The organism is Streptomyces viridochromogenes DSM 40736 (genome assembly GCF_000158955.1).
GTDB lineage: Bacteria > Actinomycetota > Actinomycetes > Streptomycetales > Streptomycetaceae > Streptomyces > Streptomyces venetus.
Genome location: NZ_GG657757.1, coordinates 4,384,661 through 4,442,331, shown reverse-complemented (window position 1 = coordinate 4,442,331; position 57,671 = coordinate 4,384,661). Strand labels below are relative to the sequence as shown.

At 68.5% G+C, this 57,671-nt stretch carries 46 protein-coding genes, 1 tRNA gene and 3 pseudogenes (1 of these 50 cut by a window edge); 23 read left to right on the top strand and 27 right to left on the bottom strand.

What is annotated here, in order from left to right:
• Window positions 1-1,247: the 3' portion of a serine/threonine-protein kinase gene (locus tag SSQG_RS19500; protein ID WP_003991527.1), read on the top strand. Its footprint begins 268 nt before the window's first position; 1,247 of the gene's 1,515 nt are visible here — the last part of the coding sequence; its start codon lies beyond the left edge, outside the window; its stop codon occupies window positions 1,245-1,247.
• Between the two features lie 32 nt (window positions 1,248-1,279).
• Here the strand turns inward: SSQG_RS19500 and SSQG_RS19495 are convergent, their stop codons facing one another.
• Window positions 1,280-2,641 carry a hypothetical protein gene (locus SSQG_RS19495; RefSeq protein WP_003991526.1) on the bottom strand — a complete coding sequence of 454 codons (1,362 nt, stop codon included), beginning with the start codon at window positions 2,639-2,641 and terminating at the stop codon, window positions 1,280-1,282.
• A gap of 143 nt (window positions 2,642-2,784) precedes the next feature.
• A complete protein-coding gene (locus tag SSQG_RS42165; RefSeq protein WP_003999697.1) occupies window positions 2,785-2,913 on the bottom strand; it encodes a DLW-39 family protein in 129 nt (42 codons plus the stop codon).
• Window positions 2,914-3,250: 337 nt separating this feature from the next.
• Here SSQG_RS42165 and SSQG_RS19490 point away from each other — a divergent pair, with 337 nt between their 5' ends.
• Window positions 3,251-3,610: a DUF6344 domain-containing protein gene (locus SSQG_RS19490; RefSeq protein WP_003991524.1), complete on the top strand. Its 360-nt coding sequence runs from the start codon at window positions 3,251-3,253 to the stop codon at window positions 3,608-3,610.
• Between the two features lie 271 nt (window positions 3,611-3,881).
• Window positions 3,882-4,667: a sulfite exporter TauE/SafE family protein gene (locus SSQG_RS19485; protein ID WP_003991523.1), complete on the top strand. Its 786-nt coding sequence runs from the start codon at window positions 3,882-3,884 to the stop codon at window positions 4,665-4,667.
• Window positions 4,668-4,830: 163 nt separating this feature from the next.
• Here SSQG_RS19485 and SSQG_RS19480 read toward each other — a convergent pair.
• From SSQG_RS19480 to dnaA, 9 genes and pseudogenes are all read right to left on the bottom strand, one after another.
• Window positions 4,831-4,907 (bottom strand) — tRNA-Ile (locus SSQG_RS19480).
• A gap of 141 nt (window positions 4,908-5,048) precedes the next feature.
• The gene (locus SSQG_RS19475) at window positions 5,049-5,858 is read right to left on the bottom strand and encodes a DUF3566 domain-containing protein (protein ID WP_039933147.1); all 810 of its coding nucleotides are present in this window, start codon (window positions 5,856-5,858) and stop codon (window positions 5,049-5,051) included.
• Between the two features lie 18 nt (window positions 5,859-5,876).
• A pseudogene (gene gyrA / locus SSQG_RS19470) lies at window positions 5,877-8,472 on the bottom strand (DNA gyrase subunit A).
• Between the two features lie 42 nt (window positions 8,473-8,514).
• A complete protein-coding gene (gene gyrB, locus SSQG_RS19465; RefSeq protein WP_052310464.1) occupies window positions 8,515-10,563 on the bottom strand; it encodes a DNA topoisomerase (ATP-hydrolyzing) subunit B in 2,049 nt (682 codons plus the stop codon).
• Window positions 10,564-10,951: 388 nt separating this feature from the next.
• Window positions 10,952-11,491 (bottom strand): DUF721 domain-containing protein, encoded by a 540-nt coding sequence (locus SSQG_RS19460; protein ID WP_003991518.1) that lies wholly within the window; start codon window positions 11,489-11,491, stop codon window positions 10,952-10,954.
• On the bottom strand, window positions 11,488-12,609 hold the full coding sequence (recF, locus tag SSQG_RS19455) for a DNA replication/repair protein RecF (protein WP_003991517.1): 1,122 nt from the start codon (window positions 12,607-12,609) through the stop codon (window positions 11,488-11,490). The genes SSQG_RS19460 and recF overlap by 4 nt, the downstream gene beginning before the upstream one ends.
• Before the next feature lie 37 nt (window positions 12,610-12,646).
• Window positions 12,647-13,522: a phosphogluconate dehydrogenase (NAD(+)-dependent, decarboxylating) gene (gnd, locus tag SSQG_RS19450; protein WP_003991516.1), complete on the bottom strand. Its 876-nt coding sequence runs from the start codon at window positions 13,520-13,522 to the stop codon at window positions 12,647-12,649.
• A 176-nt stretch (window positions 13,523-13,698) separates the two neighbouring features.
• The gene (gene dnaN, locus SSQG_RS19445) at window positions 13,699-14,829 is read right to left on the bottom strand and encodes a DNA polymerase III subunit beta (RefSeq protein WP_003991515.1); all 1,131 of its coding nucleotides are present in this window, start codon (window positions 14,827-14,829) and stop codon (window positions 13,699-13,701) included.
• Window positions 14,830-15,689: 860 nt separating this feature from the next.
• A complete protein-coding gene (dnaA, locus tag SSQG_RS19440; protein WP_078506877.1) occupies window positions 15,690-17,711 on the bottom strand; it encodes a chromosomal replication initiator protein DnaA in 2,022 nt (673 codons plus the stop codon).
• A 392-nt stretch (window positions 17,712-18,103) separates the two neighbouring features.
• On the opposite strand from dnaA, the gene rpmH reads away from it, so the two are divergent.
• The 9 genes from rpmH (at window position 18,104) to SSQG_RS19400 (ending at window position 25,040) form a co-directional block, all read left to right on the top strand.
• On the top strand, window positions 18,104-18,241 hold the full coding sequence (gene rpmH, locus SSQG_RS19435; RefSeq protein WP_005482975.1) for a 50S ribosomal protein L34: 138 nt from the start codon (window positions 18,104-18,106) through the stop codon (window positions 18,239-18,241).
• 21 nt (window positions 18,242-18,262) lie between these two features.
• The gene (gene rnpA, locus SSQG_RS39315; protein ID WP_003991512.1) at window positions 18,263-18,634 is read left to right on the top strand and encodes a ribonuclease P protein component; all 372 of its coding nucleotides are present in this window, start codon (window positions 18,263-18,265) and stop codon (window positions 18,632-18,634) included.
• Complete coding sequence (gene yidD / locus SSQG_RS39310; protein ID WP_003991511.1) at window positions 18,631-19,005, top strand: membrane protein insertion efficiency factor YidD; 375 nt, start codon at window positions 18,631-18,633, stop codon at window positions 19,003-19,005. Before rnpA ends, yidD begins: the two co-directional genes overlap by 4 nt.
• Before the next feature lie 3 nt (window positions 19,006-19,008).
• Window positions 19,009-20,295, top strand: coding sequence for a membrane protein insertase YidC (gene yidC, locus SSQG_RS19425; RefSeq protein WP_003991510.1), 1,287 nt, complete (start codon window positions 19,009-19,011; stop codon window positions 20,293-20,295).
• Between the two features lie 15 nt (window positions 20,296-20,310).
• Window positions 20,311-20,823, top strand: a complete 513-nt coding sequence (locus SSQG_RS19420) for a protein jag (protein ID WP_003991509.1) — start codon at window positions 20,311-20,313, stop codon at window positions 20,821-20,823.
• Window positions 20,824-20,949: 126 nt separating this feature from the next.
• Window positions 20,950-21,666: a 16S rRNA (guanine(527)-N(7))-methyltransferase RsmG gene (gene rsmG, locus SSQG_RS19415; protein ID WP_003991508.1), complete on the top strand. Its 717-nt coding sequence runs from the start codon at window positions 20,950-20,952 to the stop codon at window positions 21,664-21,666.
• 265 nt (window positions 21,667-21,931) lie between these two features.
• A complete protein-coding gene (locus tag SSQG_RS19410) occupies window positions 21,932-23,008 on the top strand; it encodes a ParA family protein (protein ID WP_003991507.1) in 1,077 nt (358 codons plus the stop codon).
• Entirely contained in the window at window positions 23,005-24,102 is a 1,098-nt protein-coding gene (locus SSQG_RS19405) for a ParB/RepB/Spo0J family partition protein (RefSeq protein WP_003991506.1), read from the top strand. The genes SSQG_RS19410 and SSQG_RS19405 overlap by 4 nt, the downstream gene beginning before the upstream one ends.
• A gap of 320 nt (window positions 24,103-24,422) precedes the next feature.
• On the top strand, window positions 24,423-25,040 hold the full coding sequence (locus SSQG_RS19400; RefSeq protein ID WP_003991505.1) for a GNAT family N-acetyltransferase: 618 nt from the start codon (window positions 24,423-24,425) through the stop codon (window positions 25,038-25,040).
• Between the two features lie 94 nt (window positions 25,041-25,134).
• Here the strand turns inward: SSQG_RS19400 and trxA are convergent, their stop codons facing one another.
• From trxA to SSQG_RS19365, 7 genes and pseudogenes are all read right to left on the bottom strand, one after another.
• Complete coding sequence (gene trxA, locus SSQG_RS19395) at window positions 25,135-25,467, bottom strand: thioredoxin (RefSeq protein WP_003991504.1); 333 nt, start codon at window positions 25,465-25,467, stop codon at window positions 25,135-25,137.
• A 45-nt stretch (window positions 25,468-25,512) separates the two neighbouring features.
• Window positions 25,513-26,481, bottom strand: a complete 969-nt coding sequence (trxB, locus tag SSQG_RS19390) for a thioredoxin-disulfide reductase (RefSeq protein ID WP_003991503.1) — start codon at window positions 26,479-26,481, stop codon at window positions 25,513-25,515.
• A gap of 170 nt (window positions 26,482-26,651) precedes the next feature.
• Window positions 26,652-27,574: pseudogene (locus SSQG_RS19385) on the bottom strand (anti-sigma factor family protein).
• The gene (sigM, locus tag SSQG_RS19380) at window positions 27,571-28,299 is read right to left on the bottom strand and encodes an RNA polymerase sigma factor SigM (protein WP_003991501.1); all 729 of its coding nucleotides are present in this window, start codon (window positions 28,297-28,299) and stop codon (window positions 27,571-27,573) included. The pseudogene SSQG_RS19385 and the gene sigM overlap by 4 nt, the downstream one beginning before the upstream one ends.
• Window positions 28,300-28,962: 663 nt before the next feature.
• Window positions 28,963-30,675 (bottom strand): protein kinase family protein, encoded by a 1,713-nt coding sequence (locus tag SSQG_RS19375; RefSeq protein ID WP_003991499.1) that lies wholly within the window; start codon window positions 30,673-30,675, stop codon window positions 28,963-28,965.
• Window positions 30,676-30,794: 119 nt separating this feature from the next.
• Window positions 30,795-33,098 (bottom strand): murein biosynthesis integral membrane protein MurJ, encoded by a 2,304-nt coding sequence (gene murJ, locus SSQG_RS19370; protein ID WP_003991498.1) that lies wholly within the window; start codon window positions 33,096-33,098, stop codon window positions 30,795-30,797.
• Window positions 33,099-33,141: 43 nt separating this feature from the next.
• Window positions 33,142-35,538 carry a DUF6049 family protein gene (locus SSQG_RS19365; RefSeq protein WP_003991497.1) on the bottom strand — a complete coding sequence of 799 codons (2,397 nt, stop codon included), beginning with the start codon at window positions 35,536-35,538 and terminating at the stop codon, window positions 33,142-33,144.
• A gap of 258 nt (window positions 35,539-35,796) precedes the next feature.
• On the opposite strand from SSQG_RS19365, the gene SSQG_RS19360 reads away from it, so the two are divergent.
• Window positions 35,797-37,242 carry a CCA tRNA nucleotidyltransferase gene (locus SSQG_RS19360; protein WP_003991496.1) on the top strand — a complete coding sequence of 482 codons (1,446 nt, stop codon included), beginning with the start codon at window positions 35,797-35,799 and terminating at the stop codon, window positions 37,240-37,242.
• Window positions 37,243-37,352: 110 nt separating this feature from the next.
• Here the strand turns inward: SSQG_RS19360 and SSQG_RS19355 are convergent, their stop codons facing one another.
• The 4 genes from SSQG_RS19355 to SSQG_RS19340 form a co-directional block, all read right to left on the bottom strand.
• Complete coding sequence (locus tag SSQG_RS19355) at window positions 37,353-37,865, bottom strand: LppU/SCO3897 family protein (protein ID WP_003991495.1); 513 nt, start codon at window positions 37,863-37,865, stop codon at window positions 37,353-37,355.
• Window positions 37,866-37,989: 124 nt separating this feature from the next.
• Window positions 37,990-39,252 carry an MFS transporter gene (locus SSQG_RS19350; RefSeq protein ID WP_003991494.1) on the bottom strand — a complete coding sequence of 421 codons (1,263 nt, stop codon included), beginning with the start codon at window positions 39,250-39,252 and terminating at the stop codon, window positions 37,990-37,992.
• A gap of 89 nt (window positions 39,253-39,341) precedes the next feature.
• A complete protein-coding gene (locus tag SSQG_RS19345; protein WP_003991493.1) occupies window positions 39,342-40,424 on the bottom strand; it encodes an inositol-3-phosphate synthase in 1,083 nt (360 codons plus the stop codon).
• A 43-nt stretch (window positions 40,425-40,467) separates the two neighbouring features.
• Entirely contained in the window at window positions 40,468-41,142 is a 675-nt protein-coding gene (locus SSQG_RS19340; protein WP_003991492.1) for a PadR family transcriptional regulator, read from the bottom strand.
• Window positions 41,143-41,545: 403 nt separating this feature from the next.
• Here SSQG_RS19340 and SSQG_RS19335 point away from each other — a divergent pair, with 403 nt between their 5' ends.
• Window positions 41,546-44,191 (top strand): transglycosylase domain-containing protein, encoded by a 2,646-nt coding sequence (locus SSQG_RS19335; protein ID WP_003991491.1) that lies wholly within the window; start codon window positions 41,546-41,548, stop codon window positions 44,189-44,191.
• A 120-nt stretch (window positions 44,192-44,311) separates the two neighbouring features.
• The gene (locus SSQG_RS19330; protein ID WP_003991490.1) at window positions 44,312-45,820 is read left to right on the top strand and encodes a glycosyltransferase family 87 protein; all 1,509 of its coding nucleotides are present in this window, start codon (window positions 44,312-44,314) and stop codon (window positions 45,818-45,820) included.
• Between the two features lie 104 nt (window positions 45,821-45,924).
• On the opposite strand, the gene SSQG_RS19325 is transcribed toward SSQG_RS19330, so the two are convergent.
• The 3 genes from SSQG_RS19325 to SSQG_RS19315 form a co-directional block, all read right to left on the bottom strand.
• Entirely contained in the window at window positions 45,925-46,956 is a 1,032-nt protein-coding gene (locus SSQG_RS19325) for an alanine racemase (RefSeq protein ID WP_003991489.1), read from the bottom strand.
• 98 nt (window positions 46,957-47,054) lie between these two features.
• The gene (femX, locus tag SSQG_RS19320) at window positions 47,055-48,176 is read right to left on the bottom strand and encodes a peptidoglycan bridge formation glycyltransferase FemX (RefSeq protein ID WP_003991488.1); all 1,122 of its coding nucleotides are present in this window, start codon (window positions 48,174-48,176) and stop codon (window positions 47,055-47,057) included.
• Between the two features lie 168 nt (window positions 48,177-48,344).
• Window positions 48,345-48,662 carry a hypothetical protein gene (locus SSQG_RS19315; protein WP_003991487.1) on the bottom strand — a complete coding sequence of 106 codons (318 nt, stop codon included), beginning with the start codon at window positions 48,660-48,662 and terminating at the stop codon, window positions 48,345-48,347.
• A gap of 263 nt (window positions 48,663-48,925) precedes the next feature.
• Between SSQG_RS19315 and rpsF the strand changes: the two genes are divergently transcribed.
• The 4 genes from rpsF to rplI all read left to right on the top strand — a co-directional run bounded on the left by rpsF (window position 48,926) and on the right by rplI (window position 50,629).
• Window positions 48,926-49,216, top strand: coding sequence for a 30S ribosomal protein S6 (gene rpsF / locus SSQG_RS19310; protein WP_003991486.1), 291 nt, complete (start codon window positions 48,926-48,928; stop codon window positions 49,214-49,216).
• A gap of 78 nt (window positions 49,217-49,294) precedes the next feature.
• A complete protein-coding gene (locus tag SSQG_RS19305; RefSeq protein WP_003991485.1) occupies window positions 49,295-49,882 on the top strand; it encodes a single-stranded DNA-binding protein in 588 nt (195 codons plus the stop codon).
• Window positions 49,883-49,927: 45 nt separating this feature from the next.
• A complete protein-coding gene (rpsR, locus tag SSQG_RS19300; protein WP_003949403.1) occupies window positions 49,928-50,164 on the top strand; it encodes a 30S ribosomal protein S18 in 237 nt (78 codons plus the stop codon).
• A gap of 18 nt (window positions 50,165-50,182) precedes the next feature.
• Window positions 50,183-50,629: a 50S ribosomal protein L9 gene (gene rplI / locus SSQG_RS19295; protein ID WP_003991484.1), complete on the top strand. Its 447-nt coding sequence runs from the start codon at window positions 50,183-50,185 to the stop codon at window positions 50,627-50,629.
• 122 nt (window positions 50,630-50,751) lie between these two features.
• Here rplI and SSQG_RS19290 read toward each other — a convergent pair whose 3' ends face one another.
• Window positions 50,752-52,089, bottom strand: coding sequence for an MATE family efflux transporter (locus SSQG_RS19290; protein WP_039933128.1), 1,338 nt, complete (start codon window positions 52,087-52,089; stop codon window positions 50,752-50,754).
• Window positions 52,090-52,549: 460 nt separating this feature from the next.
• Here SSQG_RS19290 and dnaB point away from each other — a divergent pair, with 460 nt between their 5' ends.
• Window positions 52,550-54,028 (top strand): replicative DNA helicase, encoded by a 1,479-nt coding sequence (gene dnaB, locus SSQG_RS19285; RefSeq protein ID WP_003991482.1) that lies wholly within the window; start codon window positions 52,550-52,552, stop codon window positions 54,026-54,028.
• Window positions 54,029-54,043: 15 nt separating this feature from the next.
• Here dnaB and SSQG_RS19280 read toward each other — a convergent pair whose 3' ends face one another.
• Complete coding sequence (locus tag SSQG_RS19280; protein WP_003991481.1) at window positions 54,044-55,159, bottom strand: FAD-dependent oxidoreductase; 1,116 nt, start codon at window positions 55,157-55,159, stop codon at window positions 54,044-54,046.
• A 71-nt stretch (window positions 55,160-55,230) separates the two neighbouring features.
• Between SSQG_RS19280 and SSQG_RS19275 the strand changes: the two genes are divergently transcribed.
• The 3 genes and pseudogenes from SSQG_RS19275 to recO all read left to right on the top strand — a co-directional run.
• Complete coding sequence (locus tag SSQG_RS19275; RefSeq protein ID WP_039935198.1) at window positions 55,231-55,914, top strand: TetR/AcrR family transcriptional regulator; 684 nt, start codon at window positions 55,231-55,233, stop codon at window positions 55,912-55,914.
• Between the two features lie 77 nt (window positions 55,915-55,991).
• A complete protein-coding gene (locus SSQG_RS19270; RefSeq protein ID WP_003991479.1) occupies window positions 55,992-57,377 on the top strand; it encodes a serine hydrolase domain-containing protein in 1,386 nt (461 codons plus the stop codon).
• A 16-nt stretch (window positions 57,378-57,393) separates the two neighbouring features.
• Window positions 57,394-57,633: pseudogene (gene recO / locus SSQG_RS19265) on the top strand (DNA repair protein RecO); the annotation flags it as partial.
• Between the last annotated feature and the right edge of the window lie 38 nt (window positions 57,634-57,671).

Sequence of the window (57,671 nt, the reverse complement as noted above, 5' to 3'; positions counted from 1 at the left end):
TGCACCTCGTCGGGGACTACGGTCCCCTCCCGCCGGCGTTCGTCTGCACGCTGCTCGACCAGCTGCTGTCGGGGCTGGCCGCGGTGCACGCGGAGGACGTCGTTCACCGTGACGTCAAACCCGCCAATGTGCTGCTGGAGCCGACCGGCACGGGGCGGCCTCGGCTGCGGCTGTCCGACTTCGGCATCGCGATGCGGCTGGGCGAGCCCCGGCTGACGGAGACGAACCTCGTGGTGGGGACGCCCGGTTATCTCGCGCCCGAGCAGATGATGGGCGCCGAGCCGGACTTCCCCGCCGATCTGTTCGCCGCGGGGCTGGTCGCGTTGTATCTGCTGGAGGGGGCCAAGCCGGACAGCAAGGCGCTCATCCAGTACTTCGCCGAGCATGGGACGCCTGGCGCGCCCAAGGGCATTCCGGAGCCGCTGTGGCAGGTGGTGGCCACGCTGCTGCAGCCGGACCCCCGGTTGCGGTTCCGTACGGCCACGGGGGCGCGCAAGGCGCTCGCCGCCGCCGCGGAGCTCCTTCCGGAGCCCGGTCCGGACGACGAATTGATCGAGATCTTCGACCAACTCGGCCCGCTTCCCCAGGGGTTCGCCCCGGAGGGCCCCTTGGAGAGAGCGCGGGGGCTCGGCCCGAGGGGGGAACCCGCCGGCGCGGGGACAGACGGGGGGAGACTCGGCCAGAGGCTCGACCACAGGGACCAGAGGGCCGATCCGCGGGCCGGTGAGGAGCAGCACCGCGAGGACGCCCAGGTGTCCTCAGGATCGACCCCGTCGCCCCGATCCTCCGACGGCACGGACGGCACCGGCGACGCCTGGTCCACCCCGAGTGCTCCCGCTCAGCCGCCCTCCATGTCGGACACCGGCAGTTTTCACCTGCCTCCTCCTCAGGCCACCGTCACCCCGTCCACCTCACCTGGTGGGCCGCGCCACACGCACCCGTTGCCCCCTTCCCAACCGCTCCCCCCGGCGTACCCGGGCCCCGCCGGCCCCACGAGTCACCTGAACCACCCGAGCCGGCCGCTGCCCCCTGCCGCCCAGCAGCCCACCGGCACTTCCACCGGTACTTCCACGGCCTCGTACACCGCCCAGTCCCCGCAGACCCCACCGCCGGGACAGGCGCCGTCCCGGCACCGAGCGCCACGGCGTCCTCGCCGCCCCGGTCCTTCGGCCCAGGTGGCGATCCCGCTCCTGCTGCTCGCCCTGGTCTGCTACGCCGTCGGCTTCTGGGCCCTGAGCCGTCTCTGAGCCGCGCAGCGGGCCCCGGCCCGTACGTCCAGCTATGCGGCGGCGCTCCTCCGTCTGGCCAGCACGGTCCACACCCCGAGCCCGACCAGCAGCGCGCTTCCGGTGCCGATCCCGCCCACGGCGAGGGCACGCATCGCGGTGTCGTCTCCTCCGGGCACGCCTTCGGCCGCCGCTTCCCGGTCCTGGTCCGAGACCTCGAAGGCGCCGTTCGGCACGGACTCCCCCGCGTACCCGGGCCCGTCCTGTGCCGCCCCGCTCACCCGCACGCGCAGGGTCATCGCGAAGGGCCCGTCGCCGAAGCTGTCGGCGACGCTCTCCGCGAGGTGTGCGACGAGGTAGTAGGAGCCCGCGAAGCGCATCGCGCCGATCTGTTCGGTGGCGGCGTTGCGGTTGGCGTGGTCGACCGGTGGCAGGGGAGGCAGGCTGCCGGACTTCTGGTCGCCGTCGTAGCCGACGCCCACGTCAGCGACACGGCCGCGTGCGGGGTTGTAGAGGTCCAGGTCCAGCGCGCCCGAGGTGTAGCCGGTGCCGCCGGAGTCCGAGCTGCCCAGCTCGGCGGTGACGTGGAGCTGCTGGCCCCAGTCGACGGGGACCTCGTAGAAGAGTGTCTGGCCGGGCCGGATGTCGTCCCGCCAGACGCCCTGGTCGAGGGGTGTCGCCCGGGAGAACCCGGCGCCGCCGCGGCGCCGCTCGGCCTCCCCTTGGAGGGGCTGGGGTGAGGCGGAGTTCCACGCCTCGGGCGCACTGGTCGGCCCGGCCTTCGCTGTGCGCGGCTCCGTCATGGCGAGGAGCTCCAGATCCCAGGCGCCGGGCGAGGAGCCCTCGCCGTCCGGGTCGACGCGTTCGACGGAGACGTAGTAGGTGCCGGCCTCCTGGCACAGCGGCCGGGTGGGCGAGATGTCGCGTCGGCCCCACGCCGCGATCGGGTGCGGGCTGCGGGCGGCCCCGAAGCTCTCGGTGTCGACGGAGCAGGGGGTGCCGTCGTCGTCCTGGAGGGACACCTTGAGCCCGTCGATGACGGAGACGGTGGTGCCGGGGGAGGGTACCGCGGTGACGGAGACGTAGGTGTTCGAGATGTCGTCGAGTTCGATGCGGTAGCTGACTTTGCCGCTGCTCGGGAGGGAGCTCTTGTAGGGCGTGCCGGGCTTCAGGGTCGCGGCGTCGGCGGTGCTTCTCGCTCCCTCGATGTTCTGGGCGCCGTCGGCGAAGGCGTACGGGCTCGGTGACACCGTCGTGCCGGAGTCCCGTGGGACGGCGAGGGCGGCCCGGCCCGGCGCCACGACGGCCGCCGTCCCCAGTACCAGCGCCACGGCTCCTATGCGCAGGGCCACCGGCGGACGGCCGTGCCACGCCCCCGCGCGCCGCCTCCGCGCCGTACGACACCGTCCCCTCACACGCCACCCCTCACCGTCGCCGGACCACGAACCGTGAAACCGTGGCCCATCCTGCCCCGCGGGCCGGGCTCACGACCGGCCCTCGACACACAAAACCCCGACCGCGTCGCGGCCGGGGTGTGCTCGTTATGGGTTGTCGTGACTCACGAACCCGTGGGCACGGAGTCAGTCGCCTCCGTCCACAGATCCTGCTCGGCGCGATCCGCCTGGATCTGGCGGTACACGAGGAGCCCGCCGATGGCGGCCAGTGCGACCAGGAGAAGCTTCTTCACCGCGCGACCTCGTCTTTCCTTGACGTAGGGGACCTCTGGCGCCCGACTATACACACCGACCGATACCGATCGGTGACCTGCGTCGGCCCTCAACTCCCGTCCGGGCAACCGGGGTAGAAGCGGAGGTCACCGCTCCGATCGGAGGGTGATCACACGCCGACGGAGGGTTACTTTGACCCTCCTTCTCCCCTCTCCTCACATCTTCGCCCCTCTTGCGCCTATTCGGGTGGTGTTCATCTGAACATCGCGACGCCACGGGCGTCGGTCCACCACTTCTCGCCCCACATACACATCATGAGGAAAGTACGCAAATCGCCCGACCCGAAAGTGAGGGGCCATGGCCCGGAACAAGGTCATGACGCTGTGGACCACCATCGTCACCGCCTTCGTCGCGCTGTTCACGGCGCTCGGATTCATCACGACGACCGCCGCGGCGGCCGTACCCCAGGCCGAGCAGAAGCGCAACAGCGAGCGCATCCCGCAGCAGCGGACGACATCGGCGTCTGCCAGGACCCATGCCAAGGCCCTGCCCCCCACGATGAAACAGCGCATCCGCGCCGAGGCCCACGGCAAGACCCCCCGCTGCCGCCACCGCCCCCTCACGGACCCGCCGTCCTCCCGCACCGCCGACTACTGCACCGACGACGACTCCGAAGCGGACTCTACGGCCGGCTACCTCGCTCCCCTGCAACGCTGAACCTCCGGCACATCCGCACGGCGATCCCGCGTACGGGCCCGGCAGCTCGCCAGAGCCGCCGGGCTTCCTCATGTTCCGCATGCGAAGACACAGAAACCCCCCAACTGCTACCGGTTGGTCCTTATCAGGTCGATCACGGCTGTCCGCTGACGCCGCTCACTCCACACCAGGCTTGTACGCGGTTGTTGGTGTCAGGTGCTGATGTCAGGCTTCTGCCCTGCCCTCGACACAGCACGGCCCGAGGGCAATCGGCTCTAGGTGGGGGCATCAGGTGGAGTGGGAGCTCGGGGCGGCCGGCCTTGCGGTCGGGATGCTGATAGCCGCGGTGACCGCGCCGGTCGGAGTGTCCGGGGCGGTGTTCCTGCTGCCGGTGCAGCTCAGCGTTTTCGCCGTGCCCAACCCGGCGGTGACGCCCACGAATCTGCTCTACAACGTGGTGGCGGGTCCTGGCGCCCTGCTGCGTTACCGACGCAATGGCGCGCTGAGAGGGCCGCTCGTGCGCCGTCTGGTGCTGGGCACCCTGCCCGGCGTGATCCTCGGAGCCGTCATCCGTGTGTTCGCCCTTCCGGGCCCGAACGTCTTCCGCCTCCTGGTCGCCGCCCTGATGCTGCCGCTCGGCATCTGGCTCATCGTTCGAACCCTCCACCCCGAGCCTCCGGAGTCTCGGCGCCCTGAACCTGCACCCCGGACGGTGACTGGTCTGGCACTCGCCGTCGGGGTCGTGGGTGGTGTCTACGGCATCGGCGGCGGCTCGATACTCGGCCCCGTCCTCGTCGGCCGCGGCGTCCCGGTCTCCCAGGTTGCCCCCGCTGCGCTTGCCTCCACCTTCGCCACCTCGCTGGTTGGCGCCTCCACCTACGCCCTACTGTCCCTGGCGCACAGCGGCAGCATCGCCCCTGACTGGTTCCTTGGCCTGGCATGCGGCCTGGGCGGCCTCATGGGCGGCTACCTCGGAGCCCACCTCCAGCCGCGGATGCCCGAGACCTTCCTCCGCCTGCTTCTGGGCGCCCTGGCCGCCGGACTCGGCGCGCTCTATGCGATCAACGCACTGCGCTGACCTACCTCCTCACCCCCCAGCGAGGCACCCGCGGGAACCCATTACACCGTCAGCCCGCGGCTCTGCCGTGAGCCTCCGACTGCGCCTGCGGCGGCACGGGGTGGCTGGACGGCGGCTTCTACGTCAAAGACCCCCAACCATGATCGGTTGGGGGTCTTCTCGCTGGTGGGGCTAACAGGATTTGAACCTGTGGCCTCATCCTTATCAGGGATGCGCTCTAACCAACTGAGCTATAGCCCCGCCGCGCTCTGCGGTGTGTCCCGCGCGCTGACTCCTGAAGATTAGCGCACGACATGGGCAGTCCCAAAATCGGTTGTCGGGACAACGACAGGAGACCGTCGGAGCAACGACAGGAGACCGTCGGGCGAGGTCGAAGTGACGTCACTCGTCCTCGGCGAGCGTCAGCTCCACACCGCCGACGAAGCCGGCGGAGAGGTTGTAGATGAACGCGCCGAGCGTCGCGAGGGCCGTCGCCAGGACGACGTCGATGACCGCGATGATCGACGTGAACATCAGGACGTTGGGCAGCGACAGGAAAGCCTGCAGGTCAAAGCCGTTGGACTCGTTCGAGCCGGTCGCCTCGGAGATCGTGCCGCCGACGGTCGAGAAGACGCCCATCGCGTCCATGACCATCCACAGCACCGCCGCCGCGACGATCGTGCAGATGCCCAGCGCGATGGAGAGCAGGAAACTGACCTTCATCACCGACCACGGGTCGGCCTTGGACACCCGCAGGCGGGCCTTGCGGACGCGGGGCGTGGTGCGCGCACCCGTGCGGGGACGCCGTACGGCTGCGGCGCCGGCACCGGCCGCCTGCTGCGCGGGGTAGGCCTGCGGCGGGTGGTACGGCCCGGCCTGCTGCTGGGCCTGCCGTTCGCCCGGCAGGGGGGAGGCCGCATGCCCGACGGCGCCCTGCTCCTGCGCGGGCGCCTTGGGCTGCGGCTGCGGCTGCGGCTGGGCGCCGGATGCGGCCGGGCCCGCCTCGGCGGTCTGCGGGCCTCGGGTGTCCGTCACAGTTCCCCCCTGGGATCCATGCGAGTCAGCTGAGGGCGAGTCCTTGGTCGGGGACGTGACCGCCTTCAGGTTGGTCGTGTGCGGGTCCGCCGCACGCGCGGCGGAGCCACGGCCGCCGCCGTCCTCGTCCGTACCCTTGGAGGTACCGGTCGGTCCGGCGCCCGTGGCTCCGCTCACGCTGACTCACTCCTCGTGCTACTCGGCCGAGGGCGCCTCGCCCTCGTCCGTGCCGGTGGTCGCGACACCCTCGGCGGTCTCGTCGACGACGATGTCGCCGTCGACCTCCTCCGCCTCGCGTCCCGCCTCGGCGTTGCGAGCGATACCCACGACGGCATCGCGCTTGCCCAGATTGATCAGTTGGACGCCCATGGTGTCACGGCCGGTTTCCCTGATCTCGTTGACTCGCGTACGAATCACACCGCCCGACAGCGTGATGGCGAGGATCTCGTCGGTCTCCTCGACCACCAGCGCGCCCACGAGGGAACCGCGGTCCTCGACGATCTTGGCGGCCTTGATGCCGAGGCCGCCGCGACCCTGGACGCGGTACTCGTCGACGTTGGTCCGCTTCGCGTACCCGCCGTCTGTGGCAGTGAACACGAACGTACCGGGTCGAACAACATTCATCGAGAGCAGCTCGTCGCCTTCGCGGAAGCTCATGCCCTTGACGCCCGAGGTGGCACGGCCCATGGGACGCAGGGTCTCGTCCGAGGCGGTGAACCTGATCGACTGTGCCTTCTTGCTGATCAGAAGCAGATCGTCGTCCGACGAAACCAGTTCGGCACCGATCAGTTCATCGTCCGAACCGTCCTCCATCGAGCGGAGGTTGATCGCGATCACACCGCCGGAACGGGGCGAATCGTAATCCTTCAGAGGCGTCTTCTTCACCAGTCCGGCCTTGGTGGCGAGGACGAGGTACGGAACCGCCTCGTAGTCGCGGATCGCCAGGATCTCCGCGATCGCCTCGTCGGGCTGGAAGGCGAGCAGGTTCGCGACGTGCTGACCGCGCGCGTCCCGGCCGGCGTCGGGCAGCTCGTAGCCCTTGACGCGGTAGACGCGGCCCTTGTTGGTGAAGAACAGCAGCCAGTGGTGCGTGGTGGACACGAAGAAGTGGTCGACGATGTCGTCTTCCTTGAGCTTCGTGCCGCGCACGCCCTTGCCGCCGCGCTTCTGGGCCCGGTAGTCGTCGGTCTTGGTGCGCTTGATGTAGCCGCCCCGGGTGACCGTGACGACGATGTCCTCCTCGGCGATCAGGTCCTCGATGGACATGTCGCCCTCGTACGGGATCAGCTTCGTCTGGCGGTCGTCGCCGTACTTCTCGACGATCGCGGCCAGTTCCTCGCTGACGATCCCCCGCTGGCGGACCGGGCTGGCCAGGATCTCGTTGTACTCGCTGATCTTCGCCTGGAGTTCGTCGTGCTCCTGGACGATCTTCTGGCGCTCCAGGGCGGCCAGACGGCGCAGCTGCATCTCGAGGATGGCGTTGGCCTGGATCTCGTCGATCTCCAGGAGGTCCATCAGGCCGTGCCGCGCGATCTCGACGGTGTCGCTGCGCCGGATCAGCGCGATGACCTCGTCGATGGCGTCCAGGGCCTTCAGCAGACCGCGCAGGATGTGCGCCCGCTCCTCGGCCTTGCGCAGCCGGAAGCGCGTACGGCGGACGATGACCTCGATCTGGTGCGTCACCCAGTGGCGGATGAACGCGTCGAGGGAGAGCGTGCGCGGCACGCCGTCCACCAGCGCCAGCATGTTGGCGCCGAAGTTCGTCTGCAGGTCGGTGTGCTTGTACAGGTTGTTCAGGACGACCTTGGCGACCGCGTCCCGCTTCAGCACGATGACCAGGCGCTGGCCCGTGCGCGACGAGGTCTCGTCACGGACGTCCGCGATGCCGCCGATCTTGCCGTCCTTCACCAGGTCGGCGATCTTCTGGGCGAGGTTGTCCGGGTTGACCTGGTACGGCAGTTCCGTGACCACCAGGCACTGGCGGTTCTGGATCTCCTCGACCTCGATGACCGCGCGCATCGTGATGGAGCCGCGGCCGGTGCGGTACGCCTCCTCGATGCCCTTGCGGCCGACGACGAGCGCGCCGGTCGGGAAGTCGGGGCCCTTGATGCGCTCGATCAGCGCGTCCAGGAGCTCCTCGTGCGAGGCCTCCGGGTTCTCCAGGTACCACTGGGCACCGGAGGCGACCTCGCGCAGGTTGTGCGGCGGGATGTTGGTCGCCCATGCCGACCGCGATACCGGCCGAGCCGTTGATCAGCAGGTTCGGGAAGCGGGCCGGCAGGACGGTCGGCTCCTGGGAGCGGCCGTCGTAGTTGTCCGTGAAGTCGACGGTCTCCTCGTCGATGTCGCGGACCATCTCCATCGACAGCGGCGCCATCTTGCACTCGGTGTAGCGCATGGCCGCAGCCGGGTCGTTGCCCGGAGAGCCGAAGTTGCCGTTGGAGTCGACGAGCGGCATGCGCATCGACCAGGACTGGGCGAGGCGCACGAGGGCGTCGTAGATCGAGGAGTCGCCGTGCGGGTGGTAGTTGCCCATGACGTCGCCGACGACGCGGGCGCACTTGTAGAAGCCGCGCTCGGGGCGGTAGCCGCCGTCGTACATGGCGTACAGCACGCGGCGGTGGACGGGCTTGAGGCCGTCCCGCACGTCGGGCAGGGCACGCGAGACGATGACGGACATCGCGTAGTCGAGGTACGAGCGCTGCATCTCCGTCTCGAGCCCGACGGGCTCGACGCGCATGGCCAAGGCGTCACCCTCGGGCGTCGTGACGGGAGTGTTCTCGTCGGTCATTGCTGGTGAAGGTCCTTCCTGGTGCGGTCAGCTGAGACCGACTCAGATGTCGAGGAAGCGGACGTCCTTGGCGTTGCGCTGGATGAACGCGCGGCGGGCCTCGACGTCCTCGCCCATGAGGACCGAGAACAGGTCGTCGGCCTGGGCGGCGTCGTCGAGGGTGACCTGGCCGAGGACGCGGTGCTCCTGGTCCATGGTCGTGATGCGCAGCTCCTCGGCGTTCATCTCGCCGAGACCCTTGAAGCGCTGCACCGAGTCGTCCTTGATGCGCTTGCCGGCGTTGCGGCCCATCTCGATCAGGGCGTCGCGCTCGCGGTCGGAGTACGCGTACTCGAAGTCGTCCTTGCCCCACTTGATCTTGTAGAGCGGCGGACGGGAGAGGTACACGTGCCCGGCCTCGACCAGCGGCCGCATGAAGCGGAACAGGAAGGTCAGCAGCAGGGTGTTGATGTGCTGGCCGTCGACGTCGGCGTCCGCCATCAGGATGATCTTGTGATAGCGGAGCTTCTCGATGTCGAAGTCCTCGTGGACCCCGGTGCCGAAGGCGGAGATCAGCGCCTGGATCTCCTGGTTCTGCAGGATCTTGTCGATCCGCGCCTTCTCCACGTTGAGGATCTTGCCGCGGATCGGAAGGATCGCCTGGTACTGCGGGTTGCGGCCGGACTTGGCCGAGCCACCGGCGGAGTCACCCTCGACGATGAAGATCTCGCACTTGTCCGGGTCGTTCGACTGGCAGTCGGAGAGCTTGCCCGGCAGGGACGCGGTCTCCAGCAGGCCCTTGCGACGGGTGAGGTCACGGGCCTTGCGGGCCGCCACACGCGCGGTGGCAGCCTGGATGCCCTTGCGGATGATGTCCACGGCCTCGTTGGGGTTGCGGTCCAGCCAGTCCGCGAGGTGCTCGTAGACGACCTTCTGGACGAAGGTCTTGGCCTCGGTGTTGCCCAGCTTGGTCTTGGTCTGGCCCTCGAACTGGGGCTCGCTCAGCTTGACCGAGATGATCGCGGTCAGACCCTCGCGGATGTCGTCGCCCGTGAGGTTGTCGTCCTTCTCGCGCAGCAGCCTCTTGTCGCGCGCGTACTTGTTGATCAGCGAGGTGAGCGCGGCCCGGAAGCCCTCTTCGTGCGTACCGCCCTCGTGGGTGTGGATGATGTTCGCGAAGGAGTACACGCCCTCGGTGTAGCCGCCGTTCCACTGCATGGCGATCTCGAGGGACAGGTGCTTGTCCCTGTCCTCGGCCTCCAGGTCGATGACGGTGGGGTGCACCGCCTCGCCCTTGCGGGAGTTGAGGTACTTCACGAAGTCGACGATGCCGCCCTCGTAGTGGTACGTGACGGCCTTGACCTCGGCCTTCTCGTCCGCCCCGGCCTCGTCGGCACCGGTCACGGCCTTCGCCGACTCGCGCTCGTCAGTGAGTTTGATCGTCAAACCCTTGTTGAGGAACGCCATCTCCTGGAAGCGCCGCGAGAGCGTCTCGAAGGAGTAGTCGGTGGTCTCGAAGATGTCGCCGTCGGCCCAGAAGGTGACCGAGGTGCCGGTCTCCTCGGTGGCCTCGTGCTTGGCCAGCGGGGCCGTCGGGACGCCCATCTTGTATTCCTGCGTCCAGCGGTAACCGTCGGTCTTGACCTCGACGGAGACCTTGCTGGACAGGGCGTTCACGACCGAGACGCCGACGCCGTGCAGACCACCGGAGACCGCGTAGCCGCCGCCGCCGAACTTGCCGCCCGCGTGCAGCACGGTCAGCACGACCTCGACGGCCGGCTTGCCCTCGGACGGGACGATGCCCACCGGGATGCCACGGCCGTTGTCGACGACCCGGACGCCGCCGTCGGCGAGGATCGTCACGTCGATGGTGTCCGCGTGGCCGGCCAGCGCCTCGTCGACCGAGTTGTCGACGACCTCGTACACGAGGTGGTGCAGCCCTCGCTCACCGGTCGAGCCGATGTACATGCCGGGTCGCTTGCGGACCGCGTCCAGACCCTCGAGGACTGTGATGGCACTGGCGTCGTACGAAGCAGTGGCTGAGGCCTCGGCGACTCCGGCCATGGCCTCGACGGACGGATTGTTCTCGTTGGGGTTGCCGGAATCGGCCACGAAGCGCCCTTTCTGGCACAGCACGAGCCAGGCTCGTCGGCGGGTTGCCGGAGCGGCTGCGGCATGTTGCGTTGGTAAGCCTTGATCAGCGTTGCTCAGCTTTTCCCGGACGGTCCCCAGCGAGTGGGGCGGGATTGCTCCCAGTCTACCGGTAGCACCGACACTGATGGGGGTTTGCCGGTACCTGAGTCCGCATGTGCCGCCCTCAACCGGTCTTCCCCGACTCCCGATATGCGGATGGGGGCTCCAAGAGGCTCACGGAGCCACTCAGCGCTTCCGGCCGTCAACCCTTGGCTACTTCGGAGTCAGGTCGCGATTCGCAACCGCGTGCGGTGGCATGACGGGAGGCTCCAGCCAGTCGCCACGGGCCGGAGAGACGTGACGTAAGTCACCTGTAGGAGTCGCCGGGACCACTGCTTCCCGGGGCCCGCAGCGGCCCCCAGCGGCGGGCCGGGCCACCAGGGCCCAGGACCTTGATCTGCCGCACGGTGCCGTGCCCCAGGTCCTCGTTGAGGCGCGCGACCAGGCTGGGAGCCAGACGGCGCACCTCGGTCGCCCAGACCGGAGACTCGCACTGCACGATCAGGACCCGCTCGTCCTCGTCGTACCTCTGAGGAGTGCAGTGATCGGCGAGCTTCTCACCGACGATCTGCGGCCAGCGGCCCATCACACCGCCCACCGCCGCCGGCGCCTCCCAGCCGCGCTCGGTGATCAGCCGGTTGATCGCGGAGCCGAGCGCCATGGGATCGCGGCCGTCGGCCCGCGCACCGGAGCGCAGCCCGCCACGGCGTGCCTGCTTCTTCTGCTGCGCCGCGTCCCCACGCGCGCGTGCGGCCTCCTTGGCGGCGCGGAGCGCCACGCGCGCGAGGTCGACGCCGGAGGGCTCGGGGGTGTTCTCGGGGGTGTTCTTCGGCTCCTCTGCGCTCATACGCGCTCCACCGCCCCCTCGGACACCGCGTAACGCGCCCCCGACAGCACATGCGGCACGTCGTCGTCGACGGCGGCCGTCACCAGGACCTGCTCACCGGGCGCGACCAACTCGGCGAGGCGCTCACGGCGGCGGGTGTCCAACTCGGCGAAGACGTCGTCGAGTACCAGCACCGGCTCGTTGCCCTCGGCGCGCAACAGGTCGTACGAGGCCAGGCGCAGCGCCAGGGCGTAGGACCAGGACTCACCGTGCGAGGCATACCCCTTCGCGGGCAACTGGCCGAGCTTGAGCTGGAGGTCGTCCCGGTGCGGGCCGACCAGCGTGACGCCCCGCTCGATCTCCTGCTTGCGGGACTCGGCGAGCGCGGCCGTCAACTGCTCGTAGAGGTCCTCGCGCGTGTGCGCCTCACCCGGCGCGGACGGCTTGTACTCCAGGGCGACCGGGCCGCCCCCGGGAGCCAGTTGCTCATAGGCCTTGTCGGCCAGCGGCTGGATCGTGGCGATCAGATCAAGCCGCTGGGCGAGCAGTTCGGCACCCGCGCGCGCGAGGTGCTGGTCCCACACGTCGAGGGTGGACATGTCCATGGAGCGGCCACCGTGCCGACGGGCCAGCGCGGCCGACTTCAACAGGGTGTTGCGCTGCTTGAGGACCCGGTCGTAGTCGGAACGGACCCCGGCCATACGCGGCGAACGGGCGGTGATCAGCTCGTCCAGGAAGCGCCGCCGCTCACCCGGGTCCCCCTTCACCAGGGCGAGATCCTCCGGAGCGAACAGCACGGTCCGTACGATCCCCAGCACATCACGCGGTCTGACCTGCGAGGACCTGTTGATACGGGCCCGGTTGGCGCGCCCCGGGTTCAGCTCCAGCTCGACCAGCTGCTGCCGGTCGCCCTGCCGGACCTGCGCCCGGATGATCGCGCGCTCGGCGCCCATGCGGACCAGGGGGGCGTCGGAGGAGACCCGGTGACTGCCCAGGGTGGCGAGATAGCCGACGGCCTCGACCAGGTTGGTCTTCCCCTGCCCGTTCGGCCCGACGAAGGCCGTCACCCCCGGGTCCAGCGGGACCTCGACCCGGGGATAGGAGCGGAAGTCGGCCAGCGACAGATGCGTGACGTGCATGGTCGTTTCGCCGACCTCCCAGGTCCTCGGGTGTTGCTTACTTCGTCTCGACCGCGTGGCCGCCGAACTGGTTCCGCAGCGCCGCGATCATCTTCATCTGGGGCGAGTCCTCCTGCCGGGAGGCGAACCGCGCGAACAGCGACGCGGTGATCGCCGGCAGCGGCACCGCGTGGTCGATCGCGGCTTCCACAGTCCAGCGTCCCTCACCGGAGTCCTGTGCAAAACCCCGGAGCTTGTCCAGGTGCTCGTCCTCGTCGAGCGCGTTGACCGCGAGGTCCAGCAGCCAGGAGCGGATGACCGTGCCCTCCTGCCAGGAGCGGAAGACCTCCCGGACGTCGGTCACCGAGTCGACCTTCTCCAGGAGCTCCCAGCCCTCGGCGTAGGCCTGCATCATCGCGTACTCGATGCCGTTGTGGACCATCTTCGCGAAGTGGCCCGCGCCGACCTTGCCGGCGTGCACCGCGCCGAAGTCACCCTCCGGCTTGAGGGCGTCGAAGACCGGCTGCACCTTGGCGACGTTCTCCCTGTCGCCGCCGTACATCAGCGCATAGCCGTTCTCCAGGCCCCAGACGCCGCCGGAGACACCGCAGTCGACGAAACCGATGCCCTTGGCCGCCAGCTCCGCGGCGTGCTTTTCGTCGTCCGTCCAGCGGGAGTTGCCGCCGTCCACGACGACGTCGCCCGGCTCCAGCAGCTCGGCGAGCTCGTCGATGGTGGACTGCGTGGCCTCGCCTGCCGGGACCATCACCCAGACCACGCGCGGGCCGCTGAGCTTGCCCACAAGCTCTTCCAGGCTGTGGACGTCGGCGAGGTCCGGGTTGCGGTCGTATCCCAGGACGGTGTGGCCCGCGCGGCGTATCCGCTCGCGCATGTTGCCGCCCATCTTGCCGAGGCCGACGAGACCGAGCTCCATCAGTTGTGTTCCTTAGGTGTACAGGTGTCCGACGTGGCGTTGCGGCACTTTCGTGCCGCGTCCGAGCCTAAACCCGGACGCTCGCGCACATCTGTGGGCATACGCGCTCAGTCGTAGGCCCTCACCTGCGGGTTCGCCCCCAGCCTGTGGACAACCGACGGCGGCCCTCGAAAGGCTCAGCCGCTGAGGCGCACCGGCATGATCAGGTACTTGTAGGCCTCGTCCGCCTCGGCGTCCAGCGCCGGCTTGCCGCTGAGCAGCGCCGGCTTCGTGGACGTCGTGAAGGACAGCTGGGCCACCGGGGAGTCGATGGCGCTCAGGCCGTCCAGCAGGAACGTCGGGTTGAAGGCGATCGAGATGTCGTCGCCGTCGAGCTGCGCGTCAACCCTCTCCACAGCCTGTGCGTCGTCGCTGGAGCCGGCCTCCAGGATGAGCACGCCCTGCTCGAAGCTGAGCCGCACCGGGGTGTTGCGCTCGGCGACCAGGGCCACGCGCTTGACGGCCTCCACGAAGGGGGCGGTCTCGATGACGGCGACGCTGTTGAACTCCGTCGGGAACAGCGTGCGGTACTTCGGGAGGTCACCCTCCAGCAGGCGGGTCGTCGTACGGCGGCCGGCGCCCTCGAAGCCGATCAGGCCCTCGCCCGAGCCGGAGCCGGACAGCGCCAGGGTCACCTGGTCGCCGCTCGTCAGGGCCTTGGCGGTGTCCAGGAGCGTCTTGGCGGGCACCAGGGCGACCGCGGAGGCCTCCGGGTTCTCCGGCTTCCACAGGAACTCGCGGACCGCGAAGCGGTAGCGGTCGGTGGACGCCAGCGTGACGGTGTCGCCCTCGATCTCGATGCGCACGCCCGTGAGGACCGGCAGCGTGTCGTCACGGCCGGCCGCGATGGCCACCTGGGCGGCCGCGGAGGCGAAGACCTCACCGGGGACCGTGCCCGTGGCGTTCGGCATCTGCGGCAGGGCCGGGTACTCCTCCACAGGCAGTGTGTGGAGGGTGAAGCGGGAGGAGCCGCAGACCACGGTCGCCCGTACACCGTCTGTGGAGATCTCCACCGGACGGTTGGGGAGGGCGCGGCAGATGTCGGCGAGCAGCCGGCCGGAGACCAGGACCGTGCCCTCCTCGTCGACCTCGGCCTCCACGGACACCCGTGCGGAGACCTCGTAGTCGAAGCTGGACAGGCTCAGCTGACCGTCCTCGGCCTTCAGCAGCAGGCCGGCGAGGACAGGCGCCGGCGGACGGGCCGGGAGGCTGCGAGCCGCCCAGGCCACTGCCTCCGCGAGTACGTCGCGTTCCACCCGGATCTTCACTGTTGCCGCCTCCTGCTGTTGCCGGCGCTTCTCGCTCTGCCTGGCCCTCGTCGTCTGTCTCGGTGTCGACGGCCCCTGTGAGGGGGAGGACACCGGGGACCAGTCTGACGCACCGCACTGACAGTAGGTGCCTCTCGGGGTCAAGTCGTGACGAGGGGCGGTCGGGCACCGGAGAGCGAGTTGTGCACAGGACCCGCTTCGAAACGAATTCCCAGCTCTCTCTAGTTGGGAGTAGTAGTAGGGCCTGTGGATACCGTGGATAACCACGTTTGCCCAGCTCAGAGCGGAAATTTTGTCCACCGGGCCTGTGGGTGACGGCGGTGGACAACCTGGGGTCTCTGTGGAGAACAGAAAGTTCTGCACACCCCGTGCACAGGGGGAGGCGAGTTCTCCCCAGCGCCGTCCCCAGCTTTACCCAGCTTTCCCACAGCCCAACCCGGCACCTTTGTGTGACGCCTTTCACTCGACCCGGTGAGGAGGCGCGTCGCGTTGCCGAACAGTGGACAGCCATGTGGAGAAGCTGGGGATCGCTGGGGACAACCGACCCCAGCCTGTGGGTTGCCGGTGGACAACTCGATGCACAGCCTGTGGATCAGCTCTTCGTCCACAGCCTGTGGAGAGTCTTCGTCCACGAATCCACACCCCGGTGACCTGGTCTGATGGTCCTTCAACAACGCTGCCTGTGGACACAGTCTGGACAACTTCCCGGTCCCCAGGATGTGGACGGGAAAAAGTCACCGAATCTGTGGAGAGTGGCCGTAACCCCGCAGTTAATCGAACAGTCGGCATCCGCGACATGACGAAGGGCGCCCCCGGAGGAGGTCTCCGGGGGCGCCCTCAGCCGTCCGCTGCGGTGGCCGTCAGCCGTTCTTGATGCGGTTGGTCAGCTCGGTGACCTGGTTGTAGATGGAGCGGCGCTCGGCCATCAGATTGCGGATCTTGCGGTCCGCGTGCATGACCGTCGTGTGGTCCCGGCCGCCGAACAGCGCGCCGATCTTCGGCAGCGACAGGTCCGTGAGCTCACGGCACAGGTACATGGCGATCTGCCGGGCCGTGACGAGCTGACGGCCGCGCGAGCTGCCGCACAGGTCCTCCACCGTGAGACCGAAGTAGTCGGCGGTCGCGCTCATGATGGCCGTCGAGGTGATCTCCGGCGTCGCGTCGTCGCCGCCGGGGATCAGGTCCTTCAGGACGATCTCCGTCAGGCCCAGGTCCACCGGCTGCCGGTTGAGGGAGGCGAACGCCGTGACGCGGATCAGCGCGCCCTCCAGCTCGCGGATGTTGCGCGAGATCCGGGACGCGATGAACTCCAGCACCTCCGGCGGGGCGTTCAGCTGCTCCTGCACCGCCTTCTTGCGGAGGATCGCGATGCGGGTCTCCAGCTCCGGCGGCTGGACGTCGGTGATCAGACCCCACTCGAAACGGTTCCGCAGCCGGTCCTCCAGCGTGACCAGCTGCTTGGGCGGCCGGTCGCTGGAGAGCACGATCTGCTTGTTGGCGTTGTGGAGCGTGTTGAAGGTGTGGAAGAACTCCTCCTGCGTCGACTCCTTGTCCGCCAGGAACTGGATGTCGTCGACGAGCAGGATGTCCATCTCGCGGTACCGCTTGCGGAAGCTGTCGCCCTTGCCGTCGCGGATGGAGTTGATGAACTCGTTGGTGAACTCCTCCGAGCTCACGTAGCGCACGCGGGTGCCCGGGTAGAGGCTGCGCGCGTAGTGCCCGATCGCGTGCAGCAGGTGCGTCTTGCCGAGTCCGGACTCCCCGTAGATGAACAAGGGGTTGTACGCCTTCGCCGGTGCCTCGGCGACGGCGACCGCGGCCGCGTGCGCGAAGCGGTTGGAGGCGCCGATGACGAAGGTGTCGAAGAGGTACTTCGGGTTCAGCCGCGCGGTGGGCTCACCCGGGCCGGTCGCCGGCGCGGGCTGCGCCGCCAGCGGGCCGGGCGCTCCGGTGGTGGGCAGGTTCGGTCCGACGGGGCCGCCGCGGTGCACGTGCCCCGAGCCGGGCGGCGGCTCGGGCAGCTCCCGGCGGACGGGGTCGCGCTGGTCGTACTCGGCGCGAGGCGGCTCGTAGGAGGGGCGCTCCATGGACTGCGGGCGGTAGTCCTGGGAGGGGGAGCCGTAGGAGTCCTGGCCGGACGAGCCGTAAGAGTCCTGCGTTCCGCGGGGTCCGTACGAGTCCTGGGAGCCGTGGGATCCGTGAGATCCGTGGGATCCGTATGAGTCCTGGGGGGAGCCGTACGCGTCAGGAGAGCCGTAGGTGTCCTGGTTCGGTGACGCGTACGGGTCACGTTCGGGGAAGCCGAGGCGCTGCTGCTGCCAGCCGTACTCGTCCTGCGTGGGCCGCGGCCAGGAGCCGGGCTCGGGGCGCTGGTACTCGGACGGGTAGGCGGGACGGGCGGTGGGCAGTTGATCTCCGCGCGTAGGCGGGTGCTGGTCGCCGGCCGTGCCCGGCAATGGGTCGGCGCGGTGGCGGCCGTACCCCTCGTATCCGTCGCGTTCCTGGCGCTCGTAACCGTCGCGTTCCTGCCGCGCGGCCGGAAGCTCGGGTTCCTCGTAGCGCGGCTGCGGCCGGGCCGGGGGCGCCGGGGTGGCCGGGGGCTCGCCCGCGGAGTCGTCGACGGTGATCGCGATCCGGATGGGGCGGCCGCACTCACGGCTCAGCGTCTCGCTGACGATCGGCGCCAGGCGTCCCTCGAGTACGCCCTTGGCGAATTCGTTCGGTACGGCGAGCAGGGCGGTGTCCGCGACCAGCGCCAGCGGCTGGCAGCGCCGGATCCAGTGCTCGTCCTTCGTCTCGACACCCTGGCCGCGACCTTCTCCGAGGAGTTGCTCCAGTACGCGTGGCCACACTGCGGCAAGATCGGCAGGTACGTCAGCCACAGGGCACGCTCTCTCACAGGTCCCACGAACGTGTGGTTCTGGGACGGGTCGGGATGTCATCCGGGTGGCGGGAGCAAACCCGCTGGGGCAGGGACAAGGGATCGGATCGGAGTTCCGTCACGGTAGTCAGGGCGGCCGGTACGGTTCAAGTTGTTGTCCCCAGCCTGTGGACAAGTGTCTCCCGGCGACTCCTGGTTTGACCGGATGGCGTAGCCGCGCGTACCGTAACCAGGTCGAGTTGTCGATGGCTGCTGCCGCCTGCCTCCGATGGGCACAGATCATTTGGGTGATCGGTCAGCGGTGCACTCGGGCGTAACTGCGAGCTACTCGTGGGCGCACGGTGACAGCCAGGACGGCACCCCGCAACTACCGATTTCTTCTGGAGCCCCCGAGTGAGCAAGCGCACCTTCCAGCCGAACAACCGTCGTCGCGCGAAGACCCACGGCTTCCGCCTGCGGATGCGCACCCGTGCCGGCCGCGCGATTCTCGCGAACCGCCGTAGCAAGGGTCGCGCCAGCCTGTCCGCCTGATCCCGATCAGGTCATGACGTCGTGCTGCCTACCGAGCATCGGCTGAGGCGGCGCGAGGACTTCGCGACCGCGGTACGACGAGGACGTCGGGCAGGACGCCCGCTCCTCGTCGTCCACCTTCGAAGCGGTGCCACGGACCCGCATGTGCCTGGGGAGAGCGCTCCCCCGACGCGTGCGGGTTTCGTCGTGAGCAAGGCGGTGGGCGGCGCGGTCGTACGCAACAAAGTCAAGCGTCGGCTTCGCCACCTGATGCGCGAGCGAGTCGCCCAGCTGCCCCCCGGTAGCCTGGTAGTCGTACGAGCGCTGCCCGGATCGGGCGACGCCGACCACGCACAGCTGGCCCGAGACCTGGATGCCGCTCTCCAGCGGTTGCTGGGAGGGGGCGCGCGATGAAGTACCCGCTACTGGCTCTGATCAAGCTCTACCAGTGGACGATCAGTCCGCTGCTGGGGCCGGTCTGCAAGTACTACCCGTCGTGTTCCCACTACGGCTACACGGCCATCGACCGGCACGGTGCCATCAAGGGAACGGCACTCACGGCCTGGCGCATCCTGCGGTGCAATCCGTGGTCGCTGGGTGGTGTGGACCATGTCCCGCCGCGTAAGCGCCCGCGGTGGCACGAAATGCTGCGTAACGCGTGGCGTGCACGCAAGGGCGGGCCCTCCGCCGCCGAACCGGCCATCGAGGGACAGGCTTCTCCCACAAGTCAGTCCAGTCCTTCGAGCCCGGCCGCAGAGACACCGTCCCATGCCCAAGGAGCATGATTAGTGGACACGATTGCCAGCCTCTTCAGCTTTATCACCACACCCGTCTCCTGGGTCATCGTCCAGTTCCACTCGGTGTACGGCGCCATCTTCGGCCCCGACACCGGCTGGGCCTGGGGCCTGTCGATCGTGTCCCTGGTGATCCTCATCCGTATCTGCCTCATCCCGCTCTTCGTGAAGCAGATCAAGTCGACTCGGGCCATGCAGACGCTGCAGCCCGAGATGAAGAAGATCCAAGAGCGCTACAAGAACGACAAGCAGCGTCAGTCCGAAGAGATGATGAAGCTGTACAAGGAGACGGGCACCAACCCGCTCTCCTCGTGCCTTCCCATCCTGGCGCAGTCGCCGTTCTTCTTCGCCCTGTATCACGTGCTCAACGGCATCGCGACGGGCGACACCATCGGCGTGATCAACCAGAGCCTGCTGCAGAGCGCGCAGAAGGCGCACATCGTCGGGGCTCCGCTGGCCGCGAAGTTCACGGACAGCTCCTCGAAGGTGGAGGCGCTCGGTGCCTCCCTCACCGACGTCCGCGTGGTCACCGCCATCATGATCGTCCTGATGTCGGCCTCGCAGTTCTTCACCCAGCGCCAGCTGATGACGAAGAACGTCGACACCACGGTGAAGACGCCGTTCATGCAGCAGCAGAAGATGCTGATGTACGTCTTCCCGGTCATGTTCGCCGTCTTCGGCATCAACTTCCCCGTCGGTGTTCTCGTCTACTGGCTGACCACCAACGTGTGGACCATGGGCCAGCAGATGTACGTGATCCGCAACAACCCGACCCCGGGTTCCAAGGCGCAGGCCGCGTACCTGGAGCGTCTGGTCCATCACGTCACGCAGCACGGCAAGGTCAGCAAGCGCCGCGACCGGGTCATCGTCAAGGCGATCGTCGCCAAGGGACGCGACCGCAACGAGTTCGAGCGCAAGTTCATCAACGGCCTCAGCAAGGCCGGCCTCGCCGCCCAGGCCGACGGCACGGTGATCAAGAGCGAGACCGCAGCCGTCGCCCAGGCCGAGGACGGCGCGCCGGTCACGGCCGCCACGCCGAAGCGTCAGCAGCCCAAGCGGCAGAGCAAGTCGCAGCGCCAGCACGGTGGCGCCGGTGGGGCGAAGGCGGCCGGTGAGCACGAATCGAAGACGTCGCTGAGCAAGTCCGACGAGCCCGAGGACGCCAAGCCCGCCGCCGCTGCCCAGAAGGGCGGAGCGAAGCCCGCCGGCGGTAACCGCAGCAAGGCCCAGTCCGGACAGCGCAAGGGTCCGCAGCGGCCCAAGTCCCCGTCCAAGAAGTAAGAAGGAGTCCATCCCGTGACGGAAGGCACCACCTCCGCCGCTGCCGAGGGTGCAGACACCCTGACTCGCCTGGAACAGGAAGGCGAGATCGCGGCGGACTACCTGGAGGGTCTGCTCGACATCGCCGACCTCGACGGCGACATCGACATGGACGTCGAGGCCGACCGCGCCTCCGTCTCGATCATCAGCGACACGGACGGCCGGGACCTGCAGAAGCTGGTCGGCCGTGACGGCGAGGTGCTGGAGGCGCTCCAGGAGCTCACCCGGCTGGCCGTGCACCGGGAGACCGGTGACCGCAGCCGTCTGATGCTCGACATCGCGGGGTACCGTGCCCGGAAGCGCTCCGAGCTGTCCGAGCTGGGTGCCAAGGCCGCGGCCGAGGCCAAGAGCAGCGGTGAGGCAGTGAAGCTGAAGCCCATGACACCGTTCGAGCGCAAGGTCGTGCACGACGCGGTCAAGGCCGCGGGGCTGCGCAGCGAGTCCGAGGGCGAGGAGCCGCAGCGCTTCGTCGTCGTACTGCCCGCCTGATCGGCCCCTACGTTTCCCGGCCCCGTCTGTTGCGCAGGCGGGGCCGAACTTTGTCAGCCTTGATAGTTCTGGTGGTTCTGGTGTCGGCGCTGGGTGCGCTGACGCGGTACGGAAGGACGGTCCCCCGTGACGGAGGCAGCGGAGCTTCCCCCCGCGCCCGAGCAGGCGCGCGAGGTGTTCGGTGATCGCTTCGCGGATGCGGTGCGGTACGCCGAGCTGCTCGCTGAGGCAGGCGTACAGCGCGGCCTCATCGGCCCGCGTGAAGTACCCCGCCTGTGGGAGCGACATCTGCTGAACTGCGCGGTGCTCTCGGAGGTCGTGCCCGAGGGCGTGACGGTGTGCGATGTGGGCTCCGGTGCCGGTCTTCCCGGCATTCCGCTGGCTCTGGTCCGGGAGGACTTGAAGATCACGCTGCTGGAGCCGTTGCTGCGGCGTACCAACTTCCTCACCGAGGTCGTGGAACTGCTCGGTCTCGATCATGTGACCGTGGTGCGCGGCCGGGCCGAGGAGGTCATGGGGAAGATCCAGCCCGTCCACGTCGTGACGGCCCGAGCTGTCGCACCCCTCGACCGTCTCGCCACGTGGGGCATCCCACTGCTGCGGCCCTACGGGGAGATGCTCGCGCTCAAGGGCGACACCGCCGAGGAAGAGCTGAAGAGCGCGTCGGCGGCCCTGAGCAAGCTGGGTGCGGTCGAGACGTCCATCCTGCATGTCGGGGAGGGCGTGGTGGACCCGATGTCCACGGTCGTACGGGTCGAGGTCGGGGAGAGCCCCGGCGGTGTGCGCTTCGCCGCGAAGCGCGCCAAGGCGGCTCGTACGGGGCGTGCACGCCGGCGACGCTGATCCGTCCTGTGGACGAGACGTACTCCACACAAGCTGCCAAACCTATGCATGCCGGAGTGTCGCGCCGATCCGGCCACGGCTGCTGTGCATCGTGTTTCACGTGAAACGTCGCTCACTTCTGCACGGCATCATCAGTCGTGGCCGCGCTGCGGCCGAACCCCGCGACCGTAAGCCTCTCGGGTCACTCGATGAGGGATCTGAGTTGTCCACAGAGGTGGATTTCTCCACAGAACGCCCGGCCTCACTGGTTCATGACCCCGAAGACATGGGAGGCTCTGTTCATTGCGAGCCTGAAGTCGAGGAGAGTGAATCCTTGCGGTCCGACGCCAACATCGCGGGACCGATGACCGATCCGGTCCCCGGTCCCCGTACCGAGTCGATGGGGGCGGATGTTTCACGTGAAACACCGCCTCCGATGGACGACACTCCCATCGGTCGTGCTGCCCAACTGGCGGTGGAGGCTCTGGGCCGCGCCGGCGAGGGCCTGCCGCGGCCCGAGCAGACCCGAATCATGGTGGTCGCCAACCAGAAGGGCGGTGTGGGCAAGACGACGACGACCGTCAACCTTGCCGCGTCGCTGGCTGTGCACGGCGCCCGGGTTCTGGTGGTCGACCTCGATCCACAGGGCAATGCGTCCACCGCGCTGGGTATCGACCATCACGCGGAAGTTCCGTCCATCTACGACGTGTTGGTGGAGAGTAAGCCGCTCTCCGAGGTCGTCCAGCCGGTCCCTGACGTCGAAGGCCTCTTCTGCGCCCCCGCCACGATCGATCTCGCCGGTGCGGAGATCGAGCTGGTGTCCCTGGTGGCGCGGGAGAGCCGGCTGCAGCGCGCCATCCAGGCGTACGAGCAGCCGCTGGACTACATCCTCATCGACTGTCCGCCCTCGCTCGGCCTCCTGACGGTCAATGCGTTGGTGGCGGGCCAGGAGGTCCTCATCCCGATCCAGTGCGAGTACTACGCGCTGGAGGGCCTGGGCCAGCTGTTGCGCAATGTCGACCTGGTGCGGGGGCACCTCAACCCCGCCCTGCATGTGTCGACCATCCTGCTCACCATGTACGACGGCCGGACGCGTCTCGCGTCCCAGGTCGCGGACGAGGTGCGCACCCACTTCGGTGACGAGGTCCTGCGGACGAGCATCCCCCGTTCCGTCCGTATCTCCGAGGCGCCGAGTTACGGGCAGACGGTATTGACCTACGATCCTGGATCGAGTGGTGCCCTCTCCTATCTTGAGGCGGCACGAGAGATTGCGCTGAAGGGCGTTGGCGTCAGCTACGACGCGACACACGCTCACATCGGCGCACAGCAGAACGACCCGAGCATGGTGGAGGGCATTCAGTGAGCGAGCGACGGAGGGGGCTGGGCCGTGGTCTCGGCGCACTGATCCCTGCTGCGCCGACGGAGAAGTCGGTGGCTCAGGCTGCGGCGGGGGCCGCTTCGACATCACCCACGGCAGTCCCCGCGCTGCCGAACGACCGTGGGGTGGCGGCGGCGAAGGTGGCGACTCTGCCGACTGTTTCACGTGAAACAGAAGAGCCGGCTCAGCCCGCTGCCTCTGCCGCGCCTGCGGCGCCGATCGGTGCGCACTTCGCCGAGATCCCCCTCGACGCCATCACGCCGAACCCGCGGCAGCCGCGTGAGGTCTTCGACGAGGACGCGCTGTCCGAGCTCATCACCTCCATCAAGGAAGTGGGGCTCCTCCAGCCGGTCGTCGTACGGCAGGTGGGACCGGCCCGCTATGAGCTCATCATGGGCGAGCGCCGCTGGCGGGCCTGCCGTGAGGCGGGGCTGGAGGCGATCCCGGCCATCGTGCGGGCCACGGACGACGAGAAGCTCCTCCTGGACGCCCTGCTGGAGAACCTGCACCGCGCTCAGCTGAACCCGCTGGAAGAGGCGGCCGCCTACGACCAGTTGCTGAGGGACTTCAACTGCACGCACGATCAGCTGGCGGACCGCATCGGCCGATCCCGTCCGCAGGTCTCCAACACCCTGCGTCTGCTGAAGCTCTCACCGGCCGTGCAGCGCCGGGTCGCCGCCGGGGTGCTCTCCGCCGGCCACGCGAGGGCACTGCTGTCCGTCGAGGACTCGGAGGAGCAGGACAGGCTGGCGCACCGCATCGTGGCCGAGGGGCTCTCGGTGCGGGCCGTCGAGGAGATCGTGACGCTGATGGGGTCGCGGCCCCAGAAGGCCCAGCGGCCCAAGGGCCCACGTGCCGGCGCCCGGGTCTCTCCTGCCCTGTCCGAACTCGCCACGCGGCTGTCGGACCGCTTCGAGACGCGAGTGAAGGTCGACCTGGGGCAGAAGAAGGGCAAGATCACCGTCGAGTTCGCCTCCATGGAGGACCTTGAGCGGATCCTCGGCTCACTCGCTCCCGGTGAAGGGCCCGTCCTTCAGACGAGTCTCCTGGAGGGCGACACCGAGGAGGACGAGTCCTGAGGCTTCGCCAGGAGCAGCCGCTGTGCCTCTGGCAGAGCGGGCCGTGTCCGGTGTGTGCCGGAACATGGCCCGCTCTTTCCTTTCTGGCGGTATCGATGGAATCACATCGTGGATACGATGCGTTCGAGTACGGCGGACCCACCCGGTAGCTCCTCTGAGAGGGAGGCAGGGGCCATGCGAACGATGAGCCGGACCGGACTGGTGAGCGCCGGTCTGGGGCTGGGAGCGGTCGGTGGGTTCATCGGCAGTCTCCTCAAGGAACGGAGCGCTCTGACAGCCGCTCGCGACGCGGCGGGAGAAGGAAGCGAGGAACAGCCTTCATGGGGCGCCGGCTCGTACCGCTCACGTTGGACAACCTTCAGGACCTTCCCAAGCGCTGTCGCACGTGTGTCTTCTGGGAGCTCGACCCGGTCAGCGGTGAGGCCGCGGTAAAGGCGGGCACCCCCGCCCTGGAGAAGGAAGCCTGGATCTCAGCTGTGCTGCTGGACTGGGGATCCTGCGGTCGGGTCGTCTACGTCGATGACGTGCCGGTGGGCTTCGTGCTCTACGCCCCTCCCGCCTACGTCCCCCGGTCCATGGCGTTTCCCACGAGTCCCGTTTCGCCCGACGCGGTTCAGTTGATGACCTCGTTCATCATTCCGGGCTACCAGGGGCAGGGGCTTGGCCGGGTGATGGTCCAGGCGGTCGCCAAGGATCTGCTGAGGCGGGGCTTCAAGGCCATCGAGGCGTTCGGGGACGCGGGCTGGAAGGAACCGGACTGTGTGCTGCCCGCCGACCACCTTCTGGCTGTGGGCTTCAAGACGGTCCGGCAGCACCCCACCTATCCCAGGCTCAGGCTGGAACTGAGGTCGACGCTCTCCTGGAAGGAAGACGTCGAGATGGCGCTGGACCGGCTGCTGGGAGCCGTGCAGAAAGAACCGGCGCTGCGCCCGCTGTAGAGGCAGGCAGACAAGCGAATGGGCCAACCCTTCCGGGCTGGCCCATTCGTGTTTCACGTGAAACATCCACCGTCGCTGCGGCGGTTCCGCCGTGTCACTCCGCGATGAAGTCCTCGAGGTCGCGAACGATCGCGGCCTTCGGCTTCGCGCCGACGATGGTCTTGGCGACCTCGCCACCCTGGTAGACGTTCAGCGTCGGGATGGACATGACGCCGTACTTGGCGGCCGTACCCGGGTTCTCGTCGATGTTCAGCTTGACGACCTCGATCTTGTCGCCGTACTCGGCGGCGATCGCCTCGAGGGACGGCGCGATCTGACGGCACGGACCGCACCAGGCGGCCCAGAAGTCCACCAGGACGGGCTTGTCGCTCTTGAGGACGTCCTGCTCGAAGGAGTCGTCGGTCACATTCTTCAGGGTGCCGGCCACGGCGGGCTCCTTAACTGGTTGGTGCGTGGGGCGGGTAGGGAGGGGTCAGACAGCGGTCTTCTCGGGCTCCGGCTGCTCCTCGTCCGAGAGGGCGGCGAGGAAGCGCTCGGCGTCGAGAGCGGCGGAGCAACCGGTCCCGGCCGCGGTGATCGCCTGACGGTAGGTGTGGTCGACCACATCGCCGGCACCGAAGACCCCGGTCAGGTTCGTACGCGTCGACGGCGCGTCCACCTTCAGGTAGCCCTCTTCGTCCAGGTCGAGCTGGCCCTTGAAGAGCTCGGTGCGAGGGTCGTGTCCGATGGCGATGAAGAGACCGGTCACCGGCAGGTCCGAGAGTTCGCCGGTCTTGAGGTTGCGCAGCTTCAGACCCGAGAGCTTCGGGTCGCCCTGGATCTCGGCAACCTCGCTGTCCCACACGAACGAGATCTTCGGGTCGGCGAAGGCGCGCTCCTGCATGGCCTTGGAGGCCCGCAGGGTGTCGCGGCGGTGGACGACCGTCACGGACTTGGCGAACCGCGAGAGGAAGGTGGCCTCCTCCATGGCGGTGTCGCCTCCACCGATCACGGCGATGTCCTGGTCCTTGAAGAAGAACCCGTCACAGGTGGCGCACCAGGACACCCCACGACCGGAGAGGGCGTCCTCGTTCGGCAGGCCCAGCTTGCGGTGCTGCGAGCCCGTGGCCACGATGACGGCCTTGGCCCGGTGGACGGTACCGGCCGTGTCCGTGACGGTCTTGATCTCACCGGACAGGTCGACGGCCACGATGTCGTCCGGGACGAGCTCGGCACCAAAGCGCTCCGACTGGGCGCGCATGTTGTCCATGAGCTCCGGGCCCATGATGCCGTCCTGGAAGCCCGGGAAGTTCTCCACGTCGGTGGTGTTCATGAGCGCACCACCGGCGGTGACGGCGCCCTCGAAGACCAGTGGCTTCAGCGACGCGCGCGCGGTGTAGAGCGCCGCCGTGTAGCCGGCGGGCCCGGAGCCGATGATGATCACGTTACGGACGTCGCTCACGGCTTGATTCCTCGTCTCTGGACTGCGTCGTTCGACCGGTGGGAGCTTCTCTCGGAACTCTCACCCCACCCAACGGATCCTAAGGGGCTCGCATTCCCGCTGTGTCCGGGCACACGGAGATGTGGACACCGTGCGGGTAACCACATGGAGGGGGGGCGAGAAGCCCTCCCTCAGGAGGACGGGTAGGAGCGCTGCAGAAGGATCTTTCCGGTGGCGGCGGACGCCGAGTGATCCACACAGGTCGCGTCGACGATATAGGCGGTGACCCGCGTGGCGTCGGAAGCGTCGGGAAGCAGCACGAGCATCGCCTTCTTCCCCTCGTACCTGCCGTTCTCGACAGCGAGGGCCGCTTCCTTGCGGCCGATGCCGTCGCGGACACAGCCCGGCACACTGGGCTCGCTGAAAACCCTGGGGTGGTTGGTCCCGGCGGTCTCCGCGCCGAGCGGGGTGCGGGAGCCGCCTCCCTCGCTCTTGTTCTCGGCCAGGAGGTCGGTGACCTGCTTCTGCAGCTTTCCTTCGGAGAAGGTGTCTGCGGCGGTGGTCTGCTGCTCGCCCGCCCTGTCACGTGGCGGATTGCCGTCGTCGAGTGACGACAGCAGGACAGAGCCCAGCCCCAGGGCGGCGACGGTGAAGACGGTTCCCAGCACGGCGATCCTTCGGCGCCCGCTCCGTGCGCGTCCCTTGCGGCCGGGGCCGGTGGTGGACGAGCGGGGGCGCCCGGCGGGCCGGTCGACGGTCACCGATGTTTCACGTGAAACACGCAGATCGCTGTCGTCCTCGGACGGGGAGGAGGAAGCATTGACCGGTGCCGGGCTCCCTTCGGGCTCCGGCTCCCTGGCATTCAGCAGGGCTTCTGCGGCGAGAGCGGCATCGATGCGGCCTGCGACATCGGCCGGCAAACGCGGCGGGCCGGGCAGCGTGCCGAGCAGGCCGCGGATCTCCTCCAAGGAGGTGTAGACGTCCGCGCAGAGCTCGCACTCGTCCAGGTGCCCGGCGTACGTCGCTGCTTCGGGACGGTGGGAGGAGGCCCTCGGTGAGGTCGGAGATCTCCGCGACGTCCGGGTGCCCGGCCCATGTCTGTCGTCGACGTCACGCTCGTCCACCTCCGCCCTTCACTGCAGCTGAGTCGCTCGGTCCTGTGTCCGGTGGTCCCGCCTGGCGCGGTCCCGCTGCGGGTGGGACGGCTGGCTCTTGCGTCCGGTTCCGTTCTCCGCCCGGCTTCTTGCCGTCAGCGTTGCCGTCCGGTCGGAGATGGGTGAGCAGCGGCAGGAGTCTGGCTCTGCCCCGCGCACAGCGGCTCTTGACCGTGCCGGTCGGTACGTCGAGGATGCGTGCCGCCTCCGCGACCGGGTAACCCTGCATGTCCACCAGGACGAGCGCCGCGCGCTGGTCGGTGGGCAGGGTTCCCAGGGCCTCGATGAGCTGCCGGTGGAGATCATTGCGCTCGGCGGGCGCGGAAGCCGACTCGTGCGGCTCCAGCAGTTGCTCAAGACGCTCGGTGTCGTCGACGGGCGAGGTCTTGCGGGAGGCCGCCTTGCGGGCGCGGTCCAGGCATGCGTTCACCGTGATCCTGTGCAGCCACGTCGTGACGGCCGACTGGCCCCGGAAGGTGTGGGCGGCCCGGTAGGCGGAGACAAGGGCGTCCTGCACCGCGTCAGCGGCCTCCTCGCGGTCTCCCAGCGTGCGCAGGGCGACGGCCCAGAGCCGGTCGCGATGCCGCCGCACGAGCTCACCGAAGGCGTCGGGATCGCCTCCTACATGAAGGCGGATCAGTTGGGCATCGGTCGCCGGTGAGCTGTTCTGGTGCTCTACCTGCACGTCCCCTCCCCGTTCCGCTCTGAGTGGTCCATTGAATCCTGCGGGCCGGTGGGATGTAAACGCGCCTCAGCGAACCCGAGGCGGGTCCCGGAACGCTGTGACAGACACAGCACCTCCAGTTGGCCTGTTCACGATCATGAGCTCTCTGCTGGTCACATAATTGATGCGTCATGTTCTTTTGGCACACAGCAGGCAACAGGAGAAGCTGTTGAAGAAGTTAAGTGGGCGTCGAGCTGCCGCTATGGGGACGGCCGTGTCGACCATCGCGGGAGCGATCATTTTTGCAGGATCCGGAACGGCTCAGGCTGCGACCACGTGTCCGGGGAGTCGAATTGACCGGCTTTCCTTTGACACAGGGTGGGTGGACCTCTACTACAGCAATGGCGCCAACTGCGTGATCACCACATCACGGACCCCTGGAGTCAAGTTGCGGATGATAGCTGAGCTTGAGGTGCTCGGCGGGACCAAGAAGACGGACTCTGGGTACTACTCCTACCACGCTGGCCCGGTGAGCCTGTATGCCAATGGGGCGTGCGTGCGCTTCCGCGGCCAGGTGGGGACCACAGGTGACATATCTGGCTGGGGTCACTGCGGCTGATCATTGCGTCCGGTTCGGAGCCTGAACTTCGAACCGGACGCGCTTTCGGGGCAGCTGGATCGCTCTCAGCCGCGCACCTGAACTTCTGAGATTCCTCCTCGGAAGCGGTCCGCGGAGCCGTCGACCGGAAGTTCCGTGATGTGGATGAGGATGTAACGCGTCTTGACCGGCTTCTTCAGCGTGACCTTGAGGTCGGAACCCACGGTCGACAATTCGGTCAGTTCGTGGGAGAAATCACTCAGAGACGACGGATCGGAAACTTCGGCATCGCCGGCGAGAACCTGTGCTGTCTGCCCGCTTCGGTACATGGAAATATCGAGACGGGAGACGTCTTTAACCTTGCCGAGGTCCAGGATCAGCCCGCTGCCGTCCTTGCGCTGCGGCAGATTCCCGAAGTTGGGGTATCCCCGGTACTCCGGCGTGATCCACGCGGTGTCCGCCTGGCCGTCGATGGCGAGCTGGACCTCGTCTTCCTGTATGCCGGAACCGCCCGGGGTGAACTCCCGCACGCTGTCGATCGGGATCTGCTTCAGCGGTGCGACCGGCTTGTTGCCGCCGTCCCCGTCGTTCGTCTGGGTCTGGCCCGGGTCCTCGGTCTTGCCGCCTTGGTCCATGAGTGCGTCGGCCAGCTGCCAGCTGCCGAGGCCCAGTGCGGCGATCAGGAGCGCGGAGACGGCCCACTTCAGTGCCTTGCCCGTGCGGCTCTGCAGCGGGGGCGGCGGGGTCGGGACCGGCTGGGTGACGCCCGGGTGCGGGGCCTGGCGGCCGTAGGTGCCCTGCTGGTACGTCGTGCGCTGGTACTCGGGCGGGGCGGTGAACGCCGGCTCCGGCGGGCGGATGCGGGGCATCTCACCGATCGCCTTCACCAGCTCTTCCGGCGTGGTGCACGGCGACTCGTGCCGGGATGCGGTGGCGCCGTCGTTGGCGAGCGCGCGCATGGACAGCTCGGACAGACCGCGGTGCACACCGGCACGCACCTGGTCCGGCGCGATCAGGCCGATGTCCTTCGGCAGGCCCGACAGGCCGTAGGCGTCGCTCTCGTACGGCCAGCGCTGGGTGAGCGCCGCGTACAGCAGGGCGCCGATGGCTTCGGTGTCGGTGCGCTGCGGGGTCTCGGACGAGATGCCGCGCAGGGCGGCGTTCACCGCGAGGCCGCGGATGCGCCACTGGCCGGTGGAGGCGCGCAGGACGGCGTTGGGGTTCAGCCGCAGATGTGCGAGGCCCTCGCGGTGCGCGGCGGCCATGGCAGAGGAGACCTGGCTGACCATCTGGTAGGCGTCGTACGGCTCCAGCGGCCCGGAGGCGAGAAGCGTGCTCAGTTCCGTCGCGTCGGGGAGCCACTCGTGGACGACGTAGACGAGGTCGTTCTCCTCCACCGCGTCCAGCACCTGCACGAAGCGCGGGTCGCCCAGGAGGGCCGAGGAGCGGGCGGCGGCCAGGACGGAGCGGGCCCGTGAGTGGTCCGCGGGCAGAATGTGCACGCCGACGGCGCGGCGGAGTTTCTCGTCCACGGCACGCCAGCTGCTGAAGCCGTCCAGACGGGTGACGCACTCCTCGAGACGGTAGCGTCTGGCGAGCTTGTGACCACTGTGCAGTTCAGGCGGCGAGGGTTTCCCGGAACCGTCGGTCCGGGTGCTCTCCTGTACCTCGTCGCTGTCCGTGTCCCGCTCCCGGTTCTTGGCCACCCCGTCGGCCGTGGACTGGTCCGCTTGTGCGGTCAGCGACGTCTCGTCGCTGTTGTCTGCCACGTCGACGGCAGCCGTGCTCCGTTCCGCCACCGTCGTTCCTGCCTCCCCATCCATTGCGCGCCGTCCGACGCCGAAACCAATTGTGCCCACAGTCCGCCGCTATGCACGACACGCGGTGGCTGACGATGGTTGTGCGCGTACCCCTCGTCTCAGCGTCCCAGGCGTCCGCGGACCATGCCGACCAGCGAGTTGAGTTCCTCGATGCGCATGCGGCGGGCGGCGACGAAGAAGACCCCGAGGAGAACGGCGCCACCGGCCAGCACCGCGGCGAGCGAGCCCGCGGCACCCTGGCCGAGCGTGTGGCCGATGCCGTAGCAGGCCGCGCCGCTGAGCGCCGCGGCCGGGACCGAGGCGATGCACAGCCGGGCGTAAGTCCGCAGCACGCGGGCGCCGTCGAGGTCCCCGCCCAGCCGCTTGCGCAGCCGCCGCCAGGCGACACCGACCCCGATCGCGTAGGCCAGCCCGTAGGAGGCGGCCATGCCGACCACGGCCCAGCGGGACGGGACGACGAAGTAACAGACCGCCGAGGCGCCCGCGTTGACCGCGGCCACGATGACCGTGTTGTAGAAGGGGGTTCGGGTGTCCTCGTAGGCGTAGAAGGCGCGCAGGACGACGTACTGCACCGAGTACGGGATCAGGCCGAGGCCGAACGCCATCAGCATGTAACCCATGTTGGTTGCCTGGCTGGTGCCCGAGGAGCCGAACATCAGCGTGCACATCGGGATGCCGATCGAGAGGAATCCGAACGCGATCGGCACGATGGCGACCGCCGTGGTGCGCAGGCCCTGGGAGATGTCGTCACGGACGGCGCCGCCGTCGCCCTCGGCCGCCGAGCGCGACAGGCGCGGCAGCAGGGCGGCCATGAGGGAGACCGTGATGATGGCCTGCGGCAGGCCCCAGATCAGCTGCGCGTTGGCGTAGGCGGAGAATCCGGTGCCGTCGACGGGCGAGGCCTTGCCCGCCGCGGTGGACAGCCAGATGACGATCATGGCGCCCGCCTGGTTGGCGAGGACGAACAGGACCGTCCACTTGGCGAGCGTGATGGCCTTGCCGAGACCCTGGCCCTTCCAGTCGAAGCGCAGCCGCAGCCGGAAGCCGGTCTCGCGCAGGTAGGGGATCATCGCCAGCGCCTGGACCACCAGGCCCAGCAGCACACCGATGCCGAGGAGACGCTGGCCCTCCGCCGGGATGGTGGTGACCTTCATCCTGGAGTCGGCGGCGGTGCCGTAGACGTAGATGAACATGCCCAGCGTCACGATGATGACGATGTTGTTCAGGACCGGGGTCCACATCATCGCGCCGAACTTCCCGCGGGCGTTGAGGATCTGGCCCATCACCACGTGGACGCCCATGAAGAAGATCGAGGGCAGGAAGTACTGGACGAAGGTGGTGGCGACCTGGTTCGCCGCGGGGTCGTCGGCGATCGAGGGGGACATCATGCGGATCAGCAGCGGGGCGCCGAGGATTCCCAGCGTGGTGAGGGCGCCGAGCGCCACCATGACGAGGGTCAGCAGGCGGTTGGCGTAGGCCTCGCCGCCGTCCTCGTCGTCCTTCATGGCGCGCACGAGTTGTGGCACGAAGACGGAGTTGAGACCGCCGCCGACCGTGAGGATGTAGATCATCGTCGGCAGCTGGTAGGCGACCTGGAAGGTGTCACCCAGGAAGCCGACGCCGATGGCCGACACGATCAGTGCGGAGCGGACGAAGCCGGTGAGGCGGGATACCAGCGTGCCCGCCGCCATCACGGCGCTGGACTTCAGCAGGCCTGTGGCGCGGCCGCCCTTCTTCGGCGCGGGCGCGGCGGGCTCCGGGGCGTGGGTGTCGTCCACCGCCGGGGTCTCCGCGGTCCCGCCGGGCGCCGCGTAGGGACCTTGCGCGTACGCGCCCTGCGCCGCGTACTGGCCCTGCGCCGTCGGGCCGGAGACCGGGGACGGGCCGGGGACCGACGGCGCCTCGTACGAGGGGTGACCGCTGTTCTGCTGCTGGTCCCGGAAGAGATGCGCGAACGCGTCGGGTTCCTGCTGCGGCTCGCCCGCCTGGGAGACGAGGTCGTCCACGCCCACGAACTGCGTGGTCCGGGCGGCGTCACCGTAGGGCAGGTGCCGTGTGGGGCCCTCGGGCTCCGGTGCGGGTGTCTGGGCCCACACCTGCGGGTCGGGCGCATAGGGCGACTGCGGCGGCTGTGCGTACAGCTGCTGCTGGGGCGGATAGGTGCCCGGCGGGGGCGGCGGATGCGCGGCACGGTCGTAGAGAGCCTCGGCGACCGGGTCCTGGGCGGAAAGGTCCTGTGCCCGGTAGGGGTCCTGGTCGTAGGCGTCCTGGAGGTACATGTCCGCGGGCGGCTGCGGCGGCACCTGGCCGTGCTCGGGCGGCGAGCCCTCGGGCGCGCCCGACTCGGGGTAGCCCGAGCTGCCCACGGCACGGCCGTGGTCACCGTCGTACGGCGCGTTCATGGTTACCCCACCTCATCGTCCCCGGCCCACCGGCCACGACATCTCAACGGTCCACTCTCTCACCCGGGCCGGACGGGTCTGCGTTTTCCGCCGCGGTGTCCGGGGCCGGGTCACTCGGCTGCTCGGGGGCCTCTGCCCGTGGGTCGGACTCGGACTCCTTCTCGAGACGTTCGCCAGGGGCGTCCGGGTTCTGTGCGGCGCCGACCTGGCCGTCGGCGCTGTCGTCCGCCTCGGCGGCGTCGTCCTCGGCGGTCTCGCGGGCGGCGGCGCGCTTGCGCTGGGTGTACATCCGGAAGCCGGCGAGGACCAGGAGCAGGACGCCGCCGCCGATGACCAGCATCACGGTGGCGGTGACCTCGGTGACCTTCACGTCGAAGGTGACGGGGGCGCCGTACTTCTGGCCGTCTTCGGTGTACAGCTGGGCGACCACTTCAGCCCGGCCGTTGGCGTTGGCGGACGTGGCGAACTTCACCGACTGGCTGTGGCCGCCGTTGACGGTGACGGGCTGCTCATCGTAGGCGTCGCCACCGATCTTGAGCCGGGTCGGGTTCTTCGACGTGAGCCGCAGTCTCAGGTGCTCGACGCCCTGGACCAGGTTGTTCTGGACGGTCACGGGGATCGTGGCGCTGCGGCCGGAGAGCTTGGTCTCCGACTTCTCGATCAGCTTGACCCCGTCGATGAGCCCGTCGAGGTACGACTCGATGCCGTCGCGGTACCCCACCGCCGCGATGCCGTGGCCGCGCCACGAGGCGGACATCTCGCGGTTCATGGCCCGCCCGAAGGGGGTGACCACGCGGGACTGGCGGGTGAGCACCACCTTGAACTTGTCGAGCTTGTTCTGCGTCCTGGCGATCTGCTCGAAGGCGGCCCGCGGCAGTTCCTGCTTGCGCAGCGAGGGCGGGTAGGCGGAGGCCGAAGGCACCTTCGTGTTGGCCGACGGGTCCGGCTTGGCCTTCGCGGCTGCCGCCAGGTCCTGCGACTCGGACCAGTTCCCGAGCTGGAGGGCCTTGAGTGCCTCGGCCATGGCCTGTGCCTGGTGCACGGTGGGCATGCGCTGCGGTGCGACGACCACGCTGCGCTGTTTGCCGGTCTGCAGGCCCAGGGTCAGGCTCTGGGCCAGGAAGCGCTGCTCGGCGAGCGTGGACGCGGAGGCCCTCGTCAGGTCGCCCTGGAACGCCGTGGACATCCTGGAGTCCGCGACGACCGCCGTGGTGCCGCCGCCGATGGGCCGGGCCGCGGAGGGCGTGTACGACAGGTCGTCCTGGAGGCTGTCGCTGCGGGCGATCACCTTGTCGGCGCCCGCGGAGGTCGCGACCTTCATGATCGACGGGTCGACGGCTCCGTTCACCGGCCACGCGAAGTCCGTGGACGGTTTCACGTGGAGGATGGTCGGGATCGTGTTGTCGACGACGTCAGTGGCTTCCTTGAGGTGACTCAGCGTGCCGGTGACGTTCGTTCCGTTGTGGGCGACGGAGGCGAGGTCGGGGTCGCCGTACGGCAGGGCGACGACCTCCTTGCCCGTGACAGCCTGCTGGAGCTCGGCCAGCCAGCGGTTGGCGGCCGCCTGATGGGTGCCGGCGGTGTTGGTGCCGTCTGCGCCGCGCACCTGGTAGCTCTTCGTCATCGCGTCGACGGACGCCAGCAGATCCGGGTCGATCACCCAGGTGATGTCGAGCTCCTTGCCCAGCGACACCATCTGGTCGAGGCGGCCGCCCGGGGAGATCTCCTTGGCGAGCTCGTCATCACGGAAGATCGGCGTCTGCTGTTCGTTCGACCCCGTCTCGGCCGCCATGTGGGCCGAGGAGACGAGCGGCCACAGGAACGTGGTCTTCGTCTTGGTGCCGGCCTCCTCCGGCTGCCACGGCAGGAACGTGCGCTGGACGCCGAGGACCCGGTCGAAGGGCTGTGCGGAGGTTCCTCCGGAGAGCGCGACGGCCAGTTGGTAGACGCCGTTCGCACCGAGGTCCAGCTCGTCGGCCGGCACGGAGATGTTGAAGGGCTCCGCGACGCCGGGGGTGAGCTTGGGGAACTTCTCGCTGTACTTGCCGCCGACCGCCTCGCCGAGGGGGCCCTGGACGTCGTCGCTCTTCTTGGCGAGGGTGTCGATGCCCGAGCGGGTGTCGAGCGCCGGCCCCACCCGTAGGTCGACGTGGGCGTCGGTGACGGCTTGCTTGCCGTTGTTGGTGACCGTGCCCGCCACCGTCACCGTGTCACTCTCTGTGGGGGCGCTGGGACTGAGCGAGTCGACCGCGACGGACACCGAGCCCGCGCCGGAGGCTGCCTGCGGGGCCTCCTGTCCGGCCGCGTCCGCCGGGGCAGCGGCGGGCAGCTGGAGGAGTCCGGCCAGCAGGGGCGCACCGGCGAGCAGTGCCCCGGTGCGCCGTAGCCACCGGCGGGCAGGTGAGGCACTGGTCCCCTGGAAGTCTGCCGCCTCGGCCACGCGCTCGTCCGTCCCTAGTCGTCGTCAGTGGTCGTCGGAATGTGCGTCCACGCATGGTAACGATGCGCGCTGAGGGGAAGTGCCGCGGTCCGTTCCACAAGATCGCGGCCCGGCATTCCGCTGTCTGGTATGTCGCCCTATGGGCTCGGGTGGTTCCTTGCATCGCAAGCGCAGCTCTTGTGCGCGTATTGACGGACGTGTCCGCATGCGTACAAAGGGGGAGCTCCGGGGCGCCCGGGCCACGTACCCTCTTCAGTTGTGCCGAACGCCAACGAAGAAATGTCCAGTGTCCTGAGCCAGGTGCAGCACCGCGCGGTGAACGAACTGCTGCGGGTCGCGCCTGTCGCCGACGACCTCGCCCGCCGCTTCCAGGAGGCCGGGTTCTCACTCGCCTTGGTCGGCGGCTCGGTCCGGGACGCGCTGCTGGGCCGGCTCGGCAACGACCTGGACTTCACGACCGATGCCCGGCCCCAGGACGTACTGAAGATCGTCCGCCCGTGGGCGGACGCCGTCTGGGAGGTCGGGATCGCCTTCGGCACGGTCGGTGCCCACAAGGGCGGCTACCAGATCGAGGTGACCACGTACCGGTCCGAGGCGTACGACCGGACCTCCCGCAAGCCCGAGGTGTCGTACGGCGACTCCATCGAGGAGGACCTCGTCCGCCGTGACTTCACGGTGAACGCGATGGCCGTGGCACTGCCGGAGAAGGAGTTCATCGACCCGCACGGCGGGCTCGAAGACCTCGCGTCGCGCGTGCTGCGCACCCCCGGCACCCCGGAGGAGTCTTTCTCGGACGACCCGCTGCGGATGATGCGGGCCGCGCGCTTCGCGGCTCAGCTCGACTTCGAGGTCGCTCCCGAGGTCGTCGCGGCGATGGAGGGGATGGCCGGACGCATCGAGATCGTCTCGGCCGAGCGGGTGCGGGACGAGCTGAACAAGCTGATCCTGTCCCCGCACCCGCGCAAGGGGCTGACGCTTCTCGTGGAGACCGGCCTCGCCGATCGGGTCCTGCCCGAGCTGCCGGCTCTGCGTCTGGAGCGTGACGAGCACCACCGGCACAAGGACGTCTACGACCACACGCTGATCGTCCTGGAGCAGGCGATGGCGTTGGAGGGCGACGGTCCTGACCTGACGCTGCGCCTGGCCGCCCTGCTGCACGACATCGGCAAGCCGCGCACCCGCCGTTTCGAGAAGGACGGCAGGGTCTCGTTCCACCACCACGAGGTGGTCGGAGCCAAGATGACCAAGAAGCGTATGGCGGCGCTCAAGTACTCCAACGAGCTGGTGAAGGACGTCTCCCGTCTGGTCGAGCTCCACCTGCGCTTCCACGGCTACGGCACGGGCGAATGGACGGACTCCGCGGTGCGCCGCTACGTCCGCGACGCCGGCCCGCTCCTCGACCGTCTCCACAAGTTGACCCGCTCGGACTGCACCACGCGCAACAAGCGCAAGGCTGCCGCCCTCTCGCGTGCCTACGACGGGCTGGAGGAGCGGATCGCGAGCCTTCAGGAGGAGGAGGAGCTGGACTCGATCCGCCCGGACCTCGACGGCAACCAGATCATGGAGATCCTCGGTGTCGGGCCCGGTCCGGTCATCGGCCGCGCGTACAAGCACATGCTGGAGCTGCGGCTGGAGAACGGGCCGATGGAGCCCGACGCCGCGGTGACCGCGCTCAAGGAGTGGTGGGCCGAGCAGGAGAGCTGAGGCTGTCGAACGGGGTCATGTTTCACGTGAAACATGACCCCGCGGGAGACAGATCGAAACGACGGAGGGGCGGTGTTTCACGTGAAACACCGCCCCTCCGCGTGCCTGCCTTACTGCTTGTAGTCCTTCAGGCAGAGCAGGAAGTCCTTGCCGTCACCGCTCTCGGTGTACGTGTACTGGAAGTCCTTGGCCTCGGACTCGCACTTGCTCGACGCCAGTGTCTCCGTGAGGTAGGCACCCTCGATCTTCGCCAGCACCTTGTACTGGGCCTTCGCGTCACTGCATTCGACGACCTCGAGGTCAGGGTTGCTGTCGTTGGTGCTGCCGCGGTGCATGCAGTCGCCGACGGCCGCCGTCTTGGCGTCGTCCCGGCTGGCTATGTAACCGCCGATGGCCATACCAGCCACGGCGATGACGACCACGATGTTCTTGATGGTCTTGAAGCTGAGCTTGCGACCGGACGGCTGCGGCGGAACCGGAGCGTACGGAGCCGCGCCCTGGGGCGGGAAGCCGGGCTGGCCGGGCTGCTGGGGGTAGCCGCCCTGCGGCGGGTACGGAGCCTGGGGCTGACCTGCGGGCTGGGCCTGCGCGAACGGATTGCCCTGGGGCGGCGGAGTGGTCACTTGGGGGTCCCCCTAGAACATGGATGAGTGACGCGAACATGTCGCGAGATAAGACCCACGTAAGTTATCGGTCACCACTGACAAGCCAGTAGTCAGGAGTGGCTCTGTGTCATTGATGTGACACTTACTGGCGCCCAAACCGGAACATAGCCACAGCTACTGTTGCGTAGATAACGGCGATCGTGATCACCAGCGGCGCCGATCGGCCGTCCGGTGGCAGCATCAGGGCGGCCACGGCCGCGGCTCCCACGAAGGCGGCGTTGAAAAGGACGTCGTAGACGGAGAAGATCCGGCCACGGAAGCCGTCCTCGACGGAGGACTGGATGATGGTGTCCGTGGCGATCTTCGCGCCCTGAGTGGTCAACCCCAGAACGAAGGCCGCGGCCAGCAGTGGAGCGGTGGCGAACGGGAGCCCGAGAGCGGGCTCCAGCAGCGCGGCGGCCCCCGCGCACACGACGATCCAGCGGCCCGGCCCGAGCCTGCCCGCGAACCAGGGCGTCACCACGGCCGCCGCGAAGAAGCCGGCGCCCGAGACACCCAACGCCAGCCCCAGCAGGGCGAGTCCGTCGTCCGTCGTCGAGGTGAGCGCGTACCGGCAGAGCATCAGCAGCATCACCAGCAGCGCGCCGTAGCAGAATCGCATCAGCGCCATCGCCGCCAGCGCCCAGGCGGCCTCCCGGCGCTGTGGCGCGGCCAGATGACGTACGCCTGCCAGCAGGTCGCGAGCGGTGCCCGTGAGAGCGGCCCCGAGCCGCTCGCGCACCAAGTTCTGGTCGGGGCCCAGGAGTTCCCGGGCCATGCTCAGTGTCGCCAGGGCCGCGCACAGGTACAGCCAGGCTCCCACGAGCACCACGGCGGCGTCGGAGTCCGCCACCACCAGGCGGACGACGAAGGCGAGCCCGCCGCCCGCGGTCGCCGCCAGGGTCCCGGCGGTCGGGGACAGGGAGTTGGCGATGACGAGGCGCTCGGTGTCGACCACGCGCGGCAGGGCCGCGGACAGGCCGGCGAGTACGAACCGGTTGACCGCGGTGACGCACAGGGCGGAGACGTAGAAGAGCCAGTCCGGAGCCGGACTGAGGATCAGCAGGGCCGTCGCGGAAGCCAGCAGGGCGCGCAGCAGGCTGCCGTAGAGCAGGACCTGACGGCGCCGCCAGCGGTCCAGCAGGACACCGGCGAAGGGGCCGACGAGGGAGTACGGGAGCAGCAGCACCGCCATCGCGGAGGCGACCGCGGCCGCGGAGGTCTGCTTCTCCGGTGAGAAGACGACGTACGCGGCGAGTGCGACCTGGTAGACACCGTCGGCGCCCTGGGAGATCAGCCGCACGGCGAGCAGGCGCCGGAAGCCCTGGAAACGCAACAGGACGCGCAGGTCACGGACGACGGCCATGGGGCACAGCCTCACATACGGGGAGGGTCCCCGGGTCATGCGACCCGGGGACCCTCACAGCCCTGGCAGGAGCGACTCGTTGTGGCGCGTCAGCGCTCGACCTCGCCCTTGATGAACTTCTCGACGTTCTCGCGGGCCTCGTCGTCGAAGTACTGCACGGGCGGGGACTTCATGAAGTAGCTCGACGCCGAGAGGATGGGGCCGCCGATGCCGCGGTCCTTGGCGATCTTGGCGGCGCGCAGGGCGTCGATGATGACGCCGGCGGAGTTCGGGGAGTCCCAGACCTCCAGCTTGTACTCCAGGTTCAGCGGGACGTCACCGAAGGCGCGGCCCTCGAGGCGGACGTAGGCCCACTTGCGGTCGTCCAGCCAGGCCACGTAGTCGGACGGGCCGATGTGGACATTGCCCTCGCCCAGTTCGCGGTCGCGGATCTGGGAGGTGACGGCCTGCGTCTTGGAGATCTTCTTCGACTCGAGGCGGTCGCGCTCGAGCATGTTCTTGAAGTCCATGTTGCCGCCGACGTTGAGCTGCATCGTGCGGTCCAGGACGACGCCCCGGTCCTCGAACAGCTTCGCCATGACGCGGTGCGTGATGGTGGCGCCGACCTGCGACTTGATGTCGTCGCCGACGATCGGGACGCCCGCCTCGGTGAACTTGTCCGCCCACTCCTTGGTACCGGCGATGAAGACCGGAAGGGCGTTGACGAAGGCGACCTTGGCGTCGATGGCGCACTGGGCGTAGAACTTCGCCGCGTCCTCGGAGCCCACGGGCAGGTAGCAGACCAGGACGTCGATCTGCTTGTCCTTGAGGACCTGGACGACGTCGACCGGCTCCTCGGCGGACTCCTCGATGGTCTCGCGGTAGTACCGGCCGAGTCCGTCGAGGGTGTGGCCGCGCTGGACCGTCACGCCGGTGCTGGGCACATCGCAGATCTTGATGGTGTTGTTCTCGGAGGCGCCGATGGCGTCCGCGAGGTCGAGGCCGACCTTCTTGGCGTCCACGTCGAACGCGGCGACGAACTCGACGTCGCGGACGTGGTAGTCGCCGAACTGGACGTGCATCAGGCCCGGCACCTTGGACGCCGGGTCGGCGTCCTTGTAGTACTCGACTCCCTGAACCAGCGATGCGGCGCAGTTGCCCACACCGACGATGGCTACGCGAACCGAACCCATTCCGGTTGCTCCCTGTGTGTACGAGTGAGGCCCTTGAGGGGTCTCACGTGGCGGTGTCGTCGGGCGTATCCGGACGGGGGTCGCCCCCCGGCCGGGGCAGGCCGCCCGACGCTCCAGATGTGGTGTCACGCGAAGCGGGCTCTCCCGTGGCGGAACCCTTCAGGTCCCGCCCCGCCCGCTCGCTCTCGATGAGCTCGTTCAGCCAGCGCACCTCGCGCTCCACGGACTCCATCCCGTGGCGCTGGAGCTCAAGCGTGTAGTCGTCGAGTCGCTCGCGGGTCCGGTGCAGGGAGATGCGCATCTTCTCCAGGCGCTCCTCCAGCCGGCTGCGCCGGCCCTCCAGAACGCGCATGCGGACATCGCGTGAGGTTTGCCCGAAGAATGCGAAACGGGCCGCGAAGGTTTCGTCCTCGTACGCGTCGGGCCCGGTCTGCGAGAGCAGCTGCTCGAAGTGCTCCTTACCCTCCGCCGTCAGCCGGTAGACGATCTTGGCGCGGCGGCCGGTGAGGGGCGCGGTCTCGGCGTCGTGCGTCGGTTCCTCGATCAGCCAGCCGTTGGCGACCAGCGTCTTGAGGCAGGGGTAGAGCGTCCCGTAGCTGAACGCACGGAACACACCCAGTGACGTGTTGAGCCGTTTGCGCAGCTCATAGCCGTGCATCGGAGATTCGCGGAGCAGGCCGAGTACGGCGAACTCGAGGATCCCGGAACGCCGGCTCATCGTCGCCTCCTCTCTGCCGCGGTGCCCGTCCCCCGGACCGACGTCTCGGACCGATGTGTCGAGCGGATGTATCGACTCGATACATCTCGACGATAGAACGGCCTTCCGGATGCGACAAGAGGGGGTGTGGTGAACGGGGTCACATCACCGATTCATCGGACACGAGTTGCCTGATTTGAGGTGAACTTCGGTCCTCGGGAGGTTTTGGCGGTGCGTAGTCTGTGCGCCATGACCATCGCCGGGAACCGAGTGACGCCTGAGAGCGTCGTCGTCTTCGGTGTAGTACGGGTGCACGCGGGACCGATGAATGCGGAGCCGACCGCATCCGTACTTCGGGGGGACCGGAAACCAGCCGCCGTTTCCAGGCGCGCAAGGGTGCGCCTGCCCGAGGAGTAGTCGTTCGATGAGCGAGCACCGTCGCAAACCGCCGCAGCCGCAGGAAGGCGGACGTGCCGCGGCCCGACGCGGCCAGTCCGGTTCGTCCTCCGGCCGCCGCGCGGCACCGCGAGGCGCCACCGGGTCTCCGTCCGACTCCTATGGGTCGGACTCCTACGGCTCGGGGGGTGAGGAGCGTGCGTACGGCGGCCGTGCCGAGGCCCGGCGTGCGGCGCAGAGAAATGCGGGCGGCCGCCGCAGAGCGGCCGAACCGGGCCGTGGCGGCCGACGCGCCGCTCCCGGCGGGCCGAACGGGCCCGGACGGGGCAAAGCCGGCGCGGTCATGTATGACAAGAAGCGGCTGATCGACTACCCGCGGGCCGGCAAGTACGGCTGGCGCCGCTGGATGCCGTCCTGGAAGCTCGTGTCCGGCCTGTGCGTCGGCTTCCTCGGCGGCCTGGTGGCCGTGGCGGGCATCGGCTACGCCATGGTGGGCGTGCCCAACGAGGAGAACGCGGCGGCCCTGTCGCAGAACAACGTCTACTACTGGGCCGACGGCAGCCAGATGGTGGCGTCGGGCAGCGGCCAGAACCGGCAGAACGTCACGATCGACCGGATTCCCAAGGCCATGCAGTGGGCCGTGATCTCGGCCGAGAACAAGAGCTTCTACCAGGACTCCGGCGTCGACCCCATGGGTATCGCCCGGGCTCTGGCGAACATGGCCCGGGGCGGCGACACGCAGGGTGGTTCTACGATCACCCAGCAGTTCGTCAAGAACACCTACCTGAGCCAGGAACAGACGGTCACCCGTAAGTTCAAGGAAATGTTCATCTCCATCAAGGTGGGCACCAAGCTCTCCAAGCCGGAGATCCTCCAGGGCTACCTGAACACCTCGTACTACGGCCGTGGCGCTTACGGCATCCAGGCGGCCGCCCAGGCCTACTACGGCAAGGAAGCGAAGGACCTCACGCCGGGCGAGTGCGCCGTCCTGGCCGCGCTGCTCAAGGGTCCGACCTACTACGACCCGGCGGGCAACGAGGGCATCGACCCCACGGCGACCCGCGAGGCCAACCGCAAGCGTTCCGAGGCCCGTTGGGGCTGGATCCTCGAGCAGATGCACAACGACAAGAGGATCACGGACAAGCAGTACCAGGACGCCATCAAGAAGTACCCCATGCCTCAGGAACGCAAGGCGACCAAGGGCATGAGCGGCCAGATCGGCTACCTGGCGGACACGGCCAAGAAGTACGTCCTGAACCACTCCGACATCACGGAGAAGCAGTTCGACCAGGGCGGCTACCAGATCAAGACGACCTTCCAGAAGGACAAGGTCGAAGCGCTGTCCAAGGCGGTCAAGAAGGTCGAGAAGGAGAAGCTCGACCCGGAGAAGCGTGAGCTGGACAAGCACGTCCAGTTCGGTGCGGCGTCGGTGAAGCCCAAGGACGGCGCGATCGTCGCGCTCTACGGCGGCGCCGGCTACAACAACGGCCACTTCAACAACAACGCGGACACCGCCGGTGTCCCCGTCGGTTCGACCTGGAAGCCGTTCGTGCTCGCCGCCGCCATGGAGCACGGCACCTACCGGAGTGACGGCCCGCTCTCGCCGCTCAGCAAGTACAACGGCAACGACCACCTCAAGGTCAGGAACAACGACGGCTCCTACGTCCTGAAGAAGGACAACACGCCGTTCTTCCAGGAGAACGAGAGCGACCGCCCCTGGGGCTACATCTCCTTGCGCAAGGCGATGGAGCAGTCCGTCAACACCCCGTTCGTGCAGCTCGGTATGGACGTGGGGATGAGGAACGTGCGGGACGTGGCCGAGAAGGCGGGCATCCTGGACGCCAGCTTCGCCACGCTCAACCCGTCGTTCGCGCTCGGCACGTCGACTCCCAGCGCGATCCGCATGGCCGACGCCTACGCGACCTTCGCCGCCGCCGGCAAGCAGGCCGCTCCGTACTCGGTGACGAGCGTCAAGTCCAACGGGCGGGAGGTTCCCGGCTTCGAGAAGCCGAGGATCACGCAGGCGATGCCCGAGAACGTGGCGAACAACGTCACGAACGTTCTGGAGAACGTCGTCCAGAACGGTACGGGTAAGAACGCCCTGGCCCTGGGCCGTACGGCGGCCGGCAAGACCGGTACCACGGACGAGAACAAGTCGGCCTGGTTCGTCGGCTACACCCAGCAGCTGTCGACCTCGGTCGCGATGTTCCGTGAGGACCCCAAGAGCGCCAAGCTGCTCTCCATGAACGGCACGGCGGGTGAGGAATCCATCCACGGTGGTGACACTCCCACCCAGGTGTGGACCGAGTACATGAAGGCCGCGCTGAGGGGCGAGACCGACCTCGGCTTCCCGGCGGCCGAGAAGATCGGCACGATCCAGGACGAGCTGGGCGCTCCGACGCCGAAGCCGACGCCGAAGCCGACGCCCAGCGAGACCGTGACCGAGTCGCCGAGCGCGACGCCCAGCGAGAGCTCGTCCCCGTCGCCGTCGCCGACCGACACCTGCGGGTTCTTCGGCTGCGAGAAAGACGGTGGCACGGACAACGGTGGCGTGAACAACGGCGGCACGGACGGAGGGGTGACCTCCTCGCCCACACCGACCGAGACCAACGTGGACGGCGGTAACAGCAGAGGTAATGGCAACGGAGGCCTCTTCGGAGGCCCCGGCGGATAGCCGACCGATCGCCCGGCTTGGGTGTTTCACGTGAAACGCGAGGATGTTTCACGTGAAACATGGGCCGCCGCACCACCTGGTGCGGCGGCCCTCGGTGTTTTGACAGACGCGTACGGCAGGATGTGCGGCATGGCCAGTGCAGAATCGACGCAGACGAGCGTCCACGAGCCGGACCCGGTGCGGCCGACCCAGGAGGACGGCGTCGCCGCGGCCGGCAGCGAGCTGATCGGTGGCCCGCTCGGGCGGCGTGCCCTCCTCGGGGCGTCCTGGTGGACTCCCGTGCGGGTGATCGCGCTGGTGGCGATCGGCATGTTCGCCCTCGGACTGGTCCAGAAGGCGCCCTGCTACAACGGCGCCTGGTTCTTCGGTGCCAGCTCGCAGTACACGCATGCGTGCTACTCGGACATCCCGCACCTCTACCAGGGGCGGGGATTCGCCGACGGGCTCGTGCCGTACTTCGACAAGCTCCCCGGTGACATGCAGTACCTGGAGTATCCGGTGCTGACCGGTGTCTTCATGGAGGTCGCCTCATGGCTCACGCCCGGCAGCGGCACCATCCAGGACCAGGAGCAGTGGTACTGGATGGTCAATGCCGGGATGCTCATGGCGTGTGCGGCCGTCATCGCCGTCTGCGTGACCCGTACCCATGCCCGGCGTCCCTGGGACGGACTGCTGGTCGCCCTCGCGCCTGCCTTCGCGCTGACCGCGACCATCAACTGGGACCTGCTGGCGGTCGCTCTGACGGCCGCGGCGATGCTGATGTGGTCGCGTGGCCGCTCCCTCGCGTTCGGCGTTCTGCTGGGGCTCGCCACGGCTGCCAAGCTCTATCCGTTCCTGATCCTCGGGCCGCTGCTCGTGCTGTGCTGGCGGGCGGGCAAGTGGCGTGAGTTCGGGACAGCCCTGGGAGGCGCGGTCGCCGCCTGGATCGTGGTGAACGGGCCGGTCATGCTGTTCGCCTTCGAGGGCTGGTCGAAGTTCTACACGTTCAGCCAGGAGCGGGGCGTGGACTTCGGTTCCTTCTGGCTGATCCTGGGCCAGAACTCGGACGACCCGCTCAGCACCGACACCGTCAACACGCTCGCCACACTGCTGATGCTGGCGTGCTGCGCGGTTGTCGCGGTGCTCGGGCTGACCGCCCCGCGGCGCCCGCGGTTCGCCCAGCTCGCCTTCCTGATCGTCGCGGCGTTCATCCTCACCAACAAGGTCTACTCGCCGCAGTACGTCCTGTGGCTGGTGCCCCTGGCCGCCCTCGCCCGGCCGAAGTGGCGGGACTTCCTGATCTGGCAGACCTGCGAGGTGGCGTACTTCCTGGGCATCTGGCTGTACCTCGCGTACACGACCAGTGGAGACGCCCACAAGGGACTGCCCACCGACGGTTACCACTGGGCCATCGGCCTGCACCTGCTGGGCACGCTGTATCTCTGCGTCATGATCGTGCGGGACATCTTCATGCCGGAGCGGGATCCGGTGCGCAGGTCCGGGGACGACGATCCCTCGGGCGGAGTGCTCGACGGCGCCGAGGACGTCTTCGTCGTCGGTCCCGCTGCCCGTCGGCGGCACGAGGTCGCCCAGTTCGACGGACCTCCGGTCGAGTGGGGCAAGCAGGGCGCGACAGGTCGTTCGCTCTGAGCGAACGACGCCGAGAGGTCGTCCAAGGGACGCGAAAGGCCGTACACGGAGAACCGTGTACGGCCTTTTCGCTGTGTCGCGCCGACGTGCTGTGCGCGTGACGCTCAGCGGTCCATGATGCGGTCGAACTGCGTGGTGGTGTGCCGCAGATGGGCCACCAGTTCTTCGCCGACCTTCGGCTCAGGCGCGTCCGAGGGCACGAACAGGATCGACACCTGCATGTGCGGCGGCTCGGCGAACCAGCGCTGCTTACCGCCCCAGACGAACGGAGAAAGGTTCCGGTTGACCGTCGCGAGGCCGGCACGGGCGACGCCCTTGGCACGCGGCATGACGCCGTGCAGCGCCTTGGGGGCCTCCAGCCCCACCCCGTGCGACGTACCGCCCGCCACGACCACCAGGAAGCCGTCGGAGGCCGCCTTCTGCTGCCGGTAGCCGAAGCGCTCCCCCTTGGTGACGCGCGAGACGTCCAGGACCGCGCCGCGGTACTCGGTGGCCTCGTGGTCCCCCAGCCACAGGCGTGTGCCGATGCGGGCACGGAACCGGGTCTGCGGGAACTGCTGCTGGAGCCGGACGAGTTCCTCGGCCTTGAGGTGGCTGACGAACATGGTGTGCAGCGGCAGCCGGGCCGCACGCAGCCGGTCCATCCAGCCGATGACCTCCTCGACCGCGTCCGAGCCGTCGGTGCGGTCCAGCGGCAGGTGGATGGCGAAGCCCTCCAGGCGGACGTTCTCGATGGCGGCGTGCAGCTGGGGCAGGTCCTGCTCGCTGATGCCGTGCCGCTTCATCGAGGACATCACCTCGATCACCACACGGGCACCGACGAGGCCGTACACACCGTCTATCGACGAGACCGAGCGGATGACCCGGTCCGGCAGCGGCACCGGCTCCTCGCCGCGCCGGTACGGCGTCAGCACCAGCAGGTCACCGCCGAACCAGTCCTTGATCCGGGCGGCCTCGTACGTGGTGCCGACGGCGAGGACGTCCGAGCCCAGGCGCGTGGCCTCCTCCGCCAGCCGCTCGTGCCCGAAGCCGTAGCCGTTGCCCTTGCAGACCGGCACGAGACCGGGGAACTGCTCCTGCACGTGCTTGTGGTGCGCCCGCCAGCGCGCGGTGTCGACGTAGAGCGTGAGCGCCATGGCCGGACCTGGAACCTTTCTCGTGGTTGCGGTGTATTCAGCGGTTGCCGTGTGTCAGTGGTTGCCGTGTCAGAGGTATGGAAGCACTGAACGTGACGTCAGCGGCGCGACATGTAGATGTCGAGCGCCTTGTGCAGCAGCTTGTTCAGCGGGAAGTCCCACTCGCCGAGGTACTCGGCGGCCTGGCCGCCCGTGCCCACCTTGAACTGGATCAGGCCGAAGAGGTGGTCGGTCTCGTCCAGCGAGTCGGAGATGCCGCGCAGGTCGTAGGCGGTGGCGCCGAGCGCGTAGGCGTCGCGCAGCATCCGCCACTGCATCGCGTTCGAGGGCCGCACCTCACGGCCGATGTTGTCGGAGGCGCCGTAGGAGTACCAGACGTGCCCGCCGACGATCAGCATGGTCGCCGCCGACAGGTTCACGCCGTTGTGACGGGCGAAGTACAGCCGCATGCGGTTGGGGTCCTCGGTGTTGAGGGCCGTCCACATGCGCTGGAAGTACGACAGCGGACGCGGCCGGAAGTGGTCGCGCACCGCCGTGATCTCGTACAGCCGCTGCCATTCCTCGAGGTCCTGGTAGCCGCCCTGGACGACCTCGACACCGGCCTTCTCGGCTTTCTTGATGTTGCGGCGCCACAGCTGGTTGAAGTTCTTGTGGACCTCTTCGAGGGAGCGGTTGGCCAGCGGCACCTGGAAGACATAGCGGGGCTGGACGTCGCCGAAGCCGGCCCCGCCGTCCTCGCCCTGCTGCCACCCCATGCGGCGCAGCTTGTCGGCCACCTCGAAAGCACGCGGCTCGATGTGATCGGCTTCGATGTCGCGCAGGCGCTTGACGTCCGGGTTCTGGATGCCCTGCTTGATGGAGGAGGCCTCCCAGCGCCGGATGATCACCGGCGGCCCCATCTTCACGGAGAAGGCACCCTGCTGCTTCAGGTGCGCCAGCATCGGCTCGATCCAGTCCTGCAGATTCGGCGCGAACCAGTTGATGACCGGGCCCTCGGGCAGGTAGGCGAGGTAGCGCTTGATCTTGGGCAGCTGCCGGTAGAGGACCAGGCCGGCGCCGACCATCTCGCCGGTCCTGTCGTCGAACCAGCCAAGGTTCTCGGAACGCCATTCCGCCTTGACATCAGCCCAGGCCGGGACCTGCATGTGGCTCGCGGACGGCAGGCTCTGGATGTAGGCCAGATGCTGCTCGCGGCTGATGGTCCTCAGGGTCAGGCTCATTTCGGGGCGCTCCTCGGGCTGGTGTGTCCCCATGGGGTCAGGGGCTCCGGCTCTCGCGCGAAGCCTACTGCGCCTTGGGAGCGCGCCGGTTGGGCGTACGGCACCTTCGCCCCGGCCCGTGGGCGGCCGGGGCGTCACACGATGTTCAGGAGTGAGGTGTCCCTGGCGTCAGTCGACGAGACCGCCGAACAGGCCGCCGTGCGCCATGCCCAGGAAGAACCCGACACCTGCTGCGCCGAGGCCGAGGATCAGTCCGAAGCGCTCACGGGTCGTCTCCGAGATCCACTGGCCGTATGCCCCGGTGAGAATGCCCACCAGGCCGGTCCAGGAGCTGAGCAGGTGCAGGTCGTCGTCGACGAGTGCCGAGATGAACGACGTGACGCCCAGCACCAGAGTCACCGCGAGAAAGGTGGCCTGGAGGGGGTGGGGCTTTCCGTCCGTGGCGAAGAGGCCGCCGGCGGTGTTGGGTCGCAATGCCTGTGCCATAGGGCACCTCCTGCGAGAGTCGGCGCACTGTAGCGCCATACACACCCGATGTGTACAGATTGGCTGCCCTCGCGGCCGGATTTCAACCGCAAGCCGCTGTGCGGGTACTCTGTACCGTCGCACCGGTGTCTCCCCATGTCACGGCAGAGGCGTTCTCGACGGAACCCCGACTGTCAGTGGTGGCCGATACCGTTGCCTACGCATCACAACCCTCCTGCCACGGAACGACCGTGGCCGCTGAGTCCAAAGGAGGTGGGTTCCACATGCGTCACTACGAGGTGATGGTCATCCTCGACCCCGATGTCGAGGAGCGCGCTGTCTCTCCGCTGATCGAGAACTTCCTTTCCGTCGTCCGTGATGGCGGCGGCAAGGTCGAGAAGGTCGACACCTGGGGCCGTCGTCGTCTCGCGTACGAGATCAAGAAGAAGCCCGAGGGCATCTACTCGGTCATCGACCTGCAGGCCGAGCCTGCGGTCGTCAAGGAGCTCGACCGCCAGATGAACCTGAACGAGTCGGTCCTCCGGACCAAGGTCCTCCGCCCCGAGACCCACTGAGCTCTCCCGCTCAGCTGATCCCGGGATTCGAGTAGCAGCAACAAGCAGCCAGCAGCAAACCCGCCGAGAGGTTCCCCCATGGCAGGCGAGACCGTCATCACGGTCGTCGGCAATCTTGTCGACGACCCCGAGCTGCGCTTCACCCCTTCCGGTGCGGCGGTCGCGAAGTTCCGTGTCGCGTCCACTCCCCGCACCTTCGACCGCCAGACGAACGAGTGGAAGGACGGCGAGAGCCTCTTCCTGACCTGCTCGGTCTGGCGTCAGGCGGCGGAGAACGTCGCCGAGTCGCTCCAGCGAGGCATGCGCGTCATCGTGCAGGGCCGGCTGAAGCAGCGGTCCTACGAGGACCGTGAGGGTGTCAAGCGCACGGTCTACGAGCTGGACGTCGAGGAAGTCGGCGCCAGCCTGCGCAACGCCACGGCCAAGGTCACCAAGACCACTGGTCGCGGTGGCCAGGGTGGTTACGGCGGCGGTGGCGGCCAGGGCGGTGGCCAGGGTGGCGGCGGCTGGGGCGGCGGCCCCGGTGGCGGCCAGCAGGGCGGCGCTCCCGCCGACGACCCGTGGGCGACCGGCGCTCCCGCCGGTGGCCAGCAGGGCGGTGGCGGCGGCTGGGGTGGAAACTCCGGCGGCGGTGGCGGCGGCTACTCGGACGAGCCCCCCTTCTAAGGGCGGGTTCGCACCCACACTTCTTGATCACACAGGAGATACACCATGGCGAAGCCGCCTGTGCGCAAGCCGAAGAAGAAGGTCTGCGCATTCTGCAAGGACAAGGTCACGTACGTGGACTACAAGGACACGAACATGCTGCGGAAGTTCATTTCCGACCGCGGCAAGATCCGTGCCCGCCGCGTGACCGGCAACTGCACGCAGCACCAGCGTGACGTCGCCACGGCCGTGAAGAACAGCCGTGAGATGGCGCTGCTGCCCTACACGTCCACCGCGCGCTAAGGAAAGGGTGACCGACTCATGAAGATCATCCTTACCCACGAGGTCTCCGGCCTCGGTGCCGCTGGCGACGTCGTCGACGTCAAGGACGGTTACGCTCGCAACTACCTCATCCCGCGGAAGTTCGCGATCCGCTGGACCAAGGGTGGCGAGAAGGACGTCGAGCAGATCCGTCGTGCTCGCAAGATCCACGAGATCCAGACCATCGAGCAGGCCAACCAGGTGAAGGCCCAGCTCGAGGGCGTCAAGGTCCGCCTGGCCGTCCGCGCCGGCGACGCCGGTCGCCTCTTCGGTTCCGTTACCCCGGCCGACATCGCCTCGGCGATCAAGGCTGCCGGTGGCCCCGAGGTCGACAAGCGCCGCATCGAGGTCGGTACGCCGATCAAGTCGCTGGGCGCCCACCAGACGTCCGTGCGTCTGCACCCCGAGGTTGACGCCAAGGTCAGCATCGAGGTCGTCGCGGCCTGAGTGTCGCGCTCGCTCAAGCAGTGAGCGATGGGGCCGCATCCTTCGGGATGCGGCCCCATCGTCGTTTGTGTTTCACGTGAAACACGGTGTTTCACGTGAAACGGTCTGGCCGAGCCGGGCAGTCAGCGGGTCGCGCCCGTCACGATCCAGCGGCCGGATCGGGTCCTGGTCCACAAGGTCAGCATCCGCACCGTCATCATCAGCGTCATGGTGGCCCACAGGGCGGTGAGCCCACCGCCCAGCACCGGAACCAGCAGGGCGACCGGGGTGAAGACCGCCAGGGTGAGCAGCATCGCCCAAGCCAGATAGGGGCCGTCACCGGCTCCCATCAGCACTCCGTCCAGGACGAAGACGATGCCGGAGATCGGCTGTGAGAGCGCGACGATCACAAGGGCGGGCAGCGCCGCGTCCTTGACCGCGGAGTCACTGGTGAACAGCGGGAGGAACACCGGTCGGGTGAGGACCACCAGGACGCCGAGGACGACGCCGACGGCGATACCCCACTCCACCATGCGACGACACGCGTCCCGAGCGCCCTGTGTGTCACCGGCTCCGAGGTAGCGCCCGATGATGGCCTGCCCCGCGATGGCGATGGCGTCGAGAGCGAAAGCGAGCAGGCTCCACAGGGACAAGATGATCTGGTGAGCGGCGATGTCGGCATCCCCGAGACGGGCGGCGACCGCTGTGGCGATCAACAGGACCGCTCGTAGGGAGAGGGTGCGTACCAGCAGGGGGACACCGGCCTGCGCGGAGGCCCTGATCCCGGCGGCGTCCGGGCGTAGTGAGGCACCGTGCTTGCGCGCACCGCGCAGCACCACCGCGAGGTAGACCGCGGCCATGCCACACTGCGCGATGACGGTGCCCCAGGCGGAACCGGCGATGCCGAGGCCGGCACCGTAGACGAGCCCTGCGTTGAGGGCACCGTTTGCGACGAAGCCGGCGACGGCGACGTAGAGCGGAGTCTTCGTGTCCTGGAGACCGCGCAGCAGGCCGGTCGCGGCGAGGACGACGAGCATGGCCGGTATGCCGAGTACGGAGATGCGCAGATACGTGGTCGCGTAGGGGGCCGCCGCCTCCGAGGCGCCGAACAGATCCACGAGGGCGGGCGCCGTAGGCAGGGCGACGGCGACGACGGCGGCTCCGAGGAGCAGTGCCAGCCAGATACCGTCCATGCCCTGGCGGATGGCGGCCTGGAGATCGCCCGCACCGACACGACGGGCCACCGCCGCCGTCGTGGCGTAGGCGAGGAAGACGAAGACGCTGACGGCAGTCATCAGTAGGGCCGAGGCGACGCCGAGACCGGCGAGCTGAGCCGTGCCCAGATGGCCGACGATGGCGGTGTCGGCCATGAGGAAGAGGGGTTCGGCGACGAGGGCGCCGAAGGCCGGCACGGCCAGCGAGACGATCTCTCGGTCGTGCTGTCTCCGGCCAACTGGGCGGCGCGCGGGGGCCTGTGTCATGTGCACCAATCTAATCGTCCACAGGTAAGAGATGCAAAGCCTTTGCGGCCCTTACTTCGCGCGCTGCGGTGCGTACTGCTGTGCACCATTCGAAGCGATCTTGGGCCGGGTGGGGAAGTTTTTCTTCTGCACAGCCCGTGGACGGCAAAACAGCAGGTCAGAGCGGTTTCCTTGCGTGGGTTGCGTGCTTGTTCACAGGACTGTCCACCGGCTCATGCACAGGTTTCGAGGAGTTCTCCACAGCATTGGGGCCGTCGTCCACATGGCCTGTGGATAACCAGATTGGCTGACGGTGCCGACGGGCCTAACGTGGTCCGGCGCCCGCTCCGTCCGCCGGCTTCCAAAGCACCATAAACCCGGCGCCCATCCACCGGAGTTGGGCCTCTCATTTGTCAGTGCCGTGCCGTAGAAAAGAGGGGCACGGCGAGGTCTGCTGCGGCGGACGGGAGGAGGTGGCTCGGTGAGCATTTCCGAGCCCTTGGACGACCCGTGGGCCGACAGCGGACCCAGTGATCGTCTGCCCGCCGCCCGCCGACGCGGCGACGGAGCCCGTGGCCGCGACGAGCAGCACGAGCGCGGCAGGGACGACGGTACGTGGGACGGCGGCAGCCCGGCGTTCGAGCGGGTACCGCCGCAGGACATCGATGCCGAGCAGTCCGTCCTCGGCGGCATGCTCCTGTCCAAGGACGCCATCGCCGACGTCGTGGAGATCCTCAAGGGCCACGACTTCTACAAGCCGGCCCACGAGACGATCTACCAGGCCGTCCTCGACGTCTACGCCAAGGGCGAGCCGGCCGACCCCATCACGATCGCCGCCGAACTCACCAAGCGCGGCGAGATCAACAAGGTCGGCGGGGCCTCGTATCTGCACACCCTCGTCCAGACGGTCCCCACGGCGGCCAACGCCGCCTACTACGCGGAGATCGTCCACGAGCGAGCCGTCCTGCGCCGCCTGGTCGAGGCCGGAACGCGCATCACGCAGATGGGATACGCGGCCGACGACGACGTCGACGAGATCGTCAACCGCGCCCAGGCGGAGGTCTACGCGGTCACCGAGCAGCGCACCAGCGAGGACTACCTGCCGCTCGGCGACATCATGGAGGGCGCGCTCGACGAGATCGAGGCGATCGGCTCGCGCAGCGGTGAGATGACCGGCGTGCCCACGGGGTTCACGGACTTCGACTCGCTCACCAACGGCCTGCACCCGGGCCAGATGATCGTCATCGCCGCGCGTCCGGCCATGGGTAAGTCCACGCTCGCGCTCGACTTCGCGCGGGCCTGCTCGATCAAGAACAACCTGCCGAGTGTGATCTTCTCGCTCGAGATGGGGCGCAACGAGATCGCGATGCGTCTGCTGTCCGCCGAGGCCCGTGTCGCCCTGCACCACATGCGGTCCGGCACGATGACGGACGAGGACTGGACGCGTCTGGCCCGGCGGATGCCGGACGTCTCGGCGGCCCCGCTCTACATCGACGACTCCCCGAACCTGTCGATGATGGAGATCCGCGCCAAGTGCCGCCGCCTCAAGCAGCGCAACGACCTCAGGCTGGTGGTCATCGACTACCTCCAGCTGATGCAGTCCGGTGGATCCAAGCGGGCCGAGAGCCGTCAGCAGGAGGTCTCGGACATGTCCCGTAACCTCAAGCTGCTGGCCAAGGAGCTGGAGATCCCGGTCATCGCGCTCTCCCAGCTGAACCGTGGCCCCGAACAGCGCACGGACAAGAAGCCGATGGTCTCCGACCTGCGTGAGTCGGGTTCCATCGAGCAGGACGCCGACATGGTCATCCTGCTGCACCGCGAGGACGCCTACGAGAAGGAGTCGCCGCGTGCGGGCGAGGCAGACCTGATCGTGGCCAAGCACCGAAACGGCCCGACGGCGACGATCACGGTGGCTTTCCAGGGTCACTACTCACGCTTCGTGGACATGGCGCAGACCTGATCCGGCCCCCCTGTCTCAGACTCCGTCAGGTTGGAAGAAGGCCAGCATTTTCCGGGCGGCGTCCGGCGACGTCAGCAGTTCCTGTATCTCCGCGGACATCCGGGCGGCAGCGCTGGTGCGTTCGAACATCTCGCGTTCGTACTCCTGGACGGCGGCGGGGAAGTCGTCCGGGTGCGCGGCCAGCGCGAGACCGAGCAGGGCTCCGTCGAGCAGCGCCATGTTGGCGCCCTCTCCCACCGGCGGCATCAGGTGCGCGGCATCACCGAGCAGCGTGACGCCTGGCGTCGACGGCCAGGTCAGGCCGACCGGGAGAGTGGTGATCGGCCGCGGCACGACCGTGTCGTCGCAGGCTTCGATCAGCGCGGTGAACCGTGAGTCCCAGCCGGGGAGCAGGTCGATCAGCCGCGCTCGGGCGGCGGCCGGGTCGTCGAAAGGGATCCCGCTGGTGGCGAACCAGTCCTCGGCGGTGTTGTAGAAGCTGAGGCCGATGCGAACGCGGCCGTCGCCGTTGCGCTGCGCCGCCAGGGACAGCCCGTCGCCGAGCACCCAGTAGTTGCCGCGCCCCACCATCGTCGCGAGGTCGGGGTGCGTGCGGTCGATGTCGGGAATGCCGAGCTCGACGACGTTCTGGCCTATATGCGCAGGGCGGGCGTCGGTGAGCAGCGTGCGAACCCGGGACTGCGCGCCGTCCGCTCCGACCAGCAGGTCGTAGGTCGCGCTGCTGCCGTCGGCGAAGTGCAACAGGCCGTTGTCGGCGGATGTGAACGCGTGCCCCCAGCGCACCACGTCGTCGGGGAGGGAGTCCAGCAGCAGGTTGCGCAGATCGGCGCGGTCGACCTCGGGTCGGTCGAGCGGGGCGTCGTCGGGCGTGTCCTCCTGGAGGAGCAGGGTGCCGTCCGGCTCGAGAAGGCGCATGTCCTGGCCTGCACCACGGGCAATCGCGTGGAACTGGTCGATCAGACCGGCCTCGCGCAGCGCCCGCTGGCCGGAGTGGATGTCGAGCATGCCGCCCTGACCGCGCGCGCCGCGTGACGATTCACGTTCGTACACGACGGAGTCCACACCGTTCACGTGCAGCACACGGGCGAGAGCCAGGCCGCCGAGGCCGGCTCCGACGATGGCAATGGTCATGGTTGCCTCCCCCTTCGATACACCGTACTGGACGATACACTGTATCGCCCGATGCGATGTATCGTCAGGGCATGTTGATCTGGGAGAGGCCGGAGCCACCGAATCGGCCCGTGCCGGCCCCGTTGAGCCGGGACAGGATCGTGCAAGCGGCGATCCAGCTGGCTGACGCGGACGGCCTGGATGCGGTGTCGCTGCGCAAGGTCGCCACCGCGCTGGATGTCCGCCCGATGCGGTTGTACGGCTATATCGCCAGCAAGGAGGAGTTGCTCGACCTGATGGTCGACGCCGCCCATGCCGGGATCCGTCCGGTCGGAGACGGCTGGCGGGAGGTGCTCCGGTCCCTTGCCGAAGCCACGCGGCACGCCGCTCACGAGCACGAATGGCTCGCCGATCTCCTGGGTGGCCGACCCCAGCTCGGGCCGCACGCGCTGGCCAGTGGAGAGACCGTGGTGGCCGCACTTGGCGACGTGGACCTGGACGACGTCATGCCGATGGTCGCCGCAGTCAACGCGTACGTGATCGGCGCGGTGCGTCGGGAGATCGCCGAGCGGCGTGCCGAGCGGGCCACCGGGATGGACGAGAGGCGTTGGCAGGCCTCCCTCGGGCCCTATCTGGAGCGGACCTTCGCCACCGGCCGATTCCCCGCGCTGGCCACTGTGGTGCGCGATGCCGCCCACCTGGACGCCGACCACACCTTCCGGATCGGCCTCGACTTCCTGCTCGACGGCATCGAAGCCCGTATCGCACGAAGCTGAGACCCACAGGTCGCCGGCGCGACGCCCGCTTTGAATGTGCTCGACGCGGAGCTGTCGGGCCGGGTGGACTGGGGCCCATGACGACATCTCAGGAAGAGCTGCTCCCCGGTACGCGTCGGGCGCTGCTGCACCGGATCGCCGTGGCACAGGCCGAAGGGCGGGCGCCGTCGCTCGTCGCGGCGGTCGTGCGGGACGGGAAGACGGTGTGGACGGGCGCGCGGACCTCCGTGGAGGGGCATGCGCCGGACGAGAACGTGCAGTACCGGATCGGCTCGATCACCAAGACCTTCACGGCGGTTCTGGTCCTGCGGCTGCGCGACGAGGGCGCACTGGATCTAGGTGATCCCCTGGAGAAGCATGTGCCGGGCACCGGCGTGGGGCAGGCGACGGTGGCCGAACTGCTCGCGCACACAGGAGGGCTGGCGGCCGAGACGCCGGGGCCGTGGTGGGAGCGGAGCCCCGGGTCCCTGCGGCCCGAACTCGACGACGTGCTGGGCGAGCGGCCCCTGCTGTCCCCGCCCGGCCGCCGGTTCCACTATTCGAATCCGGGTTACGCGCTGCTCGGCGCACTCATCGAGAAGTTGCGTGGTGCCTCCTGGGAGGAGGTCCTTCGGCGCGACGTGCTTGAACCTCTGGGTCTGCACCGCACGAGCGTGCGGCCGCAGATGCCGCATGCCGGAGGCTGGGCGGTGCACCCGTGGGCCGATGTGATGCTCCCCGAGCCCATCGAGGATCTGGGGCGGATGGCTCCGGCCGGCCAACTGTGGTCGACCACGGGAGACTTGGCGACGTTCGCGGCCTTTCTGGTCAACGGCGACGAGCGGGTGCTGAGCACCGAGTCGCTGCGGGAGATGAGGACGCCGGCCGCTCCCCATGAGGCGGGGGACGTGGCGAGCGGCTACGCCTACTGCCTGGGCATGGAGATCCGGCGCCGGAACGGACGGTCCCTCGTCGGCCACACCGGTTCCCTGCCCGGCTTCCTCGCGTGCCTCATGATCAGTGTCGAGGACGACGTGGCGGCGGTCGCCCTGGCCAACAGCACGTCCGGGCCACTGCTGTTCCCGGTCGCCGCCGATCTGGTCCGCATCGTCTCCGAGGCGGAACCGCGCATCCCTGCCCCGTGGAAGCCTGCGACGGATGTCGACCCGTCGCTGCTGGAGCTGACGGGGCAGTGGTACTGGGGGACACACGTCTTCGCCCTGCGGCTGATGGCCGACGGGCTCGTCTCGCTGGGGCCGCTGTCGGGCAGCGGTCGGCGCAGCCGCTTCCGCCCGAACGGTGACGGCACGTGGACAGGGGTGGAGGGCTACTACGCCGGCGAGCTCCTGAAGGCCGTACGACGGCCGGACGGATCCGTGAGCCATCTGGACCTCGGGTCGTTCGTGTTCACGCGTCAGCCGTACGACGAGGGTGCTCCTGTGCCCGGCGGAGTCGACCCGGAGGGTTGGCGCGGCATCGGGTAGCCGGCTGCGTGGGAGCCCCAACCGGTTCTTCTCGGTCGCGTCGGGCGGTTCCGTCTGCGTGGACTGCCGGGTGCCCGGCAGCGTCGTACCCTCGCCCCAGGCCCTGGAACTCCTCGGCGCCCTGCTCACGGGAGACTGGGAGACCGCGGACGCGTGCGAGGCGCGGTACGTCCGGGAGGGCAGCGGGCTGGTGTCCGCGTATCTGCACTGGCACATGGAGCGCGGGCTGCGCTCCCTGCGCTACGTCGAGAAGTAGGCCCGTACAGAAGCAAGCCCGTACAGAAGTAAGCAAGC

Coding starts and splice junctions, on each gene's coding strand:
- SSQG_RS19410 (WP_003991507.1), top strand. CDS start 21,932: ATGGGAGGCTCTGTTCATTGCGAGCCTGAAGTCGAGGAGAGTGAATCC.
- rplI (WP_003991484.1), top strand. CDS start 50,183: ATGAAGATCATCCTTACCCACGAGGTCTCCGGCCTCGGTGCCGCTGGC.
- SSQG_RS19315 (WP_003991487.1), bottom strand. CDS start 48,662: ATGGCACAGGCATTGCGACCCAACACCGCCGGCGGCCTCTTCGCCACG.
- SSQG_RS19400 (WP_003991505.1), top strand. CDS start 24,423: ATGGGGCGCCGGCTCGTACCGCTCACGTTGGACAACCTTCAGGACCTT.
- SSQG_RS19460 (WP_003991518.1), bottom strand. CDS start 11,491: ATGAGCGCAGAGGAGCCGAAGAACACCCCCGAGAACACCCCCGAGCCC.
- SSQG_RS19345 (WP_003991493.1), bottom strand. CDS start 40,424: ATGGGTTCGGTTCGCGTAGCCATCGTCGGTGTGGGCAACTGCGCCGCA.
- SSQG_RS19270 (WP_003991479.1), top strand. CDS start 55,992: ATGACGACATCTCAGGAAGAGCTGCTCCCCGGTACGCGTCGGGCGCTG.
- SSQG_RS19290 (WP_039933128.1), bottom strand. CDS start 52,089: ATGACACAGGCCCCCGCGCGCCGCCCAGTTGGCCGGAGACAGCACGAC.
- gnd (WP_003991516.1), bottom strand. CDS start 13,522: ATGGAGCTCGGTCTCGTCGGCCTCGGCAAGATGGGCGGCAACATGCGC.
- femX (WP_003991488.1), bottom strand. CDS start 48,176: ATGAGCCTGACCCTGAGGACCATCAGCCGCGAGCAGCATCTGGCCTAC.
- recF (WP_003991517.1), bottom strand. CDS start 12,609: ATGCACGTCACGCATCTGTCGCTGGCCGACTTCCGCTCCTATCCCCGG.
- SSQG_RS19280 (WP_003991481.1), bottom strand. CDS start 55,159: ATGACCATTGCCATCGTCGGAGCCGGCCTCGGCGGCCTGGCTCTCGCC.
- SSQG_RS19325 (WP_003991489.1), bottom strand. CDS start 46,956: ATGGCGCTCACGCTCTACGTCGACACCGCGCGCTGGCGGGCGCACCAC.
- SSQG_RS19340 (WP_003991492.1), bottom strand. CDS start 41,142: ATGAGCCGGCGTTCCGGGATCCTCGAGTTCGCCGTACTCGGCCTGCTC.
- SSQG_RS19305 (WP_003991485.1), top strand. CDS start 49,295: ATGGCAGGCGAGACCGTCATCACGGTCGTCGGCAATCTTGTCGACGAC.
- yidD (WP_003991511.1), top strand. CDS start 18,631: ATGAAGTACCCGCTACTGGCTCTGATCAAGCTCTACCAGTGGACGATC.
- rpsR (WP_003949403.1), top strand. CDS start 49,928: ATGGCGAAGCCGCCTGTGCGCAAGCCGAAGAAGAAGGTCTGCGCATTC.
- murJ (WP_003991498.1), bottom strand. CDS start 33,098: ATGAACGCGCCGTACGACGGTGACCACGGCCGTGCCGTGGGCAGCTCG.
- SSQG_RS19330 (WP_003991490.1), top strand. CDS start 44,312: ATGTGCGGCATGGCCAGTGCAGAATCGACGCAGACGAGCGTCCACGAG.
- SSQG_RS19275 (WP_039935198.1), top strand. CDS start 55,231: ATGTTGATCTGGGAGAGGCCGGAGCCACCGAATCGGCCCGTGCCGGCC.
- SSQG_RS19490 (WP_003991524.1), top strand. CDS start 3,251: ATGGCCCGGAACAAGGTCATGACGCTGTGGACCACCATCGTCACCGCC.
- SSQG_RS19335 (WP_003991491.1), top strand. CDS start 41,546: ATGAGCGAGCACCGTCGCAAACCGCCGCAGCCGCAGGAAGGCGGACGT.
- rpsF (WP_003991486.1), top strand. CDS start 48,926: ATGCGTCACTACGAGGTGATGGTCATCCTCGACCCCGATGTCGAGGAG.
- SSQG_RS19350 (WP_003991494.1), bottom strand. CDS start 39,252: ATGGCCGTCGTCCGTGACCTGCGCGTCCTGTTGCGTTTCCAGGGCTTC.